General features: G+C 72.6%; 43 protein-coding genes and 2 pseudogenes. 24 read left to right on the forward strand and 21 right to left on the reverse strand.

Annotation, left to right across the window (positions count from 1 at the left end; genetic code table 11):
- The 4 genes from ACFV5H_RS18780 to ACFV5H_RS18795 form a co-directional block, all read right to left on the reverse strand.
- Nucleotides 1–1,060, reverse strand: a 1,060-nt coding sequence (locus tag ACFV5H_RS18780) for an ABC transporter permease (RefSeq protein WP_385195909.1), incomplete at its 3' end; no start/stop codon positions are given.
- Nucleotides 1,057–2,019 carry an ABC transporter permease gene (locus ACFV5H_RS18785; RefSeq protein WP_385195911.1) on the reverse strand — a complete coding sequence of 321 codons (963 nt, stop codon included), beginning with the start codon at nucleotides 2,017–2,019 and terminating at the stop codon, nucleotides 1,057–1,059. The genes ACFV5H_RS18780 and ACFV5H_RS18785, both read right to left, overlap by 4 nt.
- On the reverse strand, nucleotides 2,012–3,571 hold the full coding sequence (locus ACFV5H_RS18790) for a sugar ABC transporter ATP-binding protein (RefSeq protein ID WP_385195913.1): 1,560 nt from the start codon (nucleotides 3,569–3,571) through the stop codon (nucleotides 2,012–2,014). The genes ACFV5H_RS18785 and ACFV5H_RS18790 overlap by 8 nt, the downstream gene beginning before the upstream one ends.
- 66 nt (nucleotides 3,572–3,637) lie before the next feature.
- Nucleotides 3,638–4,735 carry an ABC transporter substrate-binding protein gene (locus ACFV5H_RS18795; RefSeq protein ID WP_385195916.1) on the reverse strand — a complete coding sequence of 366 codons (1,098 nt, stop codon included), beginning with the start codon at nucleotides 4,733–4,735 and terminating at the stop codon, nucleotides 3,638–3,640.
- 578 nt (nucleotides 4,736–5,313) lie between these two features.
- On the opposite strand from ACFV5H_RS18795, the gene ACFV5H_RS18800 reads away from it, so the two are divergent.
- On the forward strand, nucleotides 5,314–5,751 hold the full coding sequence (locus ACFV5H_RS18800) for a hypothetical protein (protein WP_385195918.1): 438 nt from the start codon (nucleotides 5,314–5,316) through the stop codon (nucleotides 5,749–5,751).
- Nucleotides 5,752–5,956: 205 nt separating this feature from the next.
- Here the strand turns inward: ACFV5H_RS18800 and ACFV5H_RS18805 are convergent, their stop codons facing one another.
- Entirely contained in the window at nucleotides 5,957–6,973 is a 1,017-nt protein-coding gene (locus ACFV5H_RS18805) for a LacI family DNA-binding transcriptional regulator (RefSeq protein WP_385195921.1), read from the reverse strand.
- 491 nt (nucleotides 6,974–7,464) lie between these two features.
- On the reverse strand, nucleotides 7,465–8,478 hold the full coding sequence (locus tag ACFV5H_RS18810) for a LacI family DNA-binding transcriptional regulator (protein WP_385195924.1): 1,014 nt from the start codon (nucleotides 8,476–8,478) through the stop codon (nucleotides 7,465–7,467).
- Between the two features lie 177 nt (nucleotides 8,479–8,655).
- On the opposite strand from ACFV5H_RS18810, the gene ACFV5H_RS18815 reads away from it, so the two are divergent.
- The 5 genes from ACFV5H_RS18815 (at nucleotide 8,656) to ACFV5H_RS18835 (ending at nucleotide 15,109) form a co-directional block, all read left to right on the forward strand.
- Nucleotides 8,656–10,482 (forward strand): glycoside hydrolase family 2 protein, encoded by a 1,827-nt coding sequence (locus ACFV5H_RS18815; RefSeq protein ID WP_385195927.1) that lies wholly within the window; start codon nucleotides 8,656–8,658, stop codon nucleotides 10,480–10,482.
- A 109-nt stretch (nucleotides 10,483–10,591) separates the two neighbouring features.
- Nucleotides 10,592–11,962: an extracellular solute-binding protein gene (locus ACFV5H_RS18820; protein WP_385195929.1), complete on the forward strand. Its 1,371-nt coding sequence runs from the start codon at nucleotides 10,592–10,594 to the stop codon at nucleotides 11,960–11,962.
- A 22-nt stretch (nucleotides 11,963–11,984) separates the two neighbouring features.
- Nucleotides 11,985–12,917, forward strand: a complete 933-nt coding sequence (locus ACFV5H_RS18825) for a carbohydrate ABC transporter permease (RefSeq protein WP_385195932.1) — start codon at nucleotides 11,985–11,987, stop codon at nucleotides 12,915–12,917.
- A gap of 1 nt (nucleotide 12,918) precedes the next feature.
- Nucleotides 12,919–13,863 carry a carbohydrate ABC transporter permease gene (locus ACFV5H_RS18830; RefSeq protein ID WP_385195934.1) on the forward strand — a complete coding sequence of 315 codons (945 nt, stop codon included), beginning with the start codon at nucleotides 12,919–12,921 and terminating at the stop codon, nucleotides 13,861–13,863.
- 55 nt (nucleotides 13,864–13,918) lie between these two features.
- A complete protein-coding gene (locus ACFV5H_RS18835; RefSeq protein ID WP_385195937.1) occupies nucleotides 13,919–15,109 on the forward strand; it encodes an MFS transporter in 1,191 nt (396 codons plus the stop codon).
- 101 nt (nucleotides 15,110–15,210) lie between these two features.
- Here the strand turns inward: ACFV5H_RS18835 and ACFV5H_RS18840 are convergent, their stop codons facing one another.
- A complete protein-coding gene (locus ACFV5H_RS18840; protein ID WP_385195940.1) occupies nucleotides 15,211–16,041 on the reverse strand; it encodes an alpha/beta fold hydrolase in 831 nt (276 codons plus the stop codon).
- A 116-nt stretch (nucleotides 16,042–16,157) separates the two neighbouring features.
- Here ACFV5H_RS18840 and ACFV5H_RS18845 point away from each other — a divergent pair, with 116 nt between their 5' ends.
- Nucleotides 16,158–16,772 (forward strand): DUF998 domain-containing protein, encoded by a 615-nt coding sequence (locus ACFV5H_RS18845; RefSeq protein WP_385195943.1) that lies wholly within the window; start codon nucleotides 16,158–16,160, stop codon nucleotides 16,770–16,772.
- Here ACFV5H_RS18845 and ACFV5H_RS18850 read toward each other — a convergent pair.
- Both ACFV5H_RS18850 and ACFV5H_RS18855 read right to left on the reverse strand, forming a co-directional pair.
- Nucleotides 16,711–17,382 (reverse strand): hypothetical protein, encoded by a 672-nt coding sequence (locus ACFV5H_RS18850; protein ID WP_385195945.1) that lies wholly within the window; start codon nucleotides 17,380–17,382, stop codon nucleotides 16,711–16,713. The genes ACFV5H_RS18845 and ACFV5H_RS18850 overlap by 62 nt on opposite strands.
- 70 nt (nucleotides 17,383–17,452) lie before the next feature.
- A complete protein-coding gene (locus ACFV5H_RS18855) occupies nucleotides 17,453–18,304 on the reverse strand; it encodes a helix-turn-helix transcriptional regulator (protein ID WP_385195948.1) in 852 nt (283 codons plus the stop codon).
- Nucleotides 18,305–18,431: 127 nt separating this feature from the next.
- Between ACFV5H_RS18855 and ACFV5H_RS18860 the strand changes: the two genes are divergently transcribed.
- Both ACFV5H_RS18860 and ACFV5H_RS18865 read left to right on the forward strand, forming a co-directional pair.
- The gene (locus tag ACFV5H_RS18860) at nucleotides 18,432–19,427 is read left to right on the forward strand and encodes an aldo/keto reductase (protein ID WP_385195950.1); all 996 of its coding nucleotides are present in this window, start codon (nucleotides 18,432–18,434) and stop codon (nucleotides 19,425–19,427) included.
- Nucleotides 19,428–19,610: 183 nt separating this feature from the next.
- A complete protein-coding gene (locus tag ACFV5H_RS18865; RefSeq protein WP_385195952.1) occupies nucleotides 19,611–20,084 on the forward strand; it encodes a DUF4396 domain-containing protein in 474 nt (157 codons plus the stop codon).
- A 94-nt stretch (nucleotides 20,085–20,178) separates the two neighbouring features.
- Here the strand turns inward: ACFV5H_RS18865 and ACFV5H_RS18870 are convergent, their stop codons facing one another.
- On the reverse strand, nucleotides 20,179–20,391 hold the full coding sequence (locus tag ACFV5H_RS18870) for a hypothetical protein (protein ID WP_385195955.1): 213 nt from the start codon (nucleotides 20,389–20,391) through the stop codon (nucleotides 20,179–20,181).
- A 220-nt stretch (nucleotides 20,392–20,611) separates the two neighbouring features.
- On the opposite strand from ACFV5H_RS18870, the gene ACFV5H_RS18875 reads away from it, so the two are divergent.
- From ACFV5H_RS18875 to ACFV5H_RS18900, 6 genes are all read left to right on the forward strand, one after another.
- A complete protein-coding gene (locus tag ACFV5H_RS18875) occupies nucleotides 20,612–21,466 on the forward strand; it encodes a DUF4132 domain-containing protein (RefSeq protein ID WP_385195957.1) in 855 nt (284 codons plus the stop codon).
- Nucleotides 21,463–26,517 carry a hypothetical protein gene (locus ACFV5H_RS18880; protein WP_385195959.1) on the forward strand — a complete coding sequence of 1,685 codons (5,055 nt, stop codon included), beginning with the start codon at nucleotides 21,463–21,465 and terminating at the stop codon, nucleotides 26,515–26,517. Before ACFV5H_RS18875 ends, ACFV5H_RS18880 begins: the two co-directional genes overlap by 4 nt.
- 35 nt (nucleotides 26,518–26,552) lie before the next feature.
- A complete protein-coding gene (locus tag ACFV5H_RS18885; protein ID WP_385196181.1) occupies nucleotides 26,553–27,722 on the forward strand; it encodes an AAA family ATPase in 1,170 nt (389 codons plus the stop codon).
- Nucleotides 27,723–27,727: 5 nt separating this feature from the next.
- Complete coding sequence (locus ACFV5H_RS18890) at nucleotides 27,728–31,264, forward strand: DUF5682 family protein (RefSeq protein ID WP_385195962.1); 3,537 nt, start codon at nucleotides 27,728–27,730, stop codon at nucleotides 31,262–31,264.
- Complete coding sequence (locus tag ACFV5H_RS18895; RefSeq protein WP_385195964.1) at nucleotides 31,261–33,000, forward strand: hypothetical protein; 1,740 nt, start codon at nucleotides 31,261–31,263, stop codon at nucleotides 32,998–33,000. Before ACFV5H_RS18890 ends, ACFV5H_RS18895 begins: the two co-directional genes overlap by 4 nt.
- A gap of 332 nt (nucleotides 33,001–33,332) precedes the next feature.
- Complete coding sequence (locus ACFV5H_RS18900) at nucleotides 33,333–34,328, forward strand: epimerase (protein ID WP_385195966.1); 996 nt, start codon at nucleotides 33,333–33,335, stop codon at nucleotides 34,326–34,328.
- 128 nt (nucleotides 34,329–34,456) lie between these two features.
- Here the strand turns inward: ACFV5H_RS18900 and ACFV5H_RS18905 are convergent, their stop codons facing one another.
- Entirely contained in the window at nucleotides 34,457–34,966 is a 510-nt protein-coding gene (locus ACFV5H_RS18905; protein WP_385195969.1) for a hypothetical protein, read from the reverse strand.
- A 263-nt stretch (nucleotides 34,967–35,229) separates the two neighbouring features.
- Here ACFV5H_RS18905 and ACFV5H_RS18910 point away from each other — a divergent pair, with 263 nt between their 5' ends.
- Entirely contained in the window at nucleotides 35,230–35,718 is a 489-nt protein-coding gene (locus tag ACFV5H_RS18910) for a hypothetical protein (RefSeq protein ID WP_385195971.1), read from the forward strand.
- A 5-nt stretch (nucleotides 35,719–35,723) separates the two neighbouring features.
- Here ACFV5H_RS18910 and ACFV5H_RS18915 read toward each other — a convergent pair whose 3' ends face one another.
- Entirely contained in the window at nucleotides 35,724–36,815 is a 1,092-nt protein-coding gene (locus tag ACFV5H_RS18915) for a DUF475 domain-containing protein (RefSeq protein ID WP_385195974.1), read from the reverse strand.
- 139 nt (nucleotides 36,816–36,954) lie between these two features.
- Nucleotides 36,955–37,917, reverse strand: coding sequence for an NADP-dependent oxidoreductase (locus tag ACFV5H_RS18920; RefSeq protein ID WP_385195976.1), 963 nt, complete (start codon nucleotides 37,915–37,917; stop codon nucleotides 36,955–36,957).
- Nucleotides 37,918–38,043: 126 nt separating this feature from the next.
- Here ACFV5H_RS18920 and ACFV5H_RS18925 point away from each other — a divergent pair, with 126 nt between their 5' ends.
- On the forward strand, nucleotides 38,044–39,024 hold the full coding sequence (locus ACFV5H_RS18925; RefSeq protein WP_385195978.1) for a GlxA family transcriptional regulator: 981 nt from the start codon (nucleotides 38,044–38,046) through the stop codon (nucleotides 39,022–39,024).
- A gap of 506 nt (nucleotides 39,025–39,530) precedes the next feature.
- Entirely contained in the window at nucleotides 39,531–39,731 is a 201-nt protein-coding gene (locus ACFV5H_RS18930; protein ID WP_385195980.1) for a hypothetical protein, read from the forward strand.
- A 15-nt stretch (nucleotides 39,732–39,746) separates the two neighbouring features.
- Here ACFV5H_RS18930 and ACFV5H_RS18935 read toward each other — a convergent pair whose 3' ends face one another.
- From ACFV5H_RS18935 to ACFV5H_RS18950, 4 genes are all read right to left on the reverse strand, one after another.
- Nucleotides 39,747–41,273, reverse strand: a complete 1,527-nt coding sequence (locus ACFV5H_RS18935) for an FAD-dependent oxidoreductase (protein ID WP_385195982.1) — start codon at nucleotides 41,271–41,273, stop codon at nucleotides 39,747–39,749.
- Nucleotides 41,274–41,320: 47 nt separating this feature from the next.
- A complete protein-coding gene (locus ACFV5H_RS18940) occupies nucleotides 41,321–42,208 on the reverse strand; it encodes a diiron oxygenase (RefSeq protein ID WP_385195983.1) in 888 nt (295 codons plus the stop codon).
- 138 nt (nucleotides 42,209–42,346) lie between these two features.
- The gene (locus ACFV5H_RS18945) at nucleotides 42,347–43,318 is read right to left on the reverse strand and encodes an alpha/beta fold hydrolase (RefSeq protein ID WP_385195985.1); all 972 of its coding nucleotides are present in this window, start codon (nucleotides 43,316–43,318) and stop codon (nucleotides 42,347–42,349) included.
- A 142-nt stretch (nucleotides 43,319–43,460) separates the two neighbouring features.
- Entirely contained in the window at nucleotides 43,461–44,333 is an 873-nt protein-coding gene (locus ACFV5H_RS18950; protein ID WP_385195987.1) for a hypothetical protein, read from the reverse strand.
- A gap of 241 nt (nucleotides 44,334–44,574) precedes the next feature.
- Between ACFV5H_RS18950 and ACFV5H_RS18955 the strand changes: the two genes are divergently transcribed.
- Complete coding sequence (locus tag ACFV5H_RS18955) at nucleotides 44,575–46,089, forward strand: MFS transporter (protein WP_385196184.1); 1,515 nt, start codon at nucleotides 44,575–44,577, stop codon at nucleotides 46,087–46,089.
- A 188-nt stretch (nucleotides 46,090–46,277) separates the two neighbouring features.
- On the opposite strand, the gene ACFV5H_RS18960 is transcribed toward ACFV5H_RS18955, so the two are convergent.
- Nucleotides 46,278–47,837 (reverse strand): DUF4139 domain-containing protein, encoded by a 1,560-nt coding sequence (locus ACFV5H_RS18960; RefSeq protein ID WP_385195989.1) that lies wholly within the window; start codon nucleotides 47,835–47,837, stop codon nucleotides 46,278–46,280.
- Nucleotides 47,838–47,843: 6 nt separating this feature from the next.
- Nucleotides 47,844–49,901 (reverse strand): DUF4139 domain-containing protein, encoded by a 2,058-nt coding sequence (locus ACFV5H_RS18965; protein WP_385195992.1) that lies wholly within the window; start codon nucleotides 49,899–49,901, stop codon nucleotides 47,844–47,846.
- Nucleotides 49,902–50,018: 117 nt separating this feature from the next.
- On the opposite strand from ACFV5H_RS18965, the gene ACFV5H_RS18970 reads away from it, so the two are divergent.
- Nucleotides 50,019–50,945, forward strand: a complete 927-nt coding sequence (locus ACFV5H_RS18970) for a ketopantoate reductase family protein (protein ID WP_385195994.1) — start codon at nucleotides 50,019–50,021, stop codon at nucleotides 50,943–50,945.
- Nucleotides 50,946–50,956: 11 nt separating this feature from the next.
- Here ACFV5H_RS18970 and ACFV5H_RS18975 read toward each other — a convergent pair whose 3' ends face one another.
- Nucleotides 50,957–51,142, reverse strand: a complete 186-nt coding sequence (locus tag ACFV5H_RS18975) for a hypothetical protein (protein ID WP_385195996.1) — start codon at nucleotides 51,140–51,142, stop codon at nucleotides 50,957–50,959.
- Between the two features lie 1,122 nt (nucleotides 51,143–52,264).
- On the opposite strand from ACFV5H_RS18975, the gene ACFV5H_RS18980 reads away from it, so the two are divergent.
- Nucleotides 52,265–53,716, forward strand: a complete 1,452-nt coding sequence (locus ACFV5H_RS18980) for a hypothetical protein (RefSeq protein WP_385195998.1) — start codon at nucleotides 52,265–52,267, stop codon at nucleotides 53,714–53,716.
- 5 nt (nucleotides 53,717–53,721) lie between these two features.
- Here the strand turns inward: ACFV5H_RS18980 and ACFV5H_RS18985 are convergent, their stop codons facing one another.
- Nucleotides 53,722–55,200, reverse strand: a complete 1,479-nt coding sequence (locus ACFV5H_RS18985; protein WP_385196001.1) for a hypothetical protein — start codon at nucleotides 55,198–55,200, stop codon at nucleotides 53,722–53,724.
- Between the two features lie 332 nt (nucleotides 55,201–55,532).
- Here ACFV5H_RS18985 and ACFV5H_RS18990 point away from each other — a divergent pair, with 332 nt between their 5' ends.
- From ACFV5H_RS18990 to ACFV5H_RS19000, 3 genes and pseudogenes are all read left to right on the forward strand, one after another.
- Nucleotides 55,533–56,402, forward strand: coding sequence for a peptidoglycan-binding protein (locus ACFV5H_RS18990; RefSeq protein ID WP_385196003.1), 870 nt, complete (start codon nucleotides 55,533–55,535; stop codon nucleotides 56,400–56,402).
- Between the two features lie 342 nt (nucleotides 56,403–56,744).
- Nucleotides 56,745–56,987 (forward strand): annotated as a pseudogene (locus ACFV5H_RS18995) (peptidoglycan-binding protein); the annotation flags it as partial.
- 114 nt (nucleotides 56,988–57,101) lie between these two features.
- Nucleotides 57,102–57,389, forward strand: a pseudogene (locus ACFV5H_RS19000) (M23 family metallopeptidase); the annotation flags it as partial.
- Nucleotides 57,390–57,671 lie beyond the last annotated feature (282 nt).

The following is a 57,671-nucleotide window of genomic DNA, read 5'->3' on the forward strand; positions in this document are numbered from 1 at the left end:
GCCCGCCGCCGCGTCCGGAGCCGCACATCAGTTGCCGTCGGCGGCCCAGCCAGGTCTGGGCGATGACGACGACGGCCAGGAAGGCGCCGCTGACGACCTGCTGGTAGGAGGAGTCCAGGGAACCGACCTGGTTGATGACGTTCTGGATCACCCTGAGCAGCAGCACACCGACCAGCGAGCCGCTGACGTAGCCGAGCCCGCCGGTGAGCAGGGTGCCGCCGATGACGACGGCGGCGATGGCGTCCAGCTCCATGCCGTTGCCGAGAATGGTCACCCCGGAGGCGAGCCAGGCCGCGTTGAGCGCGCCGGCCAGTCCCGCCAGCACCCCGGACAGGGTGTAGACGAGGATCTTGGTACGGGCCACCGGGGCGCCCATCAGCGCCGCCGCGTCCTCGTTGCCGCCGACCGCGTACACATGCTGTCCGAAGCGCGTACGGCGCAGCACGACGGCCCCGGCCACGAACAGCGCCAGCGTGATCCACACGGGATTGCCCAGACCGAAGGTCGTGCCCTGCCCGAGTTCGGCCAGGAACGAACCCTTGCCGATCAGATACGTGTCGGCGCCCTCGTCGGTGAGCGCCAGCATCAGACCGCGCGCACCGAGCATGGCCGCCAGGGTGACGATGAACGGCGCCAGCCGGGAGCGGGCCACGAGCAGCCCGTTGACGACACCGATCGCCCCGCACACCACCAGCGGCAGCAGCAGCGCCACCAGGGTGCCGTGCCGCGAACCCCAGGCCGCCAGGACCCCGCCCAGCGCGAACAGCGAGCCGACCGACAGGTCGATGCCCCCGGTGATGATCACGAAGGTCATGCCGAGCGCGACGATCGCCAGGAACGCCGAACTCGTCGCCATGTTGCTGACGTTGTCCCCGGTGGCGAAGGAGTCGAAGCTGAACGACGCCACCAGGGAGACGGCCAGCAGCACCGCCAGCGCGCCGTGCTGCTGGACCAGCGCACTCACCCGCTCGGAGCGCGCGGACCCCACGGGCTCGCCGGCCACCGACGGCTTCCCGTCGCCCGCCGCGGTCACCGGGGCGTCCGTCTTCGTGACGGTCATCGCTTCCCCCGTCCCCGTGCCGCGTAGACCGCGCACACGATCACTATGGCCTGCGCGATCTGGGTCCACGAGGGCGGCAGATCGTGCTTGATGAGGGTGGCGGTGAGCAACTGGATGAGGACGGCCCCCGCCACGGTGCCGGCGATGTTCACCCGGCCGCCGGTCAGCGGTGTCCCGCCGACCACGACGGCGGTGATGGCGGACAGCTCCATCAGATTGCCCAGCGACGTCGGGTCGCTGGCCTGGAGCCGTGCGGTGGCGAGGACGCCCGCCACGGCGGCGAGCAGCGCGCAGACGACGTACACCACGATCAGCACCCGGCGCACCGGCAGCCCGGCGAGCTGCGCCGCCGGACGGCTGTCGCCGATGGCGAGGAGCTGCCGCCCGAAGGTGGTGCGGCGGACGACGAACGCCACCAGCAGCGCCAGTACGGCGGCGATCAGGATCAGATACGGGATGCCCAGCACGTCACCCGACCCCAGGGAGGCCAGCGACGGGTTGCGCAGGTCCTCCAGCTGCGGCAGCAGCACCAGGGCGAGGCCCCGGCCGCCGACCATGAGCGCCAGCGTCGCCACGATCGGCTGCACCCCGACGAACGCCACCAGCGCCCCGTTGGCCAGCCCCACGGCGGCGGCGAACACCGCCACCACGAGCAGCGCCGGCACGAGCCCGTAGCCGAGGTAGAGGGCCGTCACGGAGGCCGCCAGCGCCATCACGGCACCGACCGAGAGGTCGACGCCCTCGGTGCCGATGACCAGGGCCATGCCGAGCGCCACGATGATGACGGGGGCGACCTGCACGGCCTGGGTGCGGAAGTTCTCCGCGGACAGGAAGTGCGGGGTGATGACGATGTTGACGACCAGCAGCAGCGCCACGCCGGCGTAGACGCCGTACGTCTGCAGCCACTGCAGGACGCGGGTCCTGTCCAACGGGACGGTCCTGAGGGTGGCTTCAGCCATCGGTGGCCGCCTCCCCGACCGCGTCCCGGCCCGGGGCGTGCCCGGCGATGGTCCGCATCAGCTTGTCCTCGGTGACCTCGTCGCCGGTCAGCTCGCCGACGACCGCACCGTCCTTCAGTACGACCACGCGGTCGGACCCTTCGATCAGTTCCTCCAGGTCGGAGGAGATGAGCAGGACGCCCAGGCCGTCCGCGGCCAGTTCGTCCACGAGTTTCTGCACCTCGGCCTTGGCGCCGACGTCGATGCCCCGGGTGGGCTCGTCCAGGAGCAGGACCTTGGGGTTCATCGCCAGCCAGCGGGCGAGCAGCACCTTCTGCTGGTTGCCGCCGGACAGTTCACCGACCTTCTGCTGAGGCGAGGACGCCTTGATGCGCAGCCGCTCGACGAAGGTGTCCACGATGCTGTCGACGCGCGCCTCGGAGACCAGGCCGAAGCGGGAGAGCCGGGGCAGGACGGCCAGCGAGATGTTCTCGCGGACCGACAGACCGGGCACGATGCCCTCGCTCTTGCGGTCCTCCGGCAGCAGACTGATGCCCGCCCGGATGGCGGCCGGGGTGGAGCCGCCGCGCAGCGGCACCCCGGCCACCGTCACACTGCCCGAACTCGTGCCGAGAGCACCGGAGATGGCCTTCGCGGTCTCGGTGCGCCCGGAGCCGAGCAGCCCGCCGAGACCGACGACCTCGCCGGGACGGATGCTCACGGACACCTCGCGCAGCTTGTGCGGCACCGTCAGTCCGCGGGCCTCCAGCACGGGCCGGCTGTCGGCGGCGTGGTGGTCGCCGGTGAACTTCGTCAGGCCCTCCTGGCGGACCTCGCCCAGCTCCCGGCCCAGCATGGTCGACACCAGGGAGAGCCGGTCGAGGTCGGCGAGGCGCCCGTGGTGCACGCGACGGCCGTCGCGCAGCACGGTCACCGTGTCGCACACGGCGTACAGCTCGTCGAGACGGTGACTGACGTAGACGACGGCGATGCCCTCGTCGCGCAGCCGGCGGATGACCGAGAACAGCGTCTCGACCTCCCGCGGTTCCAGCGACGAGGTCGGCTCGTCCATGATGACGATCCGGGCCTCGCTCGCCACGGCACGCGCCAGGGCGACCATCTGCTGCGCGCCGACACCGAGGGTGCGCAACGGCCGGCGGACGTCCACCCGGACGCCGTAGGCGCTCAGCGCCTCCTCGGCCTCCCGGTTCATGCGGGCGAAGTCCAGCAGACCGAGACGGGTGCGCGGTTCGCGGCCCAGGAAGAGGTTGCGGGCCACGCTCAGCAGCGGGATGAGGTTGACCTCCTGGTAGATGGTCGAGATGCCGGCCTTCTGGGCCTCCAGCGGTGTGGCGAAGGAGACTTCACGGCCCTGGAAAACGATGTCACCGGCGTCGGGCCGGTAGACCCCGGTGAGGAGCTTGATGAGGGTCGACTTGCCGGCGCCGTTCTCGCCGATCAGGGCGTGGACCTCACCGGGGTGCAGGGTCAGGTCCACGTCGTCCAGGGCCCGGACGCCGGGGAAGGACTTGCTCAGTCCGCGGACGGCGAGGACTTCGGCGGGGGGAGCCACCTGTGCCTCCAGGAAGAAAGTGGTGACGGACGGACAGGGGGCCCGGAGACCGGGCCCCGGAGCGGATCAGTAGGCCTTGCCGAGGTCCTGCTCGGCGTTGCCGGCGTTGTAGGCGCTGTCCTGGATCACGATGTCCTGGGGGACTTCCTTGCCCTGGGTGAAGGTGTCCAGCGTCTGGAACGCCAGCGGGCCGAACCTCGGGTTGGACTCGATGACACCGCTGATCCAGCCGTCGACGACGCCCTGGACGGCGTTGCGCGTACCGTCGACCGTGATGATCCTGACGTCGCCGGCCTTCTTGCCGGCGCCCTTCAGCGCGGCGACCGCGCCCAGGCCCATCTCGTCGTTCTCCGCGTAGACGCCCTTGATGCCGGGGTTGGACTGGATGAGCTGCTCGGTGACCTGCTGGCCCTTCTCACGGGTGAAGTCACCGGTCTGTTCGAAGACGACCTTCAGGTCGGGGGCCTTCTCGGCGACGCGCTCCTTGAAGCCCTTGGTGCGCTCGGTGGTGACGTTGTTCCCGGCCGAGCCCAGCAGGATGGCGACCTCGCCCTTGCCGCCGGTGGCCTCGATCATCTGGTCGGCGGCGCGGCGGCCCTGCTCGACGAAGTCCGAGGCGATGAAGGAGACGTAGTCCTTGCACGCCGTGGCGTTGATCTTGCGGTCGATGGTGACGATCGGGACCTTCTTCGCGGCGGCGGCCTGCAGCACCGGGTCCCAGCCGTCGGAGTTGAGCGGGGCGATCACCAGCAGGTCGACGCCCTTGGTGAGCAGGGTCTGGACGTCGCTGATCTGCTTGGAGAACTGCGACTGGGCATTGGCGGTGAGCAGCTTGACGCCTCTCTTGGCCGCCTCGTCCTTGATGGACTGCGTCTCCGCGATGCGGAACGGGTTGGCCTCCTTCTCCGACTGGGAGAAGCCGACGGTGGCGTCCTTCAGGTCGATCTTCTCGCCGCCGTAGGCGTCGATGGTGCAGGTCTCGCTGCCCGGCTTCGGCGTGACGACCTTCTGCTCGGCGTCGGCGGCGGCCGCCGGGGACTTCTTGCTGTCCGACGCGTCGTCCTCCGACTTGGCGCAGGAGGTGACGGTCAGGGCCACGGCGGCGGCCAAGGCCACGACCACGGGACGGGCGAGAAGGTGAGAACGGTGAGTGGTGCGCTGCATGGTGACCCCGATCCGGGTGACGCTGAAAAGGGAACTGGGGAGCCGAAGGACGCGCAGACATGGTGCTGCTCCCCCTGTGCGAAGCGGCGTCCGGTGTGCCGCAAGGAGGTTTTACATCGTTGGAAGGGAGCTGTAAACCCCTTGCGCGCAAGGTGCGAAGGGAACGCGGGGGCGTGGGCGGCACCGCAAGCGCATTCTGCGGAGAACAGGGTGTGCACACGGCCGGCCGTCGTGAAGTGGCCCCGGTGCGCGGCGGATTCGCCGTACCCACGGCACTCGCCTGGTCCGCGTTCCTTGTGGGCGCCCCACGGGAACCGGGTGCGGAGACGGACGTGTCACTCGCGCCGGTCCTCGCCGGGTGAGCGGGGACCGCACGGCCGGACGCCTGTCCCGGACAGGGCTGTGACCGGCCCGGACGGCCACCGGCCTGTCCGGGACAGCCGGCTGCCGTTGCCCGTGAGGCCTCAGGCCCACAGGATCGGCACTGCTGACCGGTGGGGCGGGGGAGCCAGTCCCGGAACATCATCCCGGCGTCAGCGCAGGCATGTTCACCAGAGGAGAGGAAAAGACGGATGCGCATGGGACGAGTTCTCGCGAGTGGGCTGGCCGGTGCCGCCCTCGTACTGGGGATCGCGACGTCGCCGGCCTCTGCCGCCGACGGCTGGCAGGCCACGAGCGATGTCAGCGACAGCACGTTCGGTCAGTACGACTACGAGTGCGACGATTTCGCCGGAGGGGAGGCGTGCTTCCAGCCCCACGGCGAATGGTTCTGGGTGCGGGACCTGAGCGCCGACAACCTGCCGGTGGCCATGGTGTGGTCGTACAGCGACGACAGCACCTACCGGTCGGGAGTCGCCTACGACACCCTGGGCAAGGCCAAGGGCTGGACCAACCTCAACAAGAGCTTCCCCGAGGACGGCCTTCTCTTCTGGCAGGCCTGCTTGGTGACCAGCGTCGCCGGCCGGCAGATCGACTACGACAGCTGCGGCTACGGTCAAAGCATGTACACCGGCTGAGACCGGACCGGCCGCGCGCACCGTCACCGAACGGACCGCGAGACGGCCGGCCGGGCGGAAAGCGCCTCCGGGCAAAGCGGGGACGAGGAGGACGACGTCCTTGTTCCCGCTTTGCCCGGAGGCGCTTCGCGGTGCCACGGGCGGACGGGCGTGCCGGCCGGACATGGCCGCGGCGCGGATTCCCGCGCGGCCGTGGACCGCGGTGTCAGGAGCTCGACGGCCTGCCCACCGTGCTCTCGCGTTCCACGAGCTGATAGTCCGCCCAGACGCGCTGCGGCTCCGGCGCCCGGTCGTTGAGGCGGGCGAGTACCGACTCCACCGCCAGCCGGCCGATGGCGGCCTTGTCCGGCGACACGGACGTGAGCGTCACCGCCCCGAAGCGTCCCTCGATCACGTCGTCGAAGCCGACGACGGCGATGTCCTCCGGTACCCGCAGCCCCCGTTCGTGCAGCACCCGCATCGCCCCGATCGCCATCGGGTCGTTGTAGGCGAACACCGCGTCGGGCCGCCGTCCGCTGTCGAGGATGTGGTTCATGGCCAGTGCCCCGTCGGCGTGTCCCCAGCCGTCGGTGGCGGCGACGAGCCCCTCGTCGGCCGACAGCCCCGCGGCGGTCAGCTCCTCGCGCCAGCCCCGCACGCGCAGTTGCGCGGGCTCGCTGCGTCCGCGCCGGGCCCCGATGAACGCCACCTCCCGGCGCCCCAGACCGATCAGGTGCCGGACGGCGGCGCGGGCCGCGGCCACGTTGTCGATGGCGATGTGGTCGTACGGCAGGTCGTAGTCCCGCTCGCCGAGCAGCACCAGCGGCACGTCCTCGGCGCGGTCGCGCAGGTCCTCGGTCTCCAGCTCGATGGGGCTGAGGATGAGCCCGTCGATGACCCGGGCCCGGAAGCCCTGGCTCACCAGCAGCTCCTGCTCGCGCATGCCCCCGGTGTGGTCGAGCAGCACGATGTAGTCGTGCTCGGACGCGGCGTCGATGACGGAGGCGGCCAGTTCGGCGAAGTAGGGGTTCCCGAGTTCGGGCAGGGCGAGCGCGATGATGCCCGTACGCCCCTTCCGCAGATGCCTGGCGGCGAGGTTGGGCCGGTAACCGAGCGTGTCGATGGACCGCTGGACACGCTCGCGCATGGCCGGGGTGACGTGCTGGTAGTTGTTCACCACGTTGGAGACGGTCTTGATGGAGACCCCCGCGTGCGCGGCGACGTCCTTGAGGCTGACCCGCACGGCAATCCCTTCGTGAGCGGCCCGACTCGGTTGGTCGGTGCGGATACGTGCCGTCACCATGAGCCGTGCGCCGAGCCGCTGGGCTCAAGTTTTACAACGTTATACATGCCGTCCCGTGACACTGACAAGGCGTGAACAGGGGGCGTGTCGAGAACGGCCCCACGGACCAGGCCGGACCGGACGGCTCCCGGGCGCCGGCACCCGGGGCCGGGACCGTCACCGGAAGCGCCCTCCCGGAGGCCCCGCCCCGTCCACCGGCTGCTGTCGACCGGTCCGCCGGCCCGCCCCCGGACGCCGGCCCCGGTGACACGATGGGAGCGAATCTCCCGGCGACACGCCGTCGGCGGGCCGTTCCGGTGGGAGATTCGCTCCCATCGGCGTCTTGCCGCCGGATTCGCCGACGGCATCCGTCCACCGGAGCGGACCCGTGTCCACGGGCGGACGGGCCGTCCTCCGGACCGCACCGCACCGGACCGGACCGGCCCGGCTCCTCACCCTCCCGAACTCTCCCGCACGATCAGCCGGTGCCCCGCCGTCTCGTCGACCGCCGGCCCGCCCGGCCCGTCCGCGTCGATACGGTCCAGCAGCAGCTCCACCGCCCGCCGCGCGATGCCCCGCTTGTCCGGGGCGACGGTGGTGACGGTGGGGATGCTGAACCGGGTGGCCTCGATGTCGTCGAACCCGACCACGTCGAGGTCCTTGGGCACCGACCAGCCGTCCTCGTGCAGGGCCCGCACCGCGCCCAGCGCCAGGTGGTCGTTGAGGCAGAGCATCGCGTCCGGCCGCTCCGGCAGCCGCATGAGGGCGCGGGCGGCGGCGGCCCCGTCGGCCCAGCGGAACGCGGGCACCGGAAGGACCAGTTCCTCCGGCAGCGCCACCCCGGCCGCGGCCAGGGCCTCCTGGTGGCCGACCGTGCGCAGCCGGCTGGTGTTCCGCGACCCGTGCAGATCACCACCGATCACCGCGATGCGCCGGCGCCCCCGCGCCAGCAGGTGCTCGGTCGCCTCGCGCGCCGCCGTCACGTTGTCGATCGCCACATGGTCGGCGCTCCCGGGCAGGTTGCACTCGCCCAGCAGCACCAGCGGCAGCCGGGTGTCACGATCGGCCAGGTCGCGGGGTTGCAGGGCGAGCGGCGAGAGAATGACGCCGTCGGTGAACTGGGCGTCGAACCCGCGCACCGCGGCCAGTTCCTTCTCGTGCCGTCCGCCGGTCTCGACCAGCAGCGTGGTGCTGCCCCGGCGTTCGGTCTCCGCCATGACGTGCCGGGCCAGCTCGGCGAAATAGGCGACGTCCAGGTCCGGCACGGCCAGCGCGATCATGCCCGTACGGCCCCGGCGGAGCTGCCGTCCGGCGATGTTGACCCGGTAGCCGAGCGCGTCGATGGCCTCCCGCACCGCGGTCCGGGTCCGCTCGGAGACGTGCTCGTAGTCGTTGAGGACGTTCGACACGGTCTTCGCCGAGACGCCGGCGTACTCCGCGACGTCCTTGATCCTGGGCCTGCCCATGCTTCCCTTCTCGTCCCTCCCGCTGCCTGCCGGGATCGTAACGGCAGCTCCACCGGGCCGGGCCGCGGGCGGCCTGAATCGTCCCGTCGAAAACTTTCCGCCGCCGCCATTTACATCGATGTAATCGTATGGTCGCATGACCCCGTACACAGCGCACCTGCACTGATGAGGAGCAGCATGAGCACGCCCCTGCCCCCGGACGTCCCGCGTCCGGAGCACCCCCGGCCCCAGTTCGTCCGCGAGGCCTGGCTGAACCTCAACGGCCGCTGGCAGTTCGAGACGGACCGCGGGGACAGCGGACTGGAGCGCGGACTGCGCGACCGTGACCTCGCGGGCGAGATCCTCGTGCCCTTCTGCCCCGAGTCCGAACTGTCGGGAATCGGCGACACGGACTTCCTGGAGGCCGTCTGGTACCGGCGCACGGTCACGATCCCGGCCGAGTGGTCCGGCAACGACGTACTGCTGCACTTCGGAGCGGTGGACCACGACGCCACCGTCTGGGTCAACGGCACCGAGGTGGCCCGTCACCGCGGCGGCTTCACCCCCTTCACCGCGGAACTGCGCGGGGTGGCCGCGCCCGGCGAGGAGGCCGTGATCGTGGTCCGCGCCCGTGACACCCGGCACGGCCCGCAGGCCCGCGGCAAGCAGGCCACCTGGTACGCCAACACCCACTGCCACTACACCCGGACCACCGGGATCTGGCAGACCGTGTGGCTCGAACCGGTGCCGGCCACGGCCCGCCTCAAGCGCCCGCGGATCACCCCCGACCTGGGCTCGGGCTCCTTCCACATCGACCTCCCGGTCACCGGCAATCTGCCGGGCCACCGGGTACGGGCGGTCCTCACCGACGAGCACGGCGAGGCGGTGTCCGCCTCCGCCCGCGCCGACCTCGACCTGTGCCCCCGGCTGGTGCTGACCGTGCCCGAGGACCGGCTGCGCACCTGGTCGCCGGCCGACCCGCACCTGTACGACCTGCGCTTCCAGCTCCTCGACGCGGCGGGCGGAATCGTCGACGAGGCGACGTCGTACGCCGGACTGCGCTCGGTCGCCCTCCACGGCAAGCGGGTGCTGATCAACGGTGAGCCGGTGTTCCAGCGGCTGGTGCTCGACCAGGGCTACTACCCGGACGGCCTGATGACCGCCCCCACCGACGCCGACCTCGTACGCGACATCGAACTGGGCCTGCGGGCAGGCTTCAACGGGGCCCGGCTGCACCAGAAGGTGTTCGAGGAGCGCTACCTCTACCACGCCGACCGCCTCGGCTACCTGGTGTGGGGCGAGTTCGGCGACTGGGGCTGCGAGACCGGCGTACGCGACGACAACCAGCGCCCCGACGCCGGTTACGTCGCCCAGTGGCTGGAAGCCCTGGAACGCGACCACTCCCACCCGTCGGTCATCGGCTGGTGCCCGCTGAACGAGACGTACCAGAACCTGCACGACCGGATCACCCAGCTCGACGACGTGACCCGGGCGATGTTCCTGGCCACCAAGCAGGCCGACCCCAGCCGCCCGGTGATCGACGCCTCCGGCTACGCCCACCGCGTGGCGGAGACCGACGTCTACGACTCGCACTGCTACGAGCAGGACCCGCGGGCCTTCGCCGAGACCATGGCCGGACTCGCCGAGGACCGTCCGTACGTCAACACCGGCCCCGACGGCCGCGACTGGTCCGTCCCCTACCGCGGACAGCCCTACTTCTGCAGCGAGTTCGGCGGCATCTGGTGGGACGCGGCCGTCGCCGCGACCGCCGCCGGAGACGAGCGGGGAACCTCGTGGGGGTACGGCGAACGGCCGCGCAGCACCGAGGAGTTCCTGGCCCGCTTCACCGGACTGGTGGACGTCCTGCTCGACGACCCGGACATGTTCGGCTACTGCTACACGCAGCTCACCGACGTCTTCCAGGAACGCAACGGCGTCTACGGCTTCGACCGCGCCGAGAAGTTCGACACCGCCGTACTGCGCCGTGTCCAGCAGCGCACGGCCGCCTGCGAATCCGCCGGCTGACGGCACCGCACCCGGCCCGGCGGACGACCGGAACCGGGGCCCCCTCCCCACGGCATGTCGTCCGCAGCGTCCGGCGGCGATGTACATCGATGTAGAGAAAGGTAGTGCCATGGTCGACCTGCCTGGCCCACGGGCCGCCTCCGCCGGGCCGCGAGGAAACCGCGCCGCGCCGTCCCGACGCGGCCTGCTCCGCGCCTCGCTGGCCTCCGCCGCCGTACTCCTCGGCGGCGGAGCCCTCGCCGGCTGCGGTTCCGCCGCGGCCTCGTCGGACCCGCGCACCGTGCGCATGTGGGACCTGTTCAGCGGCGCCGACGGCGCCCTGCTCGACGAACTGATCGACACGGCGGGGTCCGACATGCCCGGCACCCGTGTCGAGCGGACCGTGCTGGAATGGGGCACGCCCTACTACACCAAGCTCGCCATGGCCTCGGCCGGCGGGCGCGGCCCGGACGTCGCGATCTCCCACATGTCGCGCCTGGCGGGATACGCGCCGCTCGGACTGCTCGACCCCTGGGACACCGGCCTGCTGGCCGAATTCGGCGTCGACGAGAAGGACTTCGCCGACGCCGTGTGGAGCCGCACCCAGTATCAGGGCGGAACCTTCGCCATACCGCTGGACACCCACCCGTTCATCGTCTTCTACCACCCGGACCCCGTCCGCGAGGCCGGACTGCTGACCGGCGACGGAAGCCTCGACCAGGACGCCTTCTCCACCCCCGAGCGGTTCCTCGAAGCCGGCCGGGAACTGGCCAGGGCCTCCGGCAAGCAGGGGATCGCCTTCGGCTACGTCAACGACACGGCGCAGGGCTGGCGGCTGTTCTACGGGCTCTACCGGCAGACCGGGAACGACTTCGACCTGCCCGTCGGCGGCACCGTCACGGCGAACGTCGACGCGATGACCGAGGTCATCGCCTTCATGCGGAAACTGGTCGACGGCCGTGCCAACCCGCGCCGCCTCGACTACCCGGCGGCCCTCGCCGACTTCACCAACAGCCGGAGCGCGATGATCCTCTCCGGCGAGTGGGAGCTCGGCACCTTCCGGGCCGCCGACCCGGAGATCGGGGCGGCGCCCTTCCCCACGGTGTTCGGCACCCCCGCCGTCTACGCCGACTCCCACTCCTTCGTACTGCCGCGCCGCCCCGACCCCGACGAGGCACACCGCAGGCGCACCCACCAGGCGGTGGCCGCCATCCTCAAGGCCGGCCAGACCTGGGCGAAGGCCGGTCACATCCCGGCGTACCAGCCGGTGACCCGTACCGAGGCCTACGCACGGCTGGAGCCGCAGGCACGGTACGCGGCGGCGGCCGACCACGTGGTGCTCGACCCCGCCGTCTGGTTCGCCGGAGCCGGCTCCGACTTCCAGAACTCCATGTCGCAGGTGCTCCAGCAGTCCCTGCTCGACGGCCTGGCCCCCGACCGGGCCGCCCGCGCCATGGTCGAGCGGATCAACACCGCCCTCTCCAAGCCCAGCCCGGCCTGAGCCGCCGCGAAGGAGGCAGCAGATGTCCACCGAACTCGCTTCCCGCGGCCGTCCGAAGGCCGCCCGCCCCGCCCGAGGACCCGGTGCGACACTGCGCCGCGCCTTCTCCCCGGGACTCCTCTTCGCCCTGCCGTTCCTCGTCCTGTTCGTCCTCTTCATGCTCTGGCCGCTGGTCCAGGGCGCCTGGATGAGCCTCACCGACACCTCGCTCGCCGCCCAGGACCCGTCCTTCATCGGACTGGACAACTACGCGGAGGCCCTCGGCGACGCCGAGATGTGGCGCACGATGTGGCACACCGTGTGGTTCACCGTCGTCTCCACCGTGCCCCTGGTGGTCGTCGCCCTCGGCATGGCCCTGCTGGTGTACACCGGACTGCCCGGACAGTGGGTGTGGCGGCTCGCGTTCTTCGCCCCGTACCTGCTGCCGGTCGGTGTGATCGGCCTGCTGTGGGGCTGGCTGTACCAGCCGGACCTCGGCCTCTACAACCACCTGCTGCAGGCGGTCGGGCTGGACGGCCACGCCTGGCTGAGCGACGGGTCCGTCGCCCTGTACGCCATCGTGATCGCCACCCTGTGGTGGACCGTCGGCTTCAACTTCCTGCTGTTCCTGGCCGCGCTGCAAGCCGTGCCCGACCACCTGTACGAGGCGGCGGCCCTGGACGGCGCCGGCGCCTGGCGGCGGCTGTGGCACGTGACGCTCCCGCAACTGCGGCGCATCATCGGCGTGGTCACGGTGCTGCAGATCCTCGCCTCGCTGAAGGTCTTCGACCAGGTGTACCTGCTCACCAAGGGCGGCCCCGACGGCTCCACCCGCCCCGTCGTCGAGTACCTCTACGACATGGGCTTCACCGGCTACCGCCTCGGCTACGCCTCCGCCATCAGCTACGTCTTCTTCGCCCTCATCGTCCTCGCCTCCGCCGTGCAGTTCGTCGCCCTTCGCCGCAGGGAGAAGTGACATGACCTCCATCGACGTCCCGACACGGCCCGCGCGCCGCTCGGTCTCCCCGCTCCCCGCCGCGCGCCGGGCCCACCGCGACCGGCCGGCCCCGCGGCGCGGACCCAACCTCACCCTCGGCCCGAGCCGGATCTCCCGTGTGCTGGCCCTGACGGCCCTCGCCGTGATGGCGCTGGTCTGGCTGCTGCCGATGGCCTGGGCCGTACTCACGGCGTTCAAGTCCGAGCAGGACGCCAGCGATCCCCTGCACTGGATCTGGCCGCGGGGCGGCTTCACCCTCGACGGCTTCCGCACCGTGATCGAGCGCGGCGACCTGCCCCTGTGGATGCTGAACAGCTTCTTCATCGCCGCGGCCGTCACCGTCGTCACCGTGTGCGTGTCCGCGATGGCCGGCTACGCCTTCTCCCGCACGCTGTTCCGCGGCCGGCGGTGGCTGTTCGCCGTCACCATGGCGTCGATCCTGGTGCCGCCGCAGCTGTTGATCGTGCCGTGGTTCCAGCAGATGCTCACCCTGGACCTGGTGGACACCTACGCGGCGGTGATCCTGCCGCAGACGGTCGCGCCGGTGATGGTCTTCATCCTGAAGAAGCACTTCGACTCCCTCCCGCGCGAGCTGGAGGAAGCCGCCCGCATCGACGGCGCCGGCCACGCCCGGATCTTCTGGTCGGTGATGCTGCCGCTGTCCCGCCCGATGCTCGCCGCGGTGTCGATCTTCGTGTTCATCGGCGCGTGGAACAACTTCATGTGGCCGTTCGTGTCCACGTCCGACCCGGCACTGATGACCCTGCCGGTCGGCATCACCGCGGTGAAGGACGCCTACGGCGTCAACTACGCCCAGACCATGGCGTCCTCCGTACTGGCCGCGCTGCCGCTGGTGCTGGTGTTCGTCTTCTTCCAGCGGCACATCGTGAAGTCGGTGGCGACGACCGGCCTCGGCGGCCAGTGACCCCGCTGGCGTGCGCCCGGGGGACCGGAGCCGGGTGAGGGGTTAGCGTCGGGGCATGGCCGGTGATCGCCGCGGATGGCGGGTGTGTCTGCTCGGCGGTGCGGTGTTCGCGGTGTGCATGACCGGCACCACGCTGCCGACCCCGCTCTACCCCCTCTACCAGCAGAAGTTCGGCTTCTCCGAGCTGACGGTCACCGTCGTCTACGCCGTGTACGCCTTCGCGGTCATCGGAGTACTGCTGCTGGCCGGCAACGCCTCGGACGCCGTGGGCCGGCGCCCGGTGCTGCTGTGGGGCCTGGGCTGCGCGGCCGCGAGCGCCGTCTGTTTCCTGTGCGCCACCGCGCTGGGCTGGCTGTACGCCGGACGGCTGCTGTCGGGGCTCTCCGCCGGACTCTTCACCGGGGCCGCCACGGCGTACGTCATGGAGTCGGCACCGCCCGGCGGAGCCTCCCGGGCCACGTTCGTCGCCACCGCCGTCAACATGGGCGGCCTCGGCTGCGGCCCGCTGCTCGCCGGAGTCCTCGCCGAGTACGCGCCCTGGCCGCTGTACCTGCCGTTCGCCGTGCACCTCGCCCTGGTGGCCTGCTCGGCCGCCGTCCTGCTGCGGCTCCCGGAGACCGTGGCGGAGCGCCGCCCACTGCACACCGTACGACCGCGGCGGCCCGGCGTGCCGCCGCGGGTGCGGCCGGTGTTCGGACCGGCGGCGACCGCCTCGTTCGTGGGATTCGCGCTGTTCGGCGTCTTCACCTCCGTCAGCCCGGCCTTCCTCGCGCGGTACCTGGACGTGACCGACCACGCCGTGAGCGGACTGGTCGTGGCGCTGGCCTTCTTCTCCTCGACCGGCGGGCAACTGGCCGCCGGCCGGGCCGGCACGGTCCGGTCACTGCCACTGGGATGCGCCGGACTCCTCGCCGGGCTGGCGCTGCTCGCGGGCGCGTTGTACTGGGACCTGCTGACGCTGGTGGTGCTGAGCGCGGTCGTCGGAGGGTTCGGTCAGGGGCTCGCGTTCCGCGGCGCGCTGTCCGCGGTGAGCGAGGCGTCCCCGTCGGACCGGCGCGCGGCGGTGATCTCGACGCTGTTCGTGGTGGCGTACCTGGGCATCTCGGTGCCGGTCATCGGCGTGGGGCTGCTGACCGGACCGATGGGCCTGGAGGGCGCGGGGCTGGTGTTCATCGCCTGCATGGGAGCCCTCGTCGTGGCCGCCGCCGGCTACCTCCTGCGCCGCCCGGTGCCGGCGGGGGCGTGAGCGCCGGCTCACTTCGGGAGGGGACGGGCGCCGGCCTGTACGACACCTCCGACGCGCTGTCGGGGATCGCGACACGGAGACCTCCGAAGGGCCGGGCCCCGCTAGGACCTGATGAATTCCAGGATGTCGCGGTTGAGGACGTCCGGGTGGGTCGACAGCATGCCGTGGGGATACCCCTCGTAGGACTTCAGGGTGCCGTGCTTCAGCAGCTTGACCGTCAACGGCGCGGAGTCCTCGTAGGGAACGATCTGGTCGTCGGTGCCGTGCGCGACGAGGACCGGGACGTCGATCTTCTTGAGGTCCTCGGTGAAGTCGGTCTCCGAGAACGCCTTGATGCACTCGTAATGGGCGTTGGCCGCCCCCGTCATGCCCTGCCGCCACCAGTTGTCGATCAGCCCCTGGGAGACCTCCGCGCCGGGCCGGTTGAATCCGTAGAACGGACCTGACGGCACGTCGATGAAGAACTGCGCGCGGTTGGCGGCCAGGGCCGCGCGGAACCCGTCGAAGACCTCGATCGGCAGACCGCCGGGATTGCTCTCGGACTTGACCATGACCGGGGGCACCGCGCCGACCAGCACCGCCTTCGCGACCCGGCCGGGCTCGGCCCGCGCGACGTACCGCGCGACCTCCCCGCCGCCGGTCGAGTGCCCGACGTGTACGGCCCCCCGCAGGTCGAGGGCACCGGTCAGCACCGCCACGTCCGCGGCGTAGGTGTCCATCTCGTGGCCGCCCGAGGTCTGACCGGAGCGCCCGTGACCACGCCGGTCGTGGGCGATCACGCGATAGCCCTGGGACAGGAAGAACAGCATCTGGTTGTCCCAGTCGTCGGCGCTGAGCGGCCAGCCGTGGTGGAAGACGACCGGCTGTCCGTCGCGCGGACCCCAGTCCTTGTAGAAGATGGTCGTGCCGTCGGGGGTGGTGACCGTGCCCATGGGTGATCCCTCCGCGTGATCCGGACCGACGGCACTCACCTTACGCTCCGGCCCGGCGCGCCTCATCTCCTGATATGCACGCCGACGTACGGTCGGTCACGTTCTATGGTGGTTCGATGTTGCCTGTTCCCAGATGGGCCCTCTTCTCGTCGGGGTGCGCGCCCGTCCTGCTCGTCGCGGGCTGGGTGATCGCGGCGTCACTGGAAGGACCCGCCTACGACCCCGTCACCCAGACGATCAGCGTCCTGGCGGCCTATGGAGCCGCGGGATCCTGGGTGATGACCGCGGCGCTTCTCGCCCTGGGCGCCTGCCATCTGCTCACCGCCTGGGGACTGCGGGCGGCGGCGACGGCCGGACGCGTGGCGCTGGCCGGCGGGGGAGCGACGGCGCTGGTGGTGGCTCTGCTGCCGGCACCGGGCAGCGGGGGGTCCCTGCGCCACGGTTCGGTGGCCGCGGTCGGATTCGCGCTCCTGGCCCTGTGGCCGCTGCTGGCCGCCGACGGCGGTCGTGCCGCTCCCTGGGCGCTGCGGCCGGCGGCCTCGGCCGTGGCGACCGCCTCGATGGTCGTCGGCGCGGCGTGGTTCCTCGTCGAGATGCACCGCCACGGCGCGGCGGGCGTCGCGGAACGCGTGGTGACGGTCGTTCAGTCCCTCTGGCCCTTCGTGGTCGTCACCTCCTGCCTCCGCCATGCCGGGGACGGCGACGGGTCGCCCGCGGGCCGGCCGGACTGACGGGGGTCGGCGAGGTGCGGGCGTCGACGGCGAACGGGCCGTCGACGGCGGGTCCGAGGCAGCGGCGCCGGGCCGGCGCCTCCAGCCGGATGCCGTCGTCGGGATCCGGCAGCAGCGCGTGCTGACGCCGGGCCAGGCCGAGGTCGCCCGCCAGGACGGCGTTGAGGACCAGCAGACAGCGGTCGGGCCGGTCGGTGAGGCCGGCCTCGTGCGCCAGCAGCGCGTCGGCGGCGTCGCGGTGCCGGCCCTCGTCCTCGTACGCCGACACCAGTTCCCGCAGCACCGAGGGGGAGTCCGGTGCCGGCCGCAACGCCTCGCGCAGGGCGGGGGCCGCCAGGTAGGACACGCCGCGTCCCACGCACGCGTACCCGTAGTCGTACGGCGCGCGGGCCTTGCCGGGGCGCGCGGCCAGTGCGGAGGCCGCCTCACGGAGGTCGTCGAACCCGGCCGTCCGGGCGGCCCGCCCGACGACGAGGGCGACCTGGTCGAGGAGGGCCGTGCTGGCCTGCCGCAGCTGACGCAGCGTGCCGGGGACGTCATCCGTGTCGAGGCACTCCCATGCCTTGGACGGTTCGGGGGAGGAGGGCCGGCGATTTCCGCGCGAGAACATGCGCGGCATCCTCTCCGGCGGGCGCGACCGCCCTCGACTCCATTGTTCCGCGTCGAGTCGGCGGCCGGCCTCAGCGGCCGGGCGGGCCCGTGGAGAACTCCTCACTGCCGAGCACCCGCAGCAGCTCCAGCCGCTCGCGGGCCTCGGCGTCCGCCGGTGTGAGCACCAGCAACTGCTGTCGCTGATCGGGGGTGACCAGGGTTTCGCAGTCCATCAGCAGGCGGCCCACCCGCGGGTGCAGGAACGTCTTGCGGTCGGCGCGCCGGACCGCCACCTCGTGCTCCGCCCAGAGCCGCCGGAAGTGCGCGCTCGCAGCCGACAACCGGTCGACGAGTCCGGTGACCGCGGGATCGCCGGCCCGGCGCCCGGCGACCGCGCGCAGATCGGCCACGAGCCGGCGGGCGTGGTGCTCCTCTTCCTCGGCCGGGCCGACGGCGCGGGCGGCCGGTTCGGTGAACCAGCGGTGAACGGCGTAGCGGCGGTCGCCGGAGAAGCCGGTGAGGTCGCTCATCAGCAGAAGCGACGCCCGGTTCTGTGCGAGGACTTCCCCCAGGTCGGACATGACCAGGGCCGGAGTGCCGCCGAGCAGGTCGAGCATGCGCACCAGACCCGCCCGGGCGAGGCGGGCCACCCCGTCGGCGGGCGGGGGCCGGTGACCGGCCAGATGGAACAGATGGTCGCGCTCGTCGTCGGAGAGACGCAGCGCACGGGCCAGCGCGACGAGCAGCTGCGTGGAGGGCCGGCTGCTGCGGCCCTGTTCGAGGCGTACGACGTAGTCCACCGACATGCCCGCCAGCATCGCGACCTCCTCCCGGCGCAGACCGGCGGTACGGCGGCGCGGGCCGCCGGTGATGCCGACGTCGGCCGGGCGGATCGCCTCGCGGCGGCGGCGCAGGAAGTCGGCGAGTTCCTCACGTTGCATGACCTCATGGTCCCTCGTGGCGCACCCGCCGATCCAGGGAGCGGCTCTCCCATGATGAACGCTCCGCTCCCGGTGGCCCCGGTACCGGCGCAAGGTGGGTGACGGAGCGACCACGAAGGAGAACACGATGCAGACACGCACGCTGGGCAGCGACGGTCCGGCCGTCTCCGCGCTGGGCCTCGGCGCGATGAGCATGTCGGGTGCCTACGGCGCGGCCGACCGCACGGAGAGCATCGCCACCGTGCACGCCGCGCTGGAGGCCGGCGTCACGCTGATCGACACGGGCGACTTCTACGCCATGGGCCACAACGAACTGCTGCTCGCCGAGGCGCTGCGCGGCCGTGACCGGGACAGCTACCGGCTGAGCGTCAAGTTCGGCATGCTGAGCGGGCCGGCCCCGGTCATGGGCGGGTACGACGGCCGCCCCGAGGCGGTGAGGAACTTCCTCGCCTACTCGCTGACCCGGCTGGGCACCGACCACATCGACATCTACCGTCCCGCGCGGCTGGACCCGGCGGTACCGATCGAGGAGACCGTGGGCGCGATCAAGGAGCTGATCGACGCCGGGTACGTACGGCACCTCGGCCTCTCGGAGGTCGACGCGGCGACGATCCGCCGGGCGCACGCCGTGCACCCCGTCACCGACCTGCAGATCGAGTACTCGCTGATCTCCCGCGCGGTCGAGGCGGACGTCCTGCCCGCGCTGCGGGAGCTCGGCATCGGCCTGACCGCGTACGGCGTCCTCGGCCGCGGCCTCATCTCCGGGCACTGGTCGGCCGGCCGCGGCGCCGGCACCGGTGACCACCGGGCGCTCAGCCCCCGGTTCTCCGGCGGCAACGTGGAACACAACCTCGCCCTCGTGGAGGCCCTGCGCCGGGTCGCCGACGCGAAGGGGTGCACCGTCGCCCAGCTGGCCATCGCCTGGGTCGCCGCCCAGGGCGAGGACATCGTGCCGCTGGTCGGCCCCCGCACCCGTGAGCGGCTGACCGAGGCGCTGCCCGCGCTGGACCTCGCCCTCACCGCGGACGACCTCGAGGAGATCGAGAAGGCGGTACCGCCGGGCGCGGCCCGCGGCGACCGCTACCCGGCCGCGTTCATGTCCTCCCTCGGCGTGGGCAACTGAGCCCGGCTCTTCCGCGGGGTCCGGTGGCAGGGGCGGCCCCGCCGGGCGCGACACGTCCGGCCTGTGAGGAGAACGAGGCCGTCCACGCCGCTGAGCAACCCTTGGAATATACCCCTGGGGGGTATATGTTGCCCTCGGTGGGCCGACACCGGCCACCCGGGACGCCGAATGGGGACGAAGGCCATGGACCACAGCACGCACCACACCGCCGCCGGGCACGGCCACGTGTCCTGGGCGATGGCGACGAAAGCGACGCTCCACTGCCTGACCGGGTGCGCCATCGGCGAGATCCTCGGCATGGTCATCGGCACGGCCCTGCTGTGGGGCAACGTACCGACCATGATCCTCGCGATCGCCCTCGCCTTCGTCTTCGGCTACTCCTTCACGCTCTTCGCGGTGATGCGCGCGGGCCTGTCCCTGCGGACCGCGATCAAGGTGGCGCTGGCCGCCGACACGGTCTCCATCGCGGTGATGGAACTGGTCGACAACGCGATCATCGCCCTGACACCGGGCGCGATGGACGCGCACCTGTCGGACGGGCTGTTCTGGTCGGCGCTGCTCGGCGGCTTCGCCGTGGCGTTCGCGGTCACCACGCCGGTCAACAAGTGGATGATCGGCCGCGGCAAGGGCCACGCCGTCGCCCACGCCCACCACTGACCGCGGAACGCCCCAGAGGGTGTCGTCCGGATCCTGTCGGGGCCGCGGGCCCCGGCACCGCTCACCGCAGCCGGCCTGATCCGGACGACATCCTCTAGTGTTCGCGGTCCAGGACGCGGCGGGCCGCCTCGGCCTCCGCCGCCGGCGGGGACAACTCGTCGAGGGAGTCGAGCTCGGTGTCGGCCTCCAGTTCCCGTTCCCAGGCCGCCGCCAGCCGTTCCTGTTCCTCGCGCGGTCGGCCGCCGACGGCCTCCCGGTGGTGAGGGTCCAGGGCCGCGAGGAATCGTCCGACCGGGTCCGTGGGCATGCCGTGCTCCTTGTCGCTCGGAAGGGGCCGCGCTACCGACCCAGGATGGCCAGCCGGCCCCGGTACGGCCGCCCGACACGGCCTGCGACCACCCTGATGGCCCCGCTCCACCGCCCCGCGCCACGGCGGTGCCCGTCCCGCGACGAGACCCCGGGACCCGTTGTCAGAGCCCTGCTCTACAGTTCCCGTCACTTGATCATTGCGGGTGCGGGAGGCACGCATGGGGTGGGTGTCGGCAGGCGGGTACGAGGTCGCCCTCGACGACGGCAAGGTGGTGTGCCGCAACGCGGCCGGACGGCGGCTGAAGTCCGTACCGTCCAAGATCGCCGACGATCCGGCGGTGGTGGGACTGCGCCAGCTCACCGAGTGGCTGGAGCGGCACGAACGGCAGTGCCTGGCCGATGTGGAGCGGTGGATGGTGCGCTCGCTGCCGGTGCCGTTCGAGGTGCTGGCGCGGGTCTGGCCGGACCCCGCCTGGCAGGCCGCCCTCCGCGACCTGGTGGTCACGGGCACGGACGGCGCGGTGGCCGGGTTCCTGCGGGACGCCGACCCCGAGCGCGGCCTCGGCCTGGTCGACCTCGACGGCGACACCGTCCGCCTCACCCCCGGCCTGGTCCGCCTGCCGCACCCCGTGCTCCTCGACGACCTGGAGGAGCTGCGGGAGTTCGCCGTCGAGCTCGGCGTCGGACAACGCGCCCAGCAGCTCTTCCGCGAGGTGTGGCACCGGCCCGCGGCACTCGACGCCGAGGCCGCCTCCGTCGAGGACTACGCGGGCGGCGCCTTCAAGGAACTGCGGTTCCTGCACGGCCGCGCGACCCAGCTCGGCTACCGCGTGCGCGGCGGCCACGCCGTGTGCTCCGTGGTGGAGGACGGCCACACCGTCGAGGCCCGGGTGTGGGTCGGCGACTACGACGGCTACGAGGAGACGGAGACCGGCCCTCTGGTCTTCACCGACCCGGCCGGCCGGGTGCTGAAGCTCGGCCGGGTCGGGCCGGTGGCCTGGTCGGAGGGCATGCGCATGGCGGCCGCGCTGTACGCCGGACGCGACATCGAGGACGAGGAGCGTGCGGCATGACGACGTACGACGGATTCACCTACGACGAGACCACCTCCGCCGCGCTGCTCGACGCCGGCGCCGTACTGCCCCCGGGCACCACCGACCGGGAGGACGCCGACGCCCTCACCGTCCGCACGTACACGCACACCGCGCTGGACGAACGGAAGGTCGTACGGCTGGTGCCGGGCACGCTCGGCGAGGCGGAGGACCTCGCCCTGGACTTCCTCGGACTGGCCCGCGAGCCGGAGACCCGCGAGGTCGGACAGGTGCGCCGGGAGACCCTCGGCTTCCCGGCGTGGGCGCTGGTCAACGACCCGGCGAACGGGCACCACGCACTGGCGCTGGTCAAGGACGTCGAGCGGCTCGCCCGCCAGGCCAAGTCCCGCCCCGGCACCGCGAAGGAGGGCTTCGAGGCGCTCGGCGAGCGCCTCGGCCGGGCCGTACCGCACTTCCTGCCCACCTTCTACGAGCAGGCCGCCCGGGTCTTCCTCCAGCACGAGAACACCACCTACGCGGCGGCGTTCTTCGGCAAGGCCCGCGAGGCGGAGCGGGTGCACGCGCTGACCGTGGACGAGGAGCGGCAGCGCGCCGTGTTCCTGGAGTTCGCCTTCGCCGGGGCACTGACGGTCAAGGCCCTCAAGGAGCATGTGAAGGCCCTGGCCGCCCGGCTCACCCCGGCCGACGCCTGGGCGCAGTTCCGGCAGCTGACCGTGGAACGCTGCGCGGCCGGCATGCCGCCCTACGCGTCGCTGCCCCAGGACGCCCGTGTTCTGATCAAGGCCGCCGGCCTGGACCGGGTCACCGAGGAGTGCGCCCTGGTCGCGGACCTGCTCGCGTCGCCCGCGGCGGTCCGCGCCCCCGCCTCCTTCTGGAACACCTACCGGGCCACGCTCGTCGTTCTCGCCGGACAGCAGCCCGCCGTACGCGGCCGGCTGCTGGAGATCATGCCGGCCGGTCTCGGCCGCTCCACCGAGGACGACGAGTTCTGGCTGGCGCTGCTCGCCGAGACCGGTGCCGACCGGCTGCTCACGGGCGAGGACAAGGCGGCGGACGCGGTCGACCCGGCGGACTGGCTCACCCGCTGGGCCCTGCACCGCAAGCACGGCGGCACCGTCAGCGGCCGCTCGCCCGCCACCCTCGCGCTCGTGGAGCGCATGACCGCGCGCCTGCGCGACCAGGGCCGCCCCGTCGACCTCCTCACCGGCCGCTGGCACGCCGGCGCCGACCTCGACCTGCTGGACCTCTGCATGGAGCAGGACGTACCGCTGACCCCGCCCGGGGCCGGCACGGACGTCCACCTCGACCTCGGCCGGTGGCTGGAGGACACCCGACCCGGGCGGCGCGACCTGACGGCCGTCGCGGCGGACCGGCACGGCCGCCGCATGCTCCACGACGCCGTCGGCAACCACCACCGTCGGCACACCGGCCGAGGGACGCTGGAGGGGATCGCCGGCCACCCCGTGCTCGCCGACGTGCTCCGCGAGTGGCTCGACGCCGCCGCCGGCGAACTGGACGGCGCGGCCGGCCTGGCGGCCGCCCGCACGGCGCTCGAGCGGCTGAACCCGTTCCGCGGGATCGCCGCACGGATCAGCCCGGAGGCCGTCGCCCGGGCCGCCGCGTTCGACATCGCACCGCTGCTCGGCAACACCCTGCGCGCCGGCCTCCCGGACGAACTGGGCTGGCCCGCCCTCGACGAGGCGCTGCGCCGGCTCGACGCCGAGACCCGGCGCGACAGCGAGGACAACCTCGCCGTCCACGAGGCCTGGCCGGCCCTGATCCTCTCCCGCAGGCACAAGGCGATCGTCGTGGGACCGCAGGACATCCTGCTGGAGCACGACCTGCGGCTGCCCGTTGAACTGGACCGCTGGCAGCGGCCGTCGTTCCGCTACACCGACGGCGAACTGCTGGTGACGTGGCGGCAGGACAACAAGCAGTACGGCTACTGGTCGGCCCGCCCGACCGAGGTGTTCCCGCTGGGCGGCGAGAAGCTCCCGCACTGGTACAGCGGCGGCGACGCCGGTGAGACCTCGATCCCGCTGCCGGACGGCGGACGCGTCACCGGCGGACGCGCCCTGCACGCCGGCGACACGGTCTTGCCGCCCGCGCGCCGCGTCCTCGGTGACGGCACCTCGTACTGGCGCCAGGGACGGCAGGGAACGCGGCAGGTGTGGCTCGAGTACGACCCGGCCACCGGCACGCACGGACGTGCCTCGCTGCCCGCGTTCCTGCGCTCCGGCATCCACGACGACGCCACCCTGCTCCAGCAGCACTGCGCGGTGCTGCCCCTGCAACCCGGCCTGGAGGACAGCCCGTTCGGCACGGACGGCACGGTCCTCGGCCGCTGGGTGCGCACCGAGGGCGAGGGCGACGAAGCCCGCACCACCGTCGGCACGCCGGACGGCCGGACCGGCACCCTGCCGACGGCGGACGGACGGATACCGGGCGTCCCGGTCGGCGCGCTGCGGCTGCCCGGCGGCGTCGAGCCTCTGGTCGTCGCCCACTACCGTCAGGTCGTCCTGTACACGACCGACGACACCACCGGTGTGCGGGAACTGGGCCGGCTGACACCGCTGGAGCGCGGCGGCGAGTTCGCCGCCGGCACGCGACTCGTACCGCCGGTCGACTTCTGGCACGCGCTGCGGCCGCGCGACGAGAACGCCTCGGCGCTCCTGCGGGCGCTGAGCGACGAACAGGCCGGGGAACTGCTGCGCGCCGGCGCCCAGGCGCTGGCCGAGCGGCAGGCGAGGATCGCGGCGGCGGCACCGGCCGGCTCCGAACAGACCGCCGGGGGGCGGAAGCCCGCGGGGGCCACCACCGGCAAGCCCGCCGTCCCGACCGCCGACCAGGTGGTGCGGAAGGCCGTGTCCCGTGTCCTGCCCGCCCTCACCGAGCCGCATCTGCTCACCGGTGTCGCCGCCCTCGTGCACGCGGTGCTGCGCCTGGCGGCGTCCGTCGCCGGCTTCGTCACGCCCCCGGCCGAGCGGCCCAGGACGGAACGCAGGCGTGCCGAGGGCATGTTCGCCGACTACAGCCCCGAGGACGGTGACGAACAGACGCTGCGCGAGGCGACCTCCGGTCTCGCCGACCTGCGCGGCTGGTGGGGCGGCGGACAGAGCTGGAGCACCCTGCGGCAGATCCGCGCCGTGAACCACGTCCTGTCCGGGAAACCCGCCGACGGCAAGCCCCTGCCCGCGTCGTCCCGGCCCGCCGGGGCCGCCGACGGGTGGCGCAGCGACGAGTTCACCGTCCCCGGTATCGGCGCGGTGTGGCCGTCCGTACTCGACGTGCTGCGCCCGCTCGCCTACCGCGCCGCCTCACCCACCCTGACGGAGCCGCACCGCCGGGCGCTGCTCCTGCTGTTCGACGCGATCACGGAGGGCCCGCTGGCCACGCCCGCGGGCGCGCTGCGCGAGGTGGTGCTGAGCGAGCCGCACGACAAGCAGGAGCGCGTCGGCCAGGTGCTGCGCCGGGAAGGCCGCACCGTCGTCGTCCTCGGCTGCCAGAACGTCGACCACCGCACCGGACGGGTCAACTGGCTCGCCCTGGACCACGACCCGGCCGGTGTCTTCGGCGCCGTCGCGCACTTCACGCTGGAGCGGGAGACCGCGCACCCGCCGGTGTTCCCGGCGGACGCGCTGGCCGCCGTGACCGGCCTGGTCCGGGACAAGGGGGCCGCGCCCTGGCAGCCGGAGGCGCCCGCCGCCCTGGCCGCCGCCACACGGGACGGGCTGGGCCCGGTGCAGGCGGCCCTGCTGCTCGCCGGGCGGCCGTCGCAGCTCACCGACGAGGTGATCGCCGCCACCGGTCTGAAGCCGCGTCAGAAGCAGCTCGGCGACGTGCTGCTGGGCTCGCTGGAGCCCGGCGACCGCCTGGCGCTCATCGGCGCGCTGCTTCCCGGGAACCCCGCTGACCTGTGGACCGCCGGACCGGACACGGACGCGGCGGGCCGTGTGTGGGACGAGCGCCTCGACGGGGTCGTGCGCCTGCCCGAGGACCTTGCCGCGGAACTCTCCCCGGCAGGTGTGCCCACCGACTCCGTCGAGGAAGTGCTCAACCCGCACCGCACCCCCTGGATCAGCCGCACCACCGTGCAGCGCCCCGACAAGGACGGCAACCTCGTAGCGGAGGACCCCCGGGCCATGCCCGGCCGGTACCACCTGACGCGCGCCGTGGCCGCCCTGGCCGGGCTCGCCTACGCCCTGCCGTACGGGCACCCCCTGCGCGCCGCCCTGCCCGGAGGGCTCACCGCGCTGCGCCGCCGCGTCGCGGACCCCGCACTGCTGCTCGACCTCGACCTGGAGTGGACCGAGAAGGGCACGTCGACCGCCGCCGAACTGCGCAAGGCGTACGGACTGCCCGCCACCGGCGGCGCCGACGCGCACGGACTGACACCCGTCGGCGAGGCGCTGGTACTGCGCCCCTGGTACAGGGACCAGGAGGCCGTCCTGGTCCGCACGAGCGCCCTCGGCACGGTGGACGACCCCCTGTTCGGACTGATCGAGGGAATCGTCGGACCCGGACGGCGCGACGGCATGCGGGCGCTGCGGACCATCCTGGGCGACGGACTCGCCCGCGCCCTCGCGGCCGGAACGGATCCCGAGGGACCCGCCGGCTACGCCCAGGACCCGACCCTGAGCGTGCCCGGCCTGGTCACCGAGGTCGCCGAGGCCCACGGGCTGGGCGAGGACGCCGCGGCCCTCTACCTGCAACTGCTGGCCCTGCCCGACCCGACGGACCGCAACCGCGCCCGCTGGACCGGCTGGAAGCCCGCCCGCGCGAAGAAGGCCCGCGCCGAACTGGCCGCCACCGGCCTGGTCGTCGAGGCGAAGCGGGCCCGCGCCGGACGCACCCTCTTCCTGCCGTGCGGCTGGCTCGACCTGAAGTCCCCCGCCCAGCCGGTGGAGATCTGGAAGCAGGGCCTCTACCCGGTCCACGACCGTACCCACGCGGTACCGCTGATACCGGTACCCGAGCTGTTCACGCGCGCCTGGGACCGTGTCCGCGCCGGCGACGCACCCGCCTACGAGGAACTCACCACCCGCGCCACCCGCAAGGGCCGCCGCCGATGACCACCGTCCACCCGCACCCGGAAGAGCCCGCACCGATGACCACCGCCCCGTCCCCCTCCCCGGCCCGTCAGATCGTCCCGCCCGAGGACCGGTACGCCACCGAACTCGCCTTCCTCGCAGCCCACGACGACGGGCCGCGCCCGCCCGCCTGGCGGCTCAGCCCGCGTGCGGTCGTCACGTTCGTCATGGGCAGCGGGGGCCGGGCCCTGAAGCTCCCCGACGGCGCCGGGGCACCCGACGGAGTACCGCACCGCCTGGTGATCGAGGACAAGTTCGTCGGCGACCGGGCACTGGTCGAGCGGTGCGTGGTGACCCTCGCCGGTGAGCGCGGTCTGCTGCTCGTCGGCGAACCCGGCACCGCCAAGTCGATGCTGTCGGAGCTGCTCTCCGCCGCCGTGTGCGGCACCAGCGGCCTGGTCGTGCAGGGCACCGCCGGCACCACCGAGGACCAGCTCAAGTACGGCTGGAACTACGCGCTGCTGCTGGCCCAGGGCCCCACCCGGCAGGCGCTCGTGCCGTCCCCCGTCCTGACCGCCATGTCCCGGGGCGCGATCGCCCGCGTGGAGGAGGTCACCCGCTGCCTGCCCGAAGTGCAGGACTCGCTGGTGTCGTTGCTCTCCGAGCGGCGGATCGCCGTACCCGAACTGGCCGGCACCGAGGACGCGCTGGCGCACGCGGCGCCCGGCTTCAACCTCATCGCCACCGCCAACCTCCGCGACAAGGGCGTCTCCGAGATGTCCGCGGCCCTCAAGCGCCGCTTCAACTTCGAGACCGTCGGCCCCATCGGCGACCTCGACGCGGAGACCGCGCTGGTGCGCGGCCAGGCGCGGGCGTCCGTGGAGCGCGCCGGGGCGCCGTTCCAGGTCGACGACGCCGTGCTGGAGGCCCTGGTCACCGCGTTCCGGGACCTGCGCGAGGGCCGGTCGGCGGAGGGCTGGGAGGTGGAACGGCCGTCGACGGTGATGAGCACCGCGGAGGCCGTGTCCGTCGCCGGCGCGCTCGCCCTCGCGGCGGCCTACTTCCCGGGCGACCGCGACGTCCTCGGACTGCTGCCCGGCCATCTGCTCGGCGTGGTCCGCAAGGACGACCCCGCCGACGCCGCCCGGCTGCGCGGCTACTGGGACGGCCCCGTCCGGCGCCGGGCCGAGCAGGGCTCCGCCACCTGGCGCACCCTGTGGGACCTGCGCACGGTCCTGGAGGGCTGACGGCCGTGTCCCTCTCCCACGGGGCCGCCGCCCCGGGCGGCCCGCCCGTCCCGCCCGACGAGGCGCTCGCCGCCCTCACCGGCCCGTCCGCGCCCTACCTCGTCGGCGTACGGCACCACGCGCCCTCCCTGGCCGCCGCCGTGCCCGCGCTGCTGGACGAGGCGGAGCCGGAGGTGCTGCTCGTCGAACTGCCCGCGGAGACGCAGCCATGGCTGCCCTGGCTGGGACACGAGGAGACCCGGGCGCCGGTGGCGCTCGCCGCCGCCCCCGGCGAGGGCGGCGACGGCGGACCGGCGTTCTACCCGTTCGCCGACTTCTCGCCCGAACTGGCCGCCGTGCGCTGGGCCGTCCGGCACGGCGTACCGGTGGTCGCCTGCGACCTGCCGCTCGCCGACCGCGCCTGGACCGACGGGCGCCGGGCCCCGGGGACGGGGGCCGGCGCACCCGGTCTCGCCGGCGCGCTGCGGACCCGGCTGACGGGCCGCCCCGGGGACGACCTCTGGGACCGGCTCGTCGAGGCGACCGCCCCCGGCTCCCCGCCCGAGGCCCTGCGCCGGGCCGCCCTGCTCACCGGGTGGGCCCTGCGCGAGGACGCCGTCGCCTCGGGCGGCGTACCGGAGCTGGACCTGCGGCGCGAACGCTGGATGCGGGCCCGGCTGGCCGAGGCCACCGCACGGGGCGAGCGGGCCGCCGTGGTGGTCGGCGCCTTCCACGCACCGGCGCTGCTGCGGCCGGACGCGGGGGAGGAGGAAGCGACAACGCCCGCGGACGGACGACGGCCCGTGTGGAACACCTCGTTGATCCCGTACACCTACGCCCTCCTCGACGAGCGGTCCGGCTACCCGGCGGGCATCCGGGACCCGGAGTGGCAGGACATGGTCCTGCGCGCGGCGGGCGACCCGGCCGCGCTGGAGGAGGCGCTGACCCGGGCGGCCGTACGCGTCTGCGCCGAACTGCGCGGCCTCGGCCACCCCTCGGGACCGGCCGACGCCCGGGAGATCAGCCGGCTCGCCTCGGACCTCGCCCGGCTGCGCGGCCTGCCCGCGGCGGGCCGCGGCGAACTGGTCGAAGCGGTCCAGACGGTGCTCGCGCAGGGCGAGCCGTACGGGCGCGGCCGGGCCGTGGCACGGGCGATGGAGCGCGTGCTCGTCGGCACGCGTACCGGGCGTCCCGCCCCGGGGGCACCGCGCAGCGGACTCGTCCCCGCGGTCGAGGCCGAGCTGGCCCGGCTCGGTCTGCCCGGCCCGGAGGCGGGCGGCCCCGGCCCCGCGCGGGACCTGCGGCTCGACCCGCTGCGGTCCGACCTCGACCGGCGCCGTGAACTGCTGCTGCGCCGGCTGACGGTGTGCGGTGTGCCCTACGGGGAGGCCAAGGAGGTCGTCGGCGCGGGCGGCGCCGAGGCCCTCACCTCCCGCTGGGAAGTGCGCTGGACCCCTGCCACGGCGGCCGTGCTGACCGCGGCCGGCGTACGCGGAGTCACCCCCGCGCAGGCCGCCGAGGGAGTCCTGCGCGAACGGCGCCGCCAGGAACGCGACGAGGACGGACCGACCGCCGCACAGGCCCTCGAAGGGCTCGAACGGGCGGCGGAATGCGGTCTGACCGGACTCGCGGACGAACGGCTCGACGACGTCGCCGACGTCCTGCCCCGGGCCGGCACCCTGCCGGAACTCCTCGCCGGGCTGGCCCTGCTCGACCGGCTGCGGGCCGGCCATGCCCCCGGGCTCCCCGCCGAGCCGGACCGCGAGACCCGGGCCGCCGCCGTCGCGGAACTGCTCACGACGGCGGCGGTACGGCAGGTCGACGGACTGACCGGGTCCGAGGACCCCGCCGACGCCCACGCCCTGCTCGAACTCTCCCACCGTGCCGACCTGCTGGGCGGCATCCGGCTCACCGACGCCCTGGACCGCCTGGCCGCCGGCGGCTCCCCGCTGATGCGCGGCGCCGCCGGGGCCGTACGCGTCCTGCTCGGACACGAGGACGCCCGCGCCTTCGGCGACCGCGTGGCCTCCTGGGTCGACGGGGCCACCGACCCCGACTCCCGCGCCGCCCTCACCGCCCGGCTCGGCGGACTGCTGACCGCCGCCGGCCCTCTGCTGGAGACGGCGGCCCCCGCGCTGGAGCCCCTGCTCACCCGGGTGACCGAGCTGCCCGACCGGGCGTTCCTCGACCGGCTCCCCGCACTGCGCGGCGGCTTCGACACCCTGAGCCCCGCGGCCCGCGACCGCCTCCTCGCGGCCGTCGAGGAACGCCTCGGCACCGCGCACGTCGCCGACACGGACGACGTCGACCCGGCCGCCCTCGCCACCTGGACCGCAGCGGACCACGCGGCCCGCGAGACCCTGCGCTCGCTCGGCCTGCTGCCCCCACCGGGCGCTCCGGCGGGGGGAGCGCCGGAACGCCCGGAGCGCGGTGCCCCGGAGGCCGCCGAGGAGCATGCCCTCGCCCCCGCCGACCGCTGGCGCCTCCTCCTCGGCCGCCGCGCCGACCGGCTGCCGCCGTCCGCGTCACCGCTCGCCACCGCGCTGGACGAGCTGTACGGCAGCGGACGCGGCGAAGGCAGCCGGTCGGACCTCACGGGCCCGGGAACCGGAGGGGGACGTCAGGCGCCGTACCCCGGAGTACGGGAGTGGTCCGAGGAGCTGGCCGCGCTGTTCGGCCCCGGCATCCGGGAGGAAGTGCTGGCGACCGCCGCCGCGTCGGGCCGCAGGGACGTCCTCGCCGAGCTGGACGCGGACAGCGTGCGGCCCTCGGTGGACCTCCTGCGCACCGTCCTGCGGCACGCGGGCGGACTGCCCGAGGCCCGGCTGGCCGCACTGCGTCCGCTCGTACGGCGGCTGGTCGACGCGCTGACCCGGCAGCTCGCCACCCGCCTGCGCCCCGCCCTGCACGGCACCGCCCTGCCCCGCCCCAGCAGACGTCCCGGCGGCGGACTGGACCTGCCCCGCACCCTGCGGGCCAACCTGGCGACCGCGCGCCGCGCCCCGGACGGCACGGTCCGCGTGATCCCCGAGCACCCGGTGTTCCGTACCCGGGCACGCCGGGCCGCCGACTGGCGGCTCATCCTGGTCACGGACGTGTCGGGGTCCATGGAGGCGTCCACGGTGTGGGCCGCGCTGACCGCCTCCGTGCTGGCGGGGGTGCCGACCCTCTCCACCCACTTCCTGGCGTTCTCCACGGAGGTCATCGACCTCACCGGACACGTGGACGACCCGCTGTCGCTGCTGCTGGAGGTCAGCGTGGGCGGCGGCACCCACATCGCCGCCGGACTGCGGCACGCGCGCGAGCTCGTCACCGTACCGTCGCGCACCCTCGTCGTGGTCGTCAGCGACTTCGAGGAGGGCTACCCGCTGGGCGGTCTGCTCGCCGAGGTCCGCGCACTGGTCGGAGCCGGCTGCCACGTCCTGGGCTGCGCGAGCCTCGACGACACGGGCCGGCCCCGCTACTCCACGGGAGTCGCCGGCCGGCTCGTCGCGGCCGGCATGCCCGTCGCCGCCCTCAGCCCGCTCGAACTCGCCCGCTGGGTAGGGGAGAAGATCGCATGAGCCCGGACCTGCCTCCGGTCGTCCCGTCCGTCACCGCCGAACTCGTCGCGGCACTCTCGCCCCGGCTCCGCAAGCGGCTGGACGCGGGCGTGACCAAGCTCCTGGCGCGCCCGGTCGTCCGGGAGGGCGACACCGTGCGGATCGCCGTCGACGACGAGACCGACGTCGTCCTGCGGGCACCCGGCGGGACGGTGACCGGCGCGGACGCCATCCACTGCGGATGCCTGCTGGCCCCCGACTGCCTGCACCGCGCGGCGGCGGCCTCGGCCGCACCGGTCGCCGAGGAAGCCCCGGCCCCCTCCGAGACCACGGAAACGCGGGACGGGACGGAGGCGGCACCGGCGGAGCCCGACACCGCCACCCCCGAACAACGCGCCGCCGCACGGGCGGTGTTCGACGCGGCCGCAGCCGTCCTGGAGGCCGGCACCGACGGCGCCGGCGCCGTGCTCCAGGCGGAACTCCTGCACGCCGCGCACACCGCCCGCCTCGCCGGCCTCCCACGGGCCTCGGCCGCGGCGGTCTCCGTGGTGACCGGGGTGCGCGCGGCCCGCTCCGCCGACCCCGGACACCGCCTCACCGACCTCGCCGGCACGCTGGCCGGAGTCCTGGGCGTCACCCACCGCCTCCCGCACGCCACCGGCCCGGACCTGACCGAACTGCGCGGCACGGTCCGGCAGCCGTACCGCCCGGACGGCTCCCTGCGGCTGTACGGGCTCTTCTCCGAGCCCGTCCTCACCGCGACCGGATACGCGGGCGCGGTCACCTGGACCGCCGACGCGGACGGACGCCTGTACACGGTCTCGGACGTGGCACCGGGCGGGCCCGCCCGGGCGACCGGCGCCGCCGACCGGGCCGTACGGATCGGTGACACCGCCCTGACCCACCGGGAACTGTCGCGCGCGGGGCTCGCCGTGTCCGGGGCCACCGTCTCCCCGACGGGCCGTCTCGGCGCGGGGGCGGGGGTGCGGGCGGTCCGCGCGTCCGGCGCCGACTGGCGCGCGGATCCGCTGGACCGGCTGTGGGCGGTGCCCGCCGCCGAGCAGGTGGCCCGGGCGCTGAACGGCGGGCAGGACCTGCTGTTCCTGGAGGTGACCCTCGAGGGCACGGTGCGGGAGACGACGGGCGACTGTCTGCTGGCCGACTGCGGGGGCCTGCCCCTGCGGCTGGCCGTCGCCCACGACGATCCCGCGCTCCCTCACCGCGACAACCTCCGCCTGCTCGCCGCCGCCGGGGGCAGCCGGCTGCGGGTCGTCGCGCGCCTGACACCGGGGCCGTGTCCCCGTGCCCTGCTGCTCGCCACCGAGCACCCCGCCGACCCCGGCGCCCGGGTGGACCTCGGTCTGGACCGCCTCCAGCACGCGGACCTGCCCACCGGCGCGGTCGCGCCGCCCGCGCGGGCCGTGCCCACCGGGGACGAGGCCCCGCTGCACCTGCTGCGCCGCCGCGTCCACCAGGCGGTGCCGGGGGGCCGCCGGGTCCTCGCCCTCGCCGGGAACCGGTCGGGCGACGGCGCCCGGCTGCGCCGTCTCGGCCTCACCACGGCGGGCGACCTCCTCGACGACCTCCACACCGCCGCCGCGGACCGCTCCCGCGACGCCTTCGGCCGCCTGCTCCCGGCCGACACCGGCCACTTCGCCCGGGCCTGGCTCGCCGCCGCCGTCTACAACGACGTGGTCGAACGGGCACTGTGCGCGGCAGCCTGGGGAGCCACCGCGAACGAGGTGCGCGGTGCGTAGGCCGGCCGGCGTGCTCCCGGAGATGGCCGGCGCCTCCTGGTCGTCCTCGGAACAGCGTCCGGTGACGCCGTCCACGAGAGGAGACGCGGCCGGCGGCACGGGTGTCACGGCGCCCCGGGCGGGCGTCCTGCAGTAGGGCTGCTCGATGATGCCGCCGTCGTCGTCCACCGCCACCATCGCCCGTGCCGTCGGCCACGGCTCCGAGAGCGCCCTCGGTACCGCGTTCAAGCGGGTGACCGGCATCCCGCCCCGTGCGTACCGCAACCGGCACCAAGGTTTTGAACGTGTTCAATTCCGGAGTAGTGTTGCCCTCACGCGGAGGGGAGGGCCGGATGAAGATCGTGATTCCCGGTGGGACCGGGCAGGTGGGCACCGTCCTGAAGCGTGCGCTGACCGCGGCCGGACATGAGGTCGTGGTACTGACCAGACGGCCGGCGGGGCCCGGGGAGGTCCACTGGGACGGCAGGACACCGGGGTCGTGGACCGAGGTGGTCGACGGCAGTGACGTCGTGATCAACCTGGCCGGCCGCAGCGTGAACTGCCGCTACACCCCCGCCAACCTCCGGGCCATGATGGACTCACGGGTGCTCTCCGCCCGTGTCGTGGGCGAGGCGATCGGCGCCGCGGCGCACCCTCCACGGGTCTGGCTCCAGATGAGCACCGCCACCGTCTACGCCCACCGCCTCGACGCGCCCAACGACGAGGGCACCGGCGTGATCGGCGGGACGGAGGCCGCCGTGCCGGGTTACTGGTCCTACAGCGTGGACATCGCCAAGGCGTGGGAGCGGGAGCAGGAACGGGCCGCGACCCCGCACACCCGCAAGGTGGCCCTGCGCTCCGCCATGGTGATGAGCCCCGACCGGGGCGGTGTCTTCGACGTCCTGTCGTGGATGGCCCGCCTCGGGCTCGGCGGCCCGGTCGCGGGCGGCGCCCAGTACGTGTCGTGGATCCACGACCACGACTTCGTCCGCGCGGTCGAGTTCCTGGCCGATCGGGACGACCTCGCCGGTCCGGTGAACCTGGCCGCCCCCGGTCCCCTGCCGCACCGCGCGTTCATGCGCGTCCTGCGCACCGCGTGGCGCATGCCGGTGGGTCTGCCCGCGACGCGGTGGATGGCGGAAGTGGGCGCCTTCGTCCTGCGCTCGGACACGGAACTGCTGCTCAAGAGCCGGCGGGTCGTCCCCGGCCGGTTGCTCGAGGCGGGTTTCACCTTCGCGTACCCGACGTGGCCGGAGGCCGCCCACGACCTGGTGGGGCGCCGACGGGGCACGGGCGGGACGTCGCGCACCGGACGCCGGGCGGATCAACAGGGGGTCTTGGAACCGTAGTCGGCGAGGTACCCGTCCCGGACCCGGTCGTGCCGTCCGCCCCCCACACAGCCGTACGTCCACGTGTTTCCGTCCGCGCTGCCCTCCGTCCCCGAACCGCTCAGCGGTACGGACCACCGGACGCGCCGTCAGGCGGCTCGGTGGACGACGAGCTTGAACTCCGCCAGGACGATGTCCCGCGCCACGCTGTCGTCATGGGTGGCGCGCACGGCGAGCGGGACGGCCGGGTCGACGAAGACGCCCCACTGCTTCGTCCAGCACTGCATGCCGGGACTGGGCGGCCGGTGCTCCGTCCCGGTGGTGTCGTCGGGTGCCGGGGTGAGGCCGAGCGGATCCCGGACGAACTGGTCCCGCAGCTCGTCGTAGTTCCCGGCCTCCCACTGGATCATCGCGTACAGGACGCCCCAGCCGGCCGTGCTGGGCCATATCAGCCCGGACCGGTCGTCCGAGTCCCAGTCCGTGACCACGTACCCGTCCGGCTGGTTCACCTGATGCATGGAGAACCGGTCGGTGGACTCCGCGGACCCGAACGGGAACCGTACGACCGTGTAGGGGCTGTTGGCCGGGACCGACTGCGGAGTGTCCCGCTTCAGGGAACACACCTGCACTCCGGGCGAATCCGTCGCGTCGATGGACATGGTTCGAATCTGCCCGTTCCGGGGCGGTTCGATGCGGCCCCGGCCGTGTGGGCGTAGGCCGGGTACGTCAGGTGACCCGCGTCGCCTCCCTGGTGGCAGGTGGCCTCGTCGACCGGGGCGACCGGGAGGGCCTGCGCGCCGCGCCGGCCGCCGACGGGGCGTGACCTTCGTGGCCGGCGAGCCGGCGCACCCCGTTTCCGTGCCGCACGGTCCGGCACGGAAACGGGGTGCGGCCGGTGGTGGCCGTCTCCTACCGTACGGTCATGCGCGTCGTCTTCACCAAGGGCCCCGGCACGAGCTACGACATCGCGGTGCACCGCGAGACCGGGGCGGCGCTCGCCCCGCGCAACGGGCCCGGCGGGCATCCGTACCTGCCGCACGACCTGGTGCACTTCCTGGTCGAGGCCGAGGCGGGCATCGGACTCGGGGTCTACGGGCGGCTGGCCGCCGGTGACAACGGCCTGTTCTGGCCCGCCGACCCCGCGGAACGCGCCAGGGCCGCGAGGCGCCGCAAGTCCAGGCCGGTGAAGTCGTCCCCCCGGGCGCAGGCGGACATGGCCCTGTCGGAGCACCTGGCGGGCATCGCCGTACCCGTGTGGGAGGTGCGGCGCGGCCGTGCGCGGCAGCTGCCCGCGTATGTGGCGGCGGGCGGGATCCCCCCGGTGGTCGACCGGATCGTGTCCCGGTTCGACGAGTACGCCGACCGCTGGCACACACTGCCGGTCGGCGGTTCGCTGACGCTGACGTGGTGAGGAGCTCACCGGCGTGCGGCGCGGTTGCGGCGGACGGAGGAGTAGAACGACGCGCTGATGAGCGTGACGCCGATGAGCCCGGTGACGATGTCGTTGATCTGGTACTGGATGCTGACGAGAAGGATGAGGGCGAGCGCACCGATCGCGTAGTGGGCGCCGTGTTCGAGGTAGACGTAGTCGTCGAGGGTGCCCTGGCGGACCAGGTACACGGTCAGGGACCGGACGTACATGGCGCCGATGCCCAGACCGAGCGCCATCAGCACGATGTCGTTGGTGATGGCGAAGGCACCGATGACGCCGTCGAAGGAGAAGGACGCGTCCAGGACCTCCAGATAGAGGAAGGTGAAGAAGGCGGCTCTGCCCGCCAGGGCGACCGCCGGCCGCCCCGCCCCGGCGTCCTCGGACCGTTGCCCGGCGTGCTCCCCGGCCTCCTCGGCGGCCAGCCTGCTCTCGAAGAAGTCGGAGAGCCCGCGCACGATCAGGTAGGTGATCAGTCCCGCGATGCCCGAGACGAGAACCGTCTGGGCCTTGTCGGCATGATCGCCGCCGTGCTGGTGGGCGTGGGCGGCGAACGTCATGGCGGTGCCGAGGAGGACCCCGAGGGCGACACAGACCGAGAGCATGTCGATCCGGCCGAGCCTGGCCAACGGCCGTTCGACCGGGCCGAGCCACTTGGTCTCGCGGTCCTCCAGGACGAAGTCGAGGAAGATCATCAACAGGAACATCCCGCCGAACGCGGCGATCGACGGGTGCGCGTCGGTGACGAGTTCCTGATAACGGTCCTTGTCGGTGAGCGCGAGGTGGACGGCCTCGGTCGGCGCGAGCCGCGCGCTGACGGCGACGATGACGATGGGGAAGAGCAGCCGCATGCCGAAGACGGCGATCAGGATGCCGATGGTGAGGAAGATCTTCTGCCAGAAGGCGTTGAGCTTCTTGAGGATGCCGGCGTTGATCACCGCGTTGTCGAAGGAGAGCGACACCTCCAGAACGGCGAGGATGGCGACCAGCCCCAGGGCCGTCCAGCCGTCGTAGAGCACCCCGGCGACCAGGCCGAGGCCCGTGACGGCGAAGGCCCAGCGGAACGTCTTCAGCAGCACGCGGCATTCCCCACTCTCTCGTCGTGCTCGTCGCCGGACGACGGGCCCCGTTCCAGTGCCCCTCTCAGGGATGTCTACTACGCCGGTGCCGCGGAAGAGCGACCGACACCGCGCCGACGGCCCGTCGACCGCACGCGGGTCACCGCGTGACGTCCAGTACGAGCTTGCCGCGGGTGCGGTTGGTCTCGCCCCGGCGGTGTGCCTCGGCGGCCTGCTCCAGGGGGAACACGTGCTCGACCTCCACCCGGAGGTCGCCCGCGTCGACCAGACCGGCGACGGTGGTCAGGGCCGCGCCGTCCGGCTCGACCAGAAGCGGGCTGGTGCGCACCCCGGCCTGCCCGGCCGCGGCGGCGAGCGCCGGGGAGACGCCGCCCGGAACGGAGACGACCAGGCCACCGGGCCGGGTCACCGCCACCGACCGCACATCGGTGGCGTCCAGGCCACCGACCAGGTCGATGACGACATCGACTCCGTCGGCCACGTCCTCGAACCGCTGCCGCGTGTAGTCGATCGTCTCGTCCGCGCCCAGCTCCTTGAGCCAGGCGTGCCGGGACTCACGGGCGGTCGCGACCACTTCGGCGCCCAGATGCCTGGCCATCTGCACCGCCAGATGCCCGACACCGCCGGCCGCGGCGTGCACCAGTACCCGCTGACCGGCCCGGACATCCGCGGTGTCGACCAGCGCGTGCCACGCGGTGAGCGCCGCGAGGGGCAGGGCGGCGGCCTCGGCGTGTCCGATCGAGACGGGCTTGCGCGCGAACTGGCGCGACGGCGCCGTCACGTACTCGGCGTAACCGCCGGCCGGGCGCGGGAACCAGGGCATCGCGTACACCTCGTCACCGGGCGCGAGCGTGGTGACGCCGAAACCGACCTCCTCGACGACTCCGGAGACGTCCCAGCCGAGGATCAGCGGCAGCGTCTGCAGTCCCGCCATGCCCTGGCCCGCGCGGGTCTTCCAGTCCACCGGGTTGATCCCGGCGGCGTGCACCCGCACCAGCACCTCGGTCGGCAGCGGTTCGGGGCGCGCGACCCGCCCGACGGTCAGCACCTCCGGCCCGCCGAACCCGCTGATGGTGACGGCACGCATGGTGCGCTCGCTCATGTTCTCCTCGTTTCCTGTCCGTTCCGCGTGTGCGAAGACCGGGCCGGGCCCGGTGATCACCAGCTTCGTCCCGTACCCCCGGACGGAGTGAGTGGCCGGAGGGCCACCTGTCGTACCATTCCGGCCATGGTGCATCGCATTGCCGTCCTCGCGCTCGAAGGCGTCCTCGCCATGGACCTCGGGATCGCCTCGCGCGTGTTCGACGCGGCGTGCGATCCGTCCGGTGCGCCGCTGTACTCCGTGACGACCTGTTCGCTCGGCGGCCGGCCCGTCCGTACCCACGAGGGCTTCCGGATCGTCGTCGACGACGACGAGTCCCTCCTGGAACGCGTGGACACCGTGGTGATCGCCACCCAGGAGCCCGAGGGACATCTGCTCGCCACCGGCGAACTGCCCGCGGAGGTCGCCGGGGCGTTCGCCCGGATCGGTCCGCGCACCCGTGTCGTCAGCCTGTGCACCTCGGCGTTCCTGCTCGCGGCAGCCGGACTGCTGGACGGTCTGCGGGCCACCACCCACTGGGTGCTCTGCGACGTGTTCGCCCGGCGCTTCCCCCGGGTCGAGGTCGACCCGGACGTCCTGTTCGTCGACAACGGACGCATCCTGACCTCGGCGGGCGGCGCCGCCGGCATCGACGTGTGCCTGCACCTGATCCGCCGGGACCACGGAGCGGCGGTGGCCGGCGCGGCGGCGCGCCGGTGCGTGGTCGCGCCGTGGCGCGAGGGCGGGCAGGCGCAGTTCATCGAGCACCCGGTGCCGAAGGACGCCGACCGTTCCACCTCGGCCACCCGGCAGTGGGCCCTGAACCGGCTGGCCGAACCCCTCACGTTGGAGGACCTGGCCCGGCACGCGCACATGAGCGTACGCACCTTCACCCGGCGGTTCCGCAACGAGGTGGGCACCAGCCCCCTCCAGTGGCTGCTGCAGTGCCGGCTGAACCAGGCGCGCCGACTGCTGGAGTCCACCGATCTGACCGTCGCGCGCGTGGCCACGGCGAGCGGCTTCGGTGACGCCGTCGCCCTGCGCAGACACTTCTACGGCCATCTCGGCCTGTCCCCGCTGGCCTACCGCCGTGCCCACAACGCCCCGGACCTGACAGCGACGGGATGAACGTCCCCGAGTGACGCCCGGGACGCCTGCGGTATGACCGGTCACCGGTTCGGGTGAACCCCGAACCGGATGCGCTTACCCGCGGCAACGCCTGGGAGGTCCGCGAGCAGCCGCCCGACTGCCCTGCTCGGGCGACCCGTCGCGTCGTCCCTCGGCCATCCCGGCCCCCGTACTCGGCTCGGTCGTTCTCGCCGTCCCGCCGGCCGCCGTCCCCATCACCGCCGCACTGCCCGGTCATGTCCGTTTCCGGCCCGAACCCGGCCGGATGGACGAGATCGACTCCACCCCGCACTCCGACTGCCGGGCGGGGTGAGCACCGGCCGGAGGCTGCTCGCCGCCGTCTGTCCGCTGACCGCCCTGACCGACCTGACCGGCTGTACGGCTCCCGGGCGGCCCACCGTCGCGCCGAGTCCCGACGCCTCCTCACCGAGGACCGTCCGGTCGGGCACGGGCTCGCCCCGCCGCGTCCCGGCCGGCCGCCGGTGAGCCCGTCGGAGGGCCGGCGCGTGGACCGGGCCCTCTTCGGCTCCTGGGCCGGCCACGGCGTCTCGGGTGCGGGCGTCAGGGACCACGTGCGGGTGTTCGAGGACGTCGTCCCATGGCCGTCCACGGGCGGGGACATGACGATCTGCCTCGCCCCCGGCCGGGAGGCGAACTTCGACGGCGCCGCCGACGCCCACGTGGGGGACGAGGACCGCGTGGAGTGACCGTGCCGTGCGGAGTCAGCGGCGCCGACGGCGTACGAGGCGGCGGAACGCCTTCGGCCCGCCGGCCGGTGCGGGCAGGGTGCCCGCCACCGCGTCGGCCAGCAGGGAGCCGACGGTCTCGGCCGCGCAGGCGCGGTTGGCGCCGATGCCTCCCGACGGCCCGCGTTTGATCCAGCCGACGACGTACGTCCCGGGCCTGCCGGTCACCCGGCCGCCCTGGTGCGGCACGGTCCCGGTGACCTCGTCGAACGGCAGCCCCGCCTGGGCCACCCCGCGGTAGCCGACCGCCCGCAGGACCAGGCCGGCCGGGACCTCCAGCTCGGCGGTGCCGCCGGTGACCCGCACGGCACGGGTGTCCTCGCCCCCGCACACCGCCACAGGGGAGGAGAGGAAGCGGAACACGATACGCCGCCGCCGTCCCGCCGTACCCGGCGACAGGGACCAGTCGACGGCCTCCCGGGTCACCCCCCGCAGCACCGCCGCCTTGTCCCCCGGACCGGCGGCGTCGATCGCCGCACCGATGCGCGGATCGTGGTCGTCGACGAGCAGATCCACCCCGGGAAGGTGCTTCAGGGCGAGCAACTCGGGTCTGGTGTACGCCGCGTGCTCCGGTCCGCGGCGTCCGAGCAGCACCACCTCGCGCACCTTGCTGCGGCGCAGTTCCGCCAGCGCGTGGCCGGCGATCCCGGTGCCGGCCAGCGTCTCCGGGTCGGAGACGAGGATCCGCGCGACGTCGAGGGCGACGTTGCCGTTGCCGACCACGACGACCCGCTCGGACGACAGGCCGACGGCGTCCGCGGCGACCTCCGGATGCGCGTTGTACCAGGCGACGAAGGCGGTCGCGGAGACGCTGCCCGGCCGGTCCTCGCCCGGAATGCCCAGCCGCCGGTCCGTGGCGGCGCCCACCGCGTAGATCACCGCGTCGTGGTGGGCGGCGAGTTCCTCCGCGGTGACGTGGGTGCCCACGTCGAGGCCGAGGTAGGTCCGTGCGCGCGGATGGGTGAGGAAGCGGGCGAAGGTCTCGCCCACCTTCTTGGTGGCCGGGTGGTCCGGTGCCACGCCGTACCGGACCAGCCCGCCGGCGACCGGAAGCCGGTCGACGAGCGTCACCTCGGCCCGGGTGTGCAGCAGCAGGTCCTTGGCGGCGTACATGCCGGCCGGGCCGGTGCCGACGATCGCGACCCGCAGCGGCCCGAAGTCCGAGGGCAGCACCCGGTCGAAGGACGGCTCGCCCCAGGCGTGGAAGTTAGGCCCCGAACGCGCCGGTGGCTCCGTCCCCTCGGGGGGATCCTGCTCGAAGTAGGCCGCGTTGATCCGCGCGTACTCCCGCTGCCCGCCGGTCAGCCGGTCGAGCGGGAGGACGGCGTCCACCGGGCAGGCGTCGGCGCAGGCACCGCAGTCGATGCAGCTCTTCGGGTCGATGTGCAGCATCTCCGTGCTGCCGAAGGCCCGTTCCCCGGGCGTGGGGTGAATGCAGTTGACCGGGCAGACGGACACACAGGTGGCGTCGTTGCAGCAGGTCTGGGTGATCGCGAAGGCCATGGTCGTCCACTCCGCTGAAGGCCGGGACAGGTGCAGGGTGCGGGTCGTCAGACGAGGTGGGCGCGCTTGTAGAAGTGGAGCGCGGGCCCGGTGAGCAGCCCCACCGAGGCCAGGAACTCCATCAGGCCCGAACAGCTCGCCCGCATCATCGACTTGTGGTGTTCGTTGGCCTTCGCCTCGCGCAGGGCGCGGGCCTCGTCCAGGCCGGCGTTCGCGTAGACCTTGCGGTTCACCATGCTGGTGACGATGACGTAGGCCGCGACGGCGATCAGCAGGGCGTGGATCCGGCGGCGCAGCCGTCCGGCACGCGCGAGGTGCCTGCGTGTCTCGTCGCGGGCGAACTTCATGTGCCGGGACTCCTCGACGACATGGATGTTGTTGATGGTGCGGACGAAGGGCACGACCCGCTCGTCGCGCATCCAGTCGCGCTGCATGACGTCGAGGACCTCCTCGGCTACCAGGATCGCCGCGTACGCGGCCTCACCGAAGGCGACGGTCTTGAAGAGCCGGCCGAGTTCGAGCGCGACCCGGTGCGGCCGGTAGGCCGGTGCCCGGAGCTTCTTCGCCCCGCGGGCGAACATGATCGAGTGCCGGCACTCGTCGGCTATCTCGGTGAGCGCCCACTGGACGGTGTCGTCCGTCGGGTCCTTGGCGTAGATGTCCCGCAGCACCATCTGCTGCAGGATCATCTCGAACCAGATGCCGGTGCTGGCGACGGACGCCGCCTCCTGGCGCGTCAGCTCCTTGCGCTGCGCGTCGGTCATCTCGTCCCAGTACGCCGTCCCGTAGAGCGTGCTCCACTCCGGACTGGCACCGTGGAAGTCCGTGTCGAGCGGCGTGTCCCAGTCGACCTCGGTGAGCGGGTCGTAGGAGAGCTGCGCGGACGAGTCCAGCAGCCGCCGGGCCGCGCCGTCGTCGGAGGTCCTGTTCCCCATGCCGAGGGCTCCTCGCATCGAGTCCGATCAGTATTACCGCGGGTAACCATCCCGCCTTGCTGACGAACTGTATAGCAAGAGGAGTCGTGTTCCTACCCCCAAGTAGCAAAGGGCCGCCGCCGGAACACCGGCCCCGGGTCAGGTGCGGCGGGAGCGGACCACCAGGGCCGTGCCACCGGCGACGGCCAGGACCGCCACGCCGCCGAGGGCCGCGGCCCCCCTGCCCGCGCCGGTCGCGGCGAGGGCGGGACGAGAGCCGTGCGCCGCCCGCAGGATCAGGTCGGTCACGTCGTCCGGGTCGGTCTCCGGCACCGCGTGCGGGGCGTCGACCTCGACGGTGGTCGAGCCGGCCCGCTCGGCCATGAAGCGCAGGTTGTCCGTGCCGATGGTGCGGTCGTCGGTGGCGACGAGGTACCAGGACGGGATCGTCTTCCAGGCGACGGCCTTGGTCGCTTCCGCGCTGGTCGCCACGTGCGCGGGGCGCTGTCTGGCGGCCAGCGCGGCGGCCCGGCCCGCCTCCAGCCGGTCGCTCAGGAAGACGTCACTGAACTTGTCCGGCTTGATGTACGTGTCGACGTCGGCCGGGCCACCGCCGAGCGGAACCGCGGCCAGGGCGGTGGGAAGGGGAGCGTCGGGGTCGTCCGTCAGATGGCTGCCGGGGTACTTGGCGGCCAGCTCCAGGGCCGTCTCGCCCTTGTCCGGCGCGAACGCCGCGATGTAGACGAGGGACTTGACGTTCGGGTTGCCGGCCGCCGCGTTGGTGATGACGGCTCCGCCGTAGGAGTGGCCGACGAGGACGACCGGGCCCTCGATCGTCCTCAGCCGGGCGGCGAGGTAGGCGGAGTCGCCGGTGAGGCCGCGCAGCGGGTTCGCGGTGGCCACCACCGGATGACCCTCCGCCCGCAGGCTCCGGATGACCTCGTCCCAGCCCGAGTCGTCCGCCCAGGCGCCGTGCACCAGCACGACGGTCGGCTTGGTGCCCGTGCCGGACCCGGCACTCCCGCCGCTCTCGGACGCCGGGGACGGGCCGGCGGCCAGCACGGCCGCGGCGGGGACGAGGACGGCCAGGGGGAGCGACCGCCGGGCGGAGACGTGCCGTATGAACTTCATGACAGCTCTCTCTTCGAGGGGAACGACTGCTGTCACGACACTGCATGCGGCCAAGTGGCCCAGCACCGTCAGACGGGCCGGACGAGTGAACGGGCCGCCCCCACGGTCGCCCCCGCGCCCGGTCCCGCCTCCCCTCCCGCGGTCACTCGATTCCGCTGGGAGTGGGCGTCGGTGTGCGGCCGGCGAGGACTTCCTGAAGCCGCGGCGTGCCCTGCTCGACGGCGGCCGTGGTGGCGGCGTGGTCGGCGCCGTCGAGCCCGCCGTTGGTGACCGTGATCGCGTTCGCGCCGATCTGGACGACGGCCACGTCCAGGGTGAGGGTCACCGGCTCACCTCCGCTGTCGCCCTTCACCGTCACGGTCATTCCCTGCCGTGCGTCGCCCTCCTCGGGCAGGGACATCTCGACGACCTGGACGGTGCGGTCACCGTTGTCGCCGCCGGTCAGGGTGAACTGGTCACAGGTGTCGGGAAGCGACTGCAGCGACTTCATCGACTCGTCGAGGTCGGACTTCTGATAGGCCGCCACCTGATAGAGCAGCCGGGAGTCGCCCTGCTCGAACCCGTTGAGCGCCGACGCCCCGGACGGGGTCCCCAGCAGGGTCTCGTCGTACAGCGAGTCGATCAGCTGCTGGCAGTCCGAGGCGTCGCTCTTCCCTTCGAGGAAGGCGGCCACGTCGACCTGCCCGACGAGCAGCGAGTCCCGCCATTCCTGCGGCTTGTCCGCCTGGGTCCAGTCGCCCTCGAGGTCCGCCGAGGTGATCAGCGCGTTCCGCGCGCCCGTCTCGCTGAGCTCCGCGCCGGGCGACGACGTAGGCGACGAGGTCGGGGAGGCGGTCGGGGACGTGGGGCTCGACGTGGGCGATTCGGTCTGTGCGACGGCTGCGGCGGCGGTCTCGGACCCGGCCGACGCGCTGTTGTCCGCGTCGGAACAGGCCGCCGTGGTGAGCAGGGTCCCGGCGGCCAGTACGGCGGCCAGGACACGGGACGAGCAGACGATCGGGCGAGGGGTGGTCACGAGTGCCTCCTGAGGATGGGACGAGCGCCCCGGTGCCGGCCTGCCCCGGGCGCTTTCCGCCCTTGTCCTCCCACCGCATCACCGGTCCGCCCGCGCGACCAGCGCAGCGGAGGCACACGGGTGAGAACCGGCCCGCCTTCGCACCCGCGTATCCGGGGGATCACCGGGAAGAAGCGACTCCGAGCGCGCTTCCCGGCGTCGTCCCGACGACGCTGGTACGTTCCGTTTGCTACGGCATGACCTGGAAAGGAACCCCGCCACGTCCCCCACCGACAGCGATCCCACACCCCCTTCCGCAGCGGTCAGGCGCCACCCCGCCCTGTTCCGCGCCGTCCGCCGCCGGCGGAACCCGCCACTGCGCCGGTCGGACATCACGGTGACGGACGAACGGGCGGTCAGGCGAGCGGTGAAGGCCGCCTCGCTCGGCAACGCCATGGAGTGGTTCGACTTCGGCATCTACGCGTATCTGGCCGGCACCATCGGCCGCGTCTTCTTCCCCTCAGGGAGCGACACCGCGCAGCTGCTGTCGTCCTTCGCCACCTTCGCCGTGGCCTTCCTGGTGCGCCCGCTCGGCGGCATGGTCTTCGGGCCGATGGGCGACAAGGTCGGCCGCAAGAAGGTCCTCGCGCTGACGATGATCCTGATGGCGATCGGCACCGCCGCCATCGGCATGCTGCCGACGTACGCGGCCGTCGGCTTCTGGTCACCGCTGCTGCTGATCCTCTTCCGGCTGCTGCAGGGGTTCTCCACCGGCGGTGAGTACGGCGGTGCCTCCACCTTCATCGCGGAGTACGCCCCGGACAAGCGGCGCGGCTACTTCGGCAGCTTCCTCGAACTGGGCACGCTGGCCGGGTACACCGGCGCGGCGGGCCTGGTCACGGCCCTCACCGCCTGGCTCGGCAACGACACGATGGACGCCTGGGGCTGGCGCATCCCGTTCCTGGTCGCCGGGCCGCTGGGCATCGTCGGCATCTACCTGCGGCTGAAGCTGGACGACACACCGGCGTATCTGAAGCTGGAGCAGGGCAACGGCCACATCACCGAGGGCGCGAGCGCGGTGGAGACCACCGCCCACGGCGGCCTCGCCAAGATCTTCCGGCAGTACTGGCCGACGCTGGTGCTGTGCATCGCGCTGGTCGGCGCGTACAACGTCACCGACTACATGCTGCTGTCGTACATGCCGACGTACCTGTCGGACGAGCTGCACTACAGCGAGACCCACGGTCTGCTGATCCTGGTGGCCACCATGGTGCTGCTGATGCTGATCATCAACCAGGTGGGCCGGCTGAACGACCGGTTCGGCCGCAAGCCGTTGCTGATGACCGGCATGCTCGGCTTCTTCGTCCTGTCCGCCCCGGCGTTCCTGCTGGTGCAGCAGGGCAGTCTGCTCGCCGTCTCGGCCGGCATGCTGATGCTCGGCCTGTCACTGGTCTGCCTGCTGGGCACCATGTCGGCGGCGCTGCCGGCCATGTTCCCGACGCCGGTGCGCTACGGCTCCCTGTCGGTCGGCTACAACCTGTCGGCGTCCCTGTTCGGCGGCACGACACCGCTGGTCATCACGGCCCTCATCGGCGCGACCGGCTCGGACATGATGCCGGCGTACTACTCGATGGCCGCCGCCCTGGTCGGTGTCATCGCGGTGGCCTGCATGAAGGAGACGGCCCAGCAGCCGCTCGAGGGCTCGCCGCCCTCGGTGCAGACGGAACAGGAGGCGGCGGAGCTGGTGCGGTCACAGGCACCGGCACCGAAGTTCTGACGGCCCGGTGAGCCCGGCGGAACCGCCGGGCTCACCGGACGGACGTCGTCGAACGCGCGTCCGAGGGTGCCACCTGTCCGCGCTCGCCCGGCCGACCCGCGCCCGTGTCCGGCCCGGCGGCACCGGAACCCGCTTCGTGCACGGCCGGCGACGGGCCGAGGACGTGACAACGGTGCCTCCTCATGGGGTCACAGGCCGGTGACCTTGCTGCTCGCCGAGACCTCGTAGACAAGGGTGACGGTGCGCCGGCCGCCCGGGGCCAGCGGGATGTTCCAGCGGACGATGCCGTCCGCGTCGACCGCGTCGGGCGCGGGGGAGCAGTCGTCCCGACGCAGGCGTACCTCCACCGCCGAGACCTCGGAGACCGGGACGCGCTCCCGCACGACGACCGTCCTGTCGTCGTGCTCGCCGGGGGCGGAGAACCTGGAGAGGTGCAGGCGGACGGTCCGGGTGAGGACGGTCCGCTGGGTGATCCCGGCGGTCTCGCGGGTCTCCTCGGTGTACCGCAGCACCCGGTGGTCGTCCCGGCTGCCGAAGGCGAGCTCCACAGGGGCGCCGGGGGCGGTGAAGTCCAGGGTGCCGCGTCCGCTGAACCCACTGCCGCGGATCAGGTCGACCGGCCCGGCGAGCAGGGCGTGGCCGGACCGGTTGTCGCACCGCACCACCTGGCTGACCAGGGGCGACAGCTCGGGCGAACTGGCGTACTCACTCCTCGCGGGCGAGGTGAAGGAGGAGAGCGGCACCCGGTGGGCGCGGCCGTCCGCCGGCACGGAGACCGGCGCGGGGGAGTGGAGCACGCGCACCTCCCCGCCGTCGTCCACACCCGGCAGTCCGAGCACGGGGACGGGACCGAGGTCCGCGACCGCCTCCTCGCGCAGGTCGACGTGGACGGTGCGGCGCTCCGCGGCGGAACGCTCCTGGAGCGTCAGCCGGTCCTCGCCGAGCCGGGGCGGTTCCGCCGCCCCCGCGGAACGGGCCGTCGACAGGGTCAGCCGTACGTCCGACCAGTCCTCGCCGGTGCGCTGCCAGACGATCGCGTCCGTGTCCAGGGTGAGGGAATCCCCGTCGAGCACGGCCCGGTAGGCGGGCCGCCACACCGCGCACGGCGTGAGATGGCTCAGCCGCAGCCCGGCCTGCCCGGCGGCCGGGGCACGCACGGTCAGCTCGATGTGACCGACCAGCTCGGCGGGCTCCGTCTCGGAGAGGTCCAAGGCCCGCTGGATCTCGGACAGTTCGGCGGTGACGGCGGACAACTCGGCCTCCACGGAGCGCAGCCGCTCGCCGTGGGAGTCGCGTTCGCCGTCCACCCGGTCCAGTTCCCGGGCCCAGCGGCCCCTTTCCGTCTCCCCGTAGCCGGCGCCCTCGCCGATCTCCCGCAGCAGATCGGTGGCGAGACGGCCGAGCAGATCGAGGCGGGTACGCAGCCGGTCACGCCGCTGCTCCAGGGCCGTCCGCTTCTCCTCCAGGGCCGTCACATGCCGGCGCAGCGCGGAGTCGTCGGCGGCGGGCCCCGGCCCGCGCGGCGTCCAGCTGCGGACGATCCGCGCGTCGAGCACGGTCGCCGGGTGGCCGGCGGTCAGCTCGGCATGGAGGGTACGGTCGACGGCCAGCGCGCTGACCGGTCCGAGACGCAGTCGCTGCGTGCCGGCCTTCAGATCGAGCACGGTCGCACGCTCGACGTGAGCGCGGTCCTCCGTACAGGTGACGGCGGTGACGGGGAGGGGGACGAGCTCCGATGACGTAGACATGCTGGGTCAGCTCCTGCGGTTGCCGCCGGTAAGGGCCTTGCCGGCCGGGATCCGGATTTCGTAGCCGCCGTCGAGAGCGGTGGTGCCGCCGGCGGGCAGTTCGATCCGCCACAGGCGTGTGCCCGGCGCGTGGCGCTCCGGGCCGGTGCCGCCCTCGGGCGCCGTCCAGTCGGCTCGTTCCTCGATCCGGATGTCCGCGTCGGAGGTGACGGGCACGCGCTCGCGCACCTCCACGGAGACGGGCACCGGAAGCCGGTTGGCCAGCTCCACGTGGACGCGGTGGTCGAGCACCGTGACGTTGTTGCGCAGCCCCGCGGTCGACTCGTGCAGGTTCACCCGGCGGGTGACCCCGATGGCCTCGGCCGGTCCGAGCCCCACCCGGGACACACCGCCCGGGGCGAGCGTGGGCAGCGCGGCGGTCAGCAGGAACTCCTCGTTCACGGTGACCTCCACCGGGCCGGCCAGCAGAGCCTGACCGGTGGCGTTGGAGAGCACCAGCGTCGTGTACACGGTCTGCTCCACGGACGGAACGCAGATGTACTCGGTGCGCAGACCGACCGGGATCTCGCCGACGGTGACGGTGTGCCAGGTGCCGTCCGAGGGGATGTCGGCGGGGGCGACGGCATCGAACCGGTGGTCGAAGGAACCCGCCGACTCACGGGGCCGCACGGCGTGTCCGGGAAGGGGCAGCGCGCCCACCGTCTCGGCGCGGCGGCGGTGCTCGGCGGTCACCGGGTCGAGACCGGAGCCGGGGAAGAGCCTGCCCCGGCGGCCGCCCGGCTCGTCCGGGCCGCACAGGACGAGCGCGGAGTAGTCGAGTTCGGCGCCGTCCGGCTGCGGCGGACCGGCCACGGGCACCGGCGGCGCGGACGCCGCGAGGGCCGCGGACGCGGCGGGCGGTGGCGGGGCCGCCCCGAAGGCCGCGGGAGCAGCCGGGGCGGCGCCGGGCGCGGCGGGTGCGACGGGCCGGGCGGCGGTACGCGGCCCGCCGCCCGGCCGGCCCCGGGTCGTCGTCGCGGCGGCGCCGAAGGCCGCCGGGGAGGCGCCTTCCGGGAGCGGGACGGGCGGCGGTGGGGGAACGGGAGCAGCCGCGGCACCGGCCACAGCCCCGGGCGCGGCCCTCGTGCCGGGGCGGGGACCCGCCGTGTCGTAACCGGCGAAGAGATCGGTCAGCCCCGCCGGGTGCTCACGCCAGCCCGAAGGCGCGGGGGCGGACTGACTGCGTCCGACGCGGACCGAGCGGAGCCGGGGCAGGTCGGTGCGACGGCGCAGATCGGCGGTGGCCAGGGCGATGCGCACACCGGTCCAGTCCTCACCCGTGCGCTGGGCGACCGAGGCCCGCAGCACCAGGGATCCGTCGCTCTCGCCCTCCCGACGGGTGAGCCGGTAGGCGGGCACCCAGACGGCGCCGGGCACCCCGTACTCCACCTCCAGCTCCACCTCCGCGCCGTCCGCGCCGTCCGCGCCGTCCAGCGTCAGGACCGCGCACATCGAGCCGGCCACCGGTGCCGAGGGCGCGTCGGTGGAGGCACGGGAGAGCCTGTCCACGGCGACCGTGAGCTCGTGCTCGACCCGGCGCAGCTCCTCCTCCAGCTCACGGAGCCTGCCGTGCAGCCCGGTCAGGCGCTCGTCGACGAACTCGGAGAGCTCCAGCCACGCGTCGACCGGGGTACGGCGATGCGGGTCGTCCCGCCTGCGGGCCGGCGGCACCGGACGGAGCGCCCCGACCTCCTCGATCAGACCCAGCTGCCGGTCCCGGCGGTCCCGCGCCGCCGCCCAGTCGTCGCGCAGCCGTTCCTCTTCGCGCCGCAACTCGTCGGACGGTTCCGTGCCGAGGAGTTCGGCCTCCACCTCCACCCGGGCCTCGGTGACACGCACCCCGGACGCTCCGACGACGCGGGCCCGCAACGAGCCCGGGTCCAGCGAGCGGGGCAGTCCCGCCACCCGCACGCGCCCGCCCTCCGGCACCGTGCCCCGGGCCAGGCGGCGGCAGAGCGCGCCCTGCGCGTACACCACCACCGAATCGAGAGCCGATGCCCACCTCGGGGCCGTTCCAGCCGTCATGTGCTCCCCCACCCAGCCGTTTCCGTGCCGAGGGCAGCCTACGCGGTGACCGGCCCGAGGCCGGGTCGAGGTGGATCGTCATAATCCTCGGAACAGTTGACGAGGAGGCGGTCACACATGCGTATCGCGGTTGTCGGAGCCGGTGGAGTCGGTGGCTGCTTCGGAGCGCGGCTGGCCGCGGCGGGCCACGAGGTCACGTTCGTGGCCCGGGGCCGTCATCTGGAGGCCGTACGCAGCTCGGGGCTGCTGGTCCGCAGCCCGCTGGGGGACGTGCGCACCTCGCCCGGCTCGGCCGTCGACAGCGTCGCCCGACTCGGTCCCACGGACCTGGTGGTCGTCGCCGTGAAACTCTGGGACACCGAGGACATCGCCATGCGACTTGCCTCCTCGAAGGCCGGGGACGCCCCTGTGCTCTCGCTGCAGAACGGGGTGCACAAGGACGACATCCTCCGCCGTCACCTGCCCGCGGACTCCGTCCTGGGCGGAACGTGCTTCATCTCGGCCTTCATCGAGGAACCCGGCGTCGTCAGGCACAACAGCGCCCTGCAGAGGATGGTCCTCGGCGCCCGCCACCCGAGTCAGGCGTCCGTCGTGCAGCGGTTCCTGACCGCCTGTCGTGAGGCGGGCATCGACGCGGAGACCAGCGCGGAGATCGACAGGGTGATCTGGGAGAAGTTCGTCTTCCTCGTCGGACTGTCGGCCACCACGACCACCATCCGCCGGCCCATCGGCGTCGTCCGTTCCCACGAGCGTTCCCGGGCACTGCTGCGCGAGCTCATGGAGGAGACCGTGGCGCTCGCGCAGGCGTCGGGTGTCGCGCTGGACGACACGTTCACCGAGCGTCAAATGGCCTTCTGCGACACGCTGCCCGCGGACATGACGTCCTCCATGCACAACGACCTGGAGAACGGCAACCGTCTCGAGCTTCCCTGGCTCAGCGGGGGAGTGGCCGACCTCGCGGCCCGGCTCGACGTCCCCGTACCGCGCAACCGGACGGTGGCCGACATCCTGTCCCCGTACGTGCTCGGAGCACCGACGGGGTGACGGCTGCCACCTCACCAGACCAGGCACCAGTACGTGCCGTGGTGCCCGATGCCGATACGGCTGTTCCGCGGAACCAGGCCGGGGTCCGGCTGACCCACGGCCGCCATCGAGCAGGCGGGGTCACCGACCGCGCCGGCGTCCGCCATGCGGTGGGCGGCGGCCGTCGCGGCCGGGGAGGTGTACCACGTGGTGGTCACCCGTTTGCCGCCACCGGCCGTGGGCGACGGCCCGGGTGACATGACGGTCGGCGTCGATACGTGCTTCGAGGGCGCCGGCCGCGTCGTCGGTGTCCGGGTCGGCGCCGGGCGGGCGGGTGATGCCGGGTGCTTGGGCGTTGCGGGCTTCGGCGGGGGTTCGGGTGTGGCGTGCTTTGGCGGGGGTTCGGGTGTCGCGGACTTCGGCGGGGGCTTGGGTACGGCGGGCTTCGCCGGGGGTTCGGGTGTGGCGTGCTTTGGCGGGGGTTCGGGTGTCGCGGACTTCGGTGGAGGCTTGGGTACGGCGGGCTTTGACGGGGGCTTGGGTGTCGCGGACTTCGGCGGGGGCTTGGGTACGGCGGGCTTCGCCGGGGGTTCGGGTGTCGCGGACCGTGGTGAGGGTGCGGGCGTCGGGGAGCCCGGTGAGGACCGGGATGTCGCGGACCGCGTCGGTGGCGGTGGTGCGGTCGGCCCCGTCTTCGGGGTGCGCAGGGCCGACGCGCCGGTCGCGGTCCGGTCGGGCACCGGCCGGCGGCTGGGCGGCGCCGGCCGAGTCGTGGGCCTCTGACCCGGCGGCGCCGGCTCGGTTGTCGTCCGCAGTGCAGGCGGTAGCGGCCGGCCGGTCGGCCGCTGTGCCGGCGGCGTCGGCCGGGTCGTCGGCCGCCGGCTCGGCGGGGCGGACGGGGTCGGCCGACGGGGCAGGGACGCCGTCGGCCCGGGTGACAGCGTGGACGTCGGCGTCCGCCGTGCCGTGCCCGACGGCTCCGTCGTGAACGTCCAGGACGGCAGTGGGTTCAGAGTCGGAAGCGACAGGTCGTTCGAGGCCGAGGGCGTGGGACTGGGCGTGCCGCCGTCCTGCGCCACCAACACCCATACCCCGATGCCACCGAGGACGAGCACAGCGGCGCCGCCTGCGATCCACGGGGCACGCCGGGGCGGGCGTCGGTGACGGTTCATGGTCTTACTGTCCTATGCGACCTGGCGGGGCGCCTGTCGCATCGTCCGGACATCGTGCTTCCCGCCCGGTCGCTCCGCCCGTGAGAGTGACACGGAGTCCTCTCCGGCTTCCTTCCGAACGGGGTAGCTCCGGGTGCACCACGCCGACTCGGGTTCGAGTCTGGGGTCATGCGCATCCGTCCATGGGCCGTCGTGGAGCCGCCCGACAACCGTGGCCTTCGCCGAGTCACCATCGGCGGTGAGACGGTCGGCAGCGCCTGGTCACCGGACGAGCTGCGAAAAATACTCGGCCGTTTCGGATACCCGGAGAACGCGGACCTGGACGACCCGTCATCCGTGTCCTGGCGCGGGGGTGACAGCAGGACCTGGCCCGACCGGGCCTGGAGAAGGCGCACGGTCATGTCGCTCATGATGGCCGGACTGCTCGTCTCCATGGCTTTCAGCGCGGTCATCGGATGGCCGGACGCCGCGGGGGCCCTGACTTTCGCACAACGCATCACCGGTGTTCTGTTCGTCCTGTCGGGTGTGGTGCAGGGAGCGGCGGCGATAGCGGCTCGGGACTACTGGGGAAGGCGGCAGTCCAGGGCGTCCGGGGCGATTGTCCTGCTCGGGGTGATCATCGTGCTGGCCACCGACAGTCTCCTCCTTTTCCTCTGGCTCGAGGAGAGGGAGTACACGCATCACGCATTGGTCTACATTCCCCTGTGGTGCTGGTCCGTATGGGCACTGTTCCTTCTTGTGCGCGAAAAATCGTGGAAGTGTGTCCCGCAGCCCAAGAAGTTCGCGGCCGGAGTGGTCGCCACGGCGCTCCTGACGGCCGTCAGCCTCGCTTATTCCACCATGTACCAGCCTGCGGCGGCCCCCATGCACTTCACTCTGAAGGCGGAGTTCGGAAAGGCGTGGGAGGACCGCAACGTCCCGTACGTGCACGTCCCGCTGACGTTGTACATGAAAAACACGGGAGGAATCCCGGTGTACATCATCAATGACATCTACACGGTCCGCGGCAGGGGTGCGTCATATTCCAGCGGTGAGGAGGATCTGACGACGGAGTGGAGGAAGAGTGTGGGGCGGCAGGGGAGGAGCGAAGGGGAAGCGGAGCTCTACGTCGACCAACTCAGATACACCACGATAAGCAGTGGCCGGTTCTCCGAATCCGGCAACTCGCTCGACGTGGGACAGGAATACTCCATGAGACGTGTGTTCCAGCTCCCCAAGGATGCCGGATACGACACCGTGAGTGTTGAATTTCAGATCTCATACATGAGGAAAGATCGCGGAAAGCTAGACGTGGAGGAGTTCAGGTTCGCTCATCTTTCATGGGACGAGAACAGTGGTTACTACTGCCTGCCGGCGATATGTGGGGGGCAGCTCATATATCGCGGAAGGGTGCGGCACAACAACAACCTCATCAATGTGACACGAAAGCCGCGCTATGTGACGGCTGTCTGGTCTCCACAGGGCCGGTTCATCTCCTCCATCTCATCACTCCGTTTCGATTATTCCGGGCTGGGCGACTACCAGGAAGAAAGGAGAGAAATGGAGGGGTACGGTGCTGCGAAGGCCCGGGTGGATTCAGAGGTCTCCGTGGCGAAACTGCTGGGATCCGCCGGAGTGTGACCCGGTCACCCGCCGGCCCGCGTGAGCCAGGTGCCCACGGTGATGCCGAACTCCTCGTCAAGATACGACGCGGTCTGCTGGCAATAGAAAGCCGATCCGCCCAGGTCCCCGAACAGCCTGTCGCGCGGTACGATCTCGGCGAGCGCGGTGACGAGCGGTACGACGTCGAACAGGGCCTGGGCGTCCTCGTTGTTCCGCAGCCGGGCGAGGACGTCGAGCTGGTCCTTGCTCTTCTCCTTCGCCTTGTAGAAGTCCTTGACCCCTTCGTCCTCCCACTGCGCGGGCACCAGCTTCTTCAGCCCCCGCATGATGCTGGACTCCGAGGCGGACTCGAATATGGCACTGGTGCAGAACGCGGCCGCCTTGCCGAGGGACTCCTCCGGGCGGTCCTGGGCGGACGCGGACTCCTCCTGCTGTTCCTTCATGTGAGTGGTTCGCTCGTCAAGTTTCTTCTTGGCTTCGGACCGCTCCTCCTGCGATGTCTTCGGGTCGGTGACTTTCTTCAGCAACGAGCTGACCTGCTGTGTGATGTCCGCCAACTGTTCTCGTTCCTTCGGCGGTGTCCTCCGGTCGTGCGTTATCTCCGAAGAGGCGCCCAGCAGCATCGCGGTCGGTTGGTCTTGGTCCGGGCTCTTGCTTTCATCCGGGCCCTGACTCTCGTTCGCCGAACCGGACTGCGCGCCGTCCGTACTTCTCTCCAGGGCGTAGTGCGTGTCGTCCACTATGGAGATCAGCAGTCCCCGCAACTCCTGTGGGGTCTTGGGGTCGCAGATGATGTCCAGGGTGGATGTCGTCCGCTTGGCCACCAGGATGAGCATGGACCGCTCTTCGGGCGACACCCCGGGGCCGTTGATCACCTTGAGCGTGGAGGTCACCTGCTTCACCAGCGCGGTCAACTGTTTCCGCAGTTCGGGAGGGGTGCTCGGATCATTGATGACTTTCAGCGCGGTGGTCAGGTTCTGGGCGCTCTCGATGATTCCCTCCCTGTCCTGCGGCAACGTCTCCGGGGCGTCGAGGGAGCCGACGATGTCCATCAAGGTGTCCACGGCCGGCGCGAGTTCCTCGGGGACCTTCTCCTTCTCCTCGTCCAGGGACGTCGTCACCTCGTTGGATTCCGTCTCCAGATCCGACGGTTCTTCGGGTGTCTGCCCGTCCGTTTCACCGGTGTCCGGCGGCGGGGAGTCGTCCGGCGTGGAGGGGGAAGACGTCGGAGAATCCGGGGAATCGCCGGAATCGCTCGGCCCGGTCGTCGGCGGAGTGGAGGGAGGCGCTGTGTTTTCGTCGTTTTCGTCGGCGGGATCGCTCGGCGGAGAAGGAGGGGACGGCGGGGGTTCTGTGGTCCGATCGGGCGCCGCGACGGTGCCCCCGGTCAGGCTCTGGGACTCGGGCACGGCAATCGTCATGCCGGCCGGCAACGCGAGCGCCGCAGTCAGGAGGGAGGCGTTGGCCGCGTGAAAGACATACCGCCGGGAGATTCTGGCCATGATGGTTCCCGATAGGCTGTGCGCTGTGATGCTTCGGCCCGTCGGCGATTCTTCCCCTGGACGGCGGCTTCGGGAAATGCGAAGCCGGAAGAATGCGCAGCCGATATGAATCCACTCTTCACCTGTCCGGCGCATCCCGCAACGGGAACATCAAGCCGCGGACGCTGACGCCGATCGCCCCGCCCGTTTGCCGCGGGCCCCCGGCAGACGCATCGTAGGAAGTGGGGGAGGGCCTGCCGTGGGGCTTCTTGACCGCCCCGGCGCCCGCTTCCCCCTTTCACCCCTGCCGCATCCCACAGTCATGTGCGGTGCGAAGAGGGAAGGATCTCGTCATGCCCCATCCATGGATGCCCCAGGCTCTCAAGACGGACGTCGGGGACCATGCGCCGTGCGACCCCGAGTTCCCGGCGAGGGCGATCGCGCACATCACGGCGGACAGGGAGGCCGACGCCGGGGCTCCCCTGGATCTGGTCCCCTTCGGCAACCTCAAAGGATTCTTCACCGGCGGCGGCAAAGGCCGGGCTCCGCACATCCTCTGGGACCCCTTCACCGGAGCGTTCGCCCAGTTCTTCCCCGCCACCTCCCGCAGCAAAGCCCTGTCCGACACGGCCGGTGGTACCCGTACCAACCGGGCCGGCAAGGTGGTCATCCAGATCGAGGCCTTGTTCTTCCCCCACTGCCGAGTCAACGGCAAGGTGTTCGCAAGGCTGGTCGACACCCCCTGCGCGGGCTGGGACGACCTCCACGCATGGATCAGCTCCTGGGACGTACCGGACGTCTGGCCCATGGGCCCTCCGACTTCTCTGTCCCGCCATACGTGCCCGGCCGACAAGTGGAGGTCGCGGGGCGGGTGGTACGCCCATGCCCATGTCCCGGAGAACGACCATGTCGACCCCGGTTCCTGGCCGGCGTTCGTGTCACGGCCACCCGGACAGCCCCCCGACGAGCCCCGGTTCGAGCCGTTCCCCGGGGCGTCGTTCTTCCGTGCGGGACGCAAGTCGCCCGTCATCGCGGAAATGCACGGCCGACTCGTCGCCGAAGAGTGCAACCACTACACGTCCGGCACCGGCATCGACGTGTGGGGACCGGGCGACGTGAGGTCCTACACCGCCTGGCAGCGGAAGCTGGGTCTCGAAGGCGGCTCCGCCGACGGCGTTCCCGGCCGGTTCAGCTGGGAGAGGCTGGCCGTCCCCAACGTCTGAGGTGTCGCGAGCGTCGTGCCGGAGGATCCCGGGGACGGACCCGGCGGACGGACCGTCAGAAGACCGGTGAGCCAGCATGGTTCCCGGGTTTGCGCACCACTCCCAGCGGGCGCATGGTGGAAGAGGAGCGACTGCGACAGCCGGCGGCGCACGATCCGGGAAGGACCCGTGGATCACAGAACGGGGGCGCCGCTGTGCCGACCGGCGGGTCACTCCTTACCGGCCTCCACGCCGATCGACCACTTCCGGCGCCGGTACGGTGACATCCCACGCGTTCGACGGACGATCCCGCACCGTCATCCGACGCCTTGCCGAGCCCCACGGAAAGGAGAGAGGGCCATGCCCGCGACGGCGCCATTCCCAGGAGTGAAATTCTTCCACAAGGGACAACGCAGCCCCGTCATCGCCTCGATGGGCAAACGCCTGGTGGCGGAAGGGTGCGGGAAGTACCGGACAGGTCCGGGCCCCGAGTGGACCGATGCCGACCAGCAGTCGTACGCCGCCTGGCAGCACAAGATCGGGTTCGAGGGAACCGACGCCAACGGCATTCCGGGCAAGGCGAGCTGGGACCGGCTCCACGTCCCGACGGCGACGCCGGCCCCTGATGGTGCCCGCGTCGCATCTCCCGTACCGGGGAGCGGCGTCACGACCCCCTACGGGAAGAAGGGGCCCCACTGGAGCCTGGGCCGTCACACCGGCGCGGACTACGCCGCCCCGAAGGGAAAGCCCTGTGTCGCGGTGCGCGACGGTTCCATCGTCCGCAGCGGACACGACCGCAGTTTCGGCGACTTCCTCGTGCTGCGCGTCGGCGGGTTCGACTTCTACTACTGCCACCTCTCCGAGCAGACCGTGAAAGGGGGCTCGGTCAAGGCCGGCCAGAAAGTCGGAGAAGTCGGCTCCACCGGGAACGCCACCGGTCCTCATCTCCACTTCGAGAAGCGCCCGGCCGGCGGCAGCTTCGGCTCCGACGTGCCCCCCAACTGGTAACCGGGAGGGCCCGTCGACCCGTCAACGGTTCTCGCGAGCCGGCGTGTAGCCCGTACCGGCGGCACCGGACGGGTACGGGGCGTGTACGGCTCGAGAGGGCCGGAAACGCTGCCACCCTTGTCCTTCATGGACGTCAGTACCTTCTACGCGCTCTTCTCCACCACCTGCTTCACTCTGGTCGGCCTGTGGTGGAACGTGGTGCAGAGCCATACCGACTGGATGCGCGACCCCGCCCTGCGCCGCGTCGTCGGCGGGATCTACCTGTCCTTCCTGCTGCCGGCC

The sequence above is a fragment of the Streptomyces sp. NPDC059787 genome, assembly GCF_042732315.1.
GTDB lineage: Bacteria > Actinomycetota > Actinomycetes > Streptomycetales > Streptomycetaceae > Streptomyces > Streptomyces atrovirens.

What these genes read in the sequence shown, in the direction of transcription:
- ACFV5H_RS18825 (WP_385195932.1), top strand. Translation starts at nt 11,985, where the DNA reads ATGTCCACCGAACTCGCTTCCCGCGGCCGTCCGAAGGCCGCCCGCCCC.
- ACFV5H_RS18875 (WP_385195957.1), top strand. Translation starts at nt 20,612, where the DNA reads ATGGGGTGGGTGTCGGCAGGCGGGTACGAGGTCGCCCTCGACGACGGC.
- ACFV5H_RS18960 (WP_385195989.1), bottom strand. Translation starts at nt 47,837, where the DNA reads ATGTCTACGTCATCGGAGCTCGTCCCCCTCCCCGTCACCGCCGTCACC.
- ACFV5H_RS18830 (WP_385195934.1), top strand. Translation starts at nt 12,919, where the DNA reads ATGACCTCCATCGACGTCCCGACACGGCCCGCGCGCCGCTCGGTCTCC.
- ACFV5H_RS18980 (WP_385195998.1), top strand. Translation starts at nt 52,265, where the DNA reads ATGCGCATCCGTCCATGGGCCGTCGTGGAGCCGCCCGACAACCGTGGC.
- ACFV5H_RS18785 (WP_385195911.1), bottom strand. Translation starts at nt 2,019, where the DNA reads ATGGCTGAAGCCACCCTCAGGACCGTCCCGTTGGACAGGACCCGCGTC.
- ACFV5H_RS18820 (WP_385195929.1), top strand. Translation starts at nt 10,592, where the DNA reads ATGGTCGACCTGCCTGGCCCACGGGCCGCCTCCGCCGGGCCGCGAGGA.
- ACFV5H_RS18865 (WP_385195952.1), top strand. Translation starts at nt 19,611, where the DNA reads ATGGACCACAGCACGCACCACACCGCCGCCGGGCACGGCCACGTGTCC.
- ACFV5H_RS18880 (WP_385195959.1), top strand. Translation starts at nt 21,463, where the DNA reads ATGACGACGTACGACGGATTCACCTACGACGAGACCACCTCCGCCGCG.
- ACFV5H_RS18860 (WP_385195950.1), top strand. Translation starts at nt 18,432, where the DNA reads ATGCAGACACGCACGCTGGGCAGCGACGGTCCGGCCGTCTCCGCGCTG.
- ACFV5H_RS18795 (WP_385195916.1), bottom strand. Translation starts at nt 4,735, where the DNA reads ATGCAGCGCACCACTCACCGTTCTCACCTTCTCGCCCGTCCCGTGGTC.
- ACFV5H_RS18935 (WP_385195982.1), bottom strand. Translation starts at nt 41,273, where the DNA reads ATGGCCTTCGCGATCACCCAGACCTGCTGCAACGACGCCACCTGTGTG.
- ACFV5H_RS18895 (WP_385195964.1), top strand. Translation starts at nt 31,261, where the DNA reads ATGAGCCCGGACCTGCCTCCGGTCGTCCCGTCCGTCACCGCCGAACTC.
- ACFV5H_RS18985 (WP_385196001.1), bottom strand. Translation starts at nt 55,200, where the DNA reads ATGGCCAGAATCTCCCGGCGGTATGTCTTTCACGCGGCCAACGCCTCC.
- ACFV5H_RS18945 (WP_385195985.1), bottom strand. Translation starts at nt 43,318, where the DNA reads ATGAAGTTCATACGGCACGTCTCCGCCCGGCGGTCGCTCCCCCTGGCC.
- ACFV5H_RS18815 (WP_385195927.1), top strand. Translation starts at nt 8,656, where the DNA reads ATGAGCACGCCCCTGCCCCCGGACGTCCCGCGTCCGGAGCACCCCCGG.
- ACFV5H_RS18870 (WP_385195955.1), bottom strand. Translation starts at nt 20,391, where the DNA reads ATGCCCACGGACCCGGTCGGACGATTCCTCGCGGCCCTGGACCCTCAC.
- ACFV5H_RS18970 (WP_385195994.1), top strand. Translation starts at nt 50,019, where the DNA reads ATGCGTATCGCGGTTGTCGGAGCCGGTGGAGTCGGTGGCTGCTTCGGA.
- ACFV5H_RS18965 (WP_385195992.1), bottom strand. Translation starts at nt 49,901, where the DNA reads ATGACGGCTGGAACGGCCCCGAGGTGGGCATCGGCTCTCGATTCGGTG.
- ACFV5H_RS18905 (WP_385195969.1), bottom strand. Translation starts at nt 34,966, where the DNA reads ATGTCCATCGACGCGACGGATTCGCCCGGAGTGCAGGTGTGTTCCCTG.
- ACFV5H_RS18910 (WP_385195971.1), top strand. Translation starts at nt 35,230, where the DNA reads ATGCGCGTCGTCTTCACCAAGGGCCCCGGCACGAGCTACGACATCGCG.
- ACFV5H_RS18855 (WP_385195948.1), bottom strand. Translation starts at nt 18,304, where the DNA reads ATGCAACGTGAGGAACTCGCCGACTTCCTGCGCCGCCGCCGCGAGGCG.
- ACFV5H_RS18920 (WP_385195976.1), bottom strand. Translation starts at nt 37,917, where the DNA reads ATGAGCGAGCGCACCATGCGTGCCGTCACCATCAGCGGGTTCGGCGGG.
- ACFV5H_RS18845 (WP_385195943.1), top strand. Translation starts at nt 16,158, where the DNA reads ATGTTGCCTGTTCCCAGATGGGCCCTCTTCTCGTCGGGGTGCGCGCCC.
- ACFV5H_RS18940 (WP_385195983.1), bottom strand. Translation starts at nt 42,208, where the DNA reads ATGGGGAACAGGACCTCCGACGACGGCGCGGCCCGGCGGCTGCTGGAC.
- ACFV5H_RS18800 (WP_385195918.1), top strand. Translation starts at nt 5,314, where the DNA reads ATGGGACGAGTTCTCGCGAGTGGGCTGGCCGGTGCCGCCCTCGTACTG.
- ACFV5H_RS18900 (WP_385195966.1), top strand. Translation starts at nt 33,333, where the DNA reads ATGAAGATCGTGATTCCCGGTGGGACCGGGCAGGTGGGCACCGTCCTG.
- ACFV5H_RS18885 (WP_385196181.1), top strand. Translation starts at nt 26,553, where the DNA reads ATGACCACCGCCCCGTCCCCCTCCCCGGCCCGTCAGATCGTCCCGCCC.
- ACFV5H_RS18850 (WP_385195945.1), bottom strand. Translation starts at nt 17,382, where the DNA reads ATGTTCTCGCGCGGAAATCGCCGGCCCTCCTCCCCCGAACCGTCCAAG.
- ACFV5H_RS18925 (WP_385195978.1), top strand. Translation starts at nt 38,044, where the DNA reads ATGGTGCATCGCATTGCCGTCCTCGCGCTCGAAGGCGTCCTCGCCATG.
- ACFV5H_RS18810 (WP_385195924.1), bottom strand. Translation starts at nt 8,478, where the DNA reads ATGGGCAGGCCCAGGATCAAGGACGTCGCGGAGTACGCCGGCGTCTCG.
- ACFV5H_RS18990 (WP_385196003.1), top strand. Translation starts at nt 55,533, where the DNA reads ATGCCCCATCCATGGATGCCCCAGGCTCTCAAGACGGACGTCGGGGAC.
- ACFV5H_RS18840 (WP_385195940.1), bottom strand. Translation starts at nt 16,041, where the DNA reads ATGGGCACGGTCACCACCCCCGACGGCACGACCATCTTCTACAAGGAC.
- ACFV5H_RS18835 (WP_385195937.1), top strand. Translation starts at nt 13,919, where the DNA reads ATGGCCGGTGATCGCCGCGGATGGCGGGTGTGTCTGCTCGGCGGTGCG.